Raw genomic sequence first — 56942 nt, forward strand, 5'->3', positions numbered from 1 at the left:
CTTTACATTTTTAATGTATCCCTTGCGCTGGGCTGTTTTGTGCAATTCGTCTCTATCCTCAACAGCATCTGCCATTGCTAGAAACGCCGTATTGTAGTCTGCACCTGTTGGAATCAAGACTTCATACGTGCCCTCAGTAAAATTTGTGTTTGAAGTGAAAAACGTATCGTAAACCGTGTAGGCAAAAACTGCCATAAAAGCTAGGCCTATGAGGACGATGCCCAGTAAAATCTTTTTGTATTTATTCATTGATCAATTGGTAGATAATCTCGTCTTTATATGCGTTGTCTGTTGTAATCCAGTCTTTTTTTATTCCGCTTTCGCGAAAGCGTAACTTCTCAAATAATTTCCTGCTCGCCACATTATCCACAGCAATACCAGCATACAACTGGTGCAATCGCAGCCTGTTGAAGCTGTAGTCGATCATCATTTGAAGACCAGCACTAGCATAACCTTTTGATCTATCTAGATCCTGTGGTATCACGATACCGACGCCCGCGCGTTTGTGATAGGGATCAAAATCATAGAGATCCACTACTCCAACAATGCTGTCATCTTTCTTGCAAATCGCAAGTCTCAACTGCTTGACTTCATAAATATCCCGATGTGCATTCTCTAAATACTCACGTATGGTAAATTTTGAGTAGGGTGTTAAGGTGTGACCAACATCCCAAAGCGCCGGGTTATTTTCCAATTGATAGATATAATCCAGATCTTCTGGATCTACTGCGCGTAGCTTGCATATGTCAGTTTCAAGGATCATAGATCGATAGTTCCTTTAAACACTTGAGTTGCATGTCCAGTAAGCCAGATATTCTCATAACCAGTTGGTGTTGGATCAAAGGTAACTTGAAGGTGACCTCCTGGAGTTTGCAGCTCTACGGTTTGTAAAGTGGTCTGCCCTGTTTTATGCATGGCAAGTGCGACGGCCGTTACACCAGTACCACAACTTAAGGTTTCATCCTCAACGCCACGTTCATAGGTGCGCACTTTAAATGTATTTGCTGTGACGGGTTGAACGAAGTTTATATTGGCTCCTTCCTTACCGTAAAGTTCAGTACGCAAATGTCTTCCTTGATTGAAAACATCTACGTGCTCAATATTATCAGTAAGCTCCACATGATGTGGTGACCCAGTATTTGTGAACACGTGACCATCAAAAAGCTGCAGGTTTTTGACGTCCATCATTTGTAAACTCACGTTACCGTTGTCAAAAATTTTGGCGTGATGTAATCCATCAATAGCTTCAAATGTCGTTGTGTCAGTGGCGACTCCTAGAAATCTTGCAAAACTTGCAATGCAGCGACCACCGTTACCGCACATACTGCTTTCATTTCCATCTGCATTGAAATAAACCATTGTAAAATTATGGTGTCTATTGTTTTGTAGCAGGATCAATCCATCTGCACCAATGCCAAATTTACGGTCACACAGTCGAGCAGTGAGTTTGGTATCTTTTTTGGAGAATTGTTCCTGTCGATCATCAATAATGATAAAATCATTACCGGTGCCTTGATATTTATAAAACGTAGTGGACTGCATTTTGCAAATGTACGTGGATCGTAAAAAATTACGATTGTTAAATACGGGTTAATCACCAATGATCACACAATGAAAGAATTTTAAATCAGTTTTTAACTTAAACACAATTATATGAAATCCATACTCAAATCTGTCGGAGCTGCCGTTTTAGGTGGCGCGGTTGTATTGGGATCCTATAAAATCCTCTTTGAACCAACTACCGATTCAAACATTGAAATTGCTCACGAATCAATAATAGAAGCAACACCAGTTTCTTATACAGGCAATGCCATTCCCAACGCCGTTGATTTTACAGAAGCTGCAGAGAAAACCGTACACGCGGTTGTTCACGTAAAGAATCTCACCGTTTCCCGTGGTAATCCCACCATGCAGGATTTAATGTACGGTCGCGTTCCCTTGCGACAAACGGTTGGTACTGGTAGTGGTGTGATCATCACTAAAGATGGTTATATCGTTACCAATAATCACGTGATTGAAAACTCTCGTGCGCTTCAAGTAACATTAAATGATAATAGAACTTATGAAGCAGAAGTCATAGGAACCGAGCCTGGATCTGACATCGCATTAATCAAAATTGATGTGGATGAAGATTTGCCTGTTGTCGCCTTTGGCGATAGTGATCAGGCACGAATTGGTGAATGGGTACTCGCCGTGGGAAATCCATTTAATTTAACCAGTACAGTTACGGCAGGAATTATAAGTGCAAAAGGTCGTGATCTCAACACTAGAGATCAAACTCAGCAAAGCTTCTTGCAAACTGATGCAGCCGTGAATCCAGGAAATTCTGGTGGCGCACTAGTTAATAATCGTGGAGAACTTATAGGAATCAATACCGCGATCCAGTCTCCTACCGGTTCTTACACAGGTTACTCTTTTGCTGTACCATCCAACAATGCTCGTAAAATCATTCAGGATTTGATGGAGTTTGGTTTTGTACAGAAAGGAATGCTGGGAATTTCAGGTGGAAGTCTTAATGGACGTGCCGCTGCAGAATTAGGATTACAAAGCGCCGAAGGTATTTACGTCTCTGAAGTTGTAGAAGATAGCGGTGCTGACCGTGCTGGATTAAAGAAAGGTGACATCATCACAAACATTGATGGCGTACGTATGAAGTCCTTTGCAGATTTATCTGGCTATGTAGGAACTAAAAATCCTGGTGATTTTGTCGCTGCAGCTGTATTGAGAGATGGGCGTGAGAGATCTATTAATATTGAGATTACTAAGAACAATACGGTTACAATTCCTGAACTTGACATGGACCTAAGGGATTTGACTGATGGTGAGAAGCGCCAGTACAAAATTGACAATGGTGCACTTATAACAGGTACTAAAAACAGCCTAGCCAATACGAATCTATCTGGTTACGTCATCACTAAAGTGAATGAGACCGAAGTTAAAGGTGTGGAAAGTTTGAAGTCCATAATGGATCAAGCACAATCCAAGCAGCGATTGATCTTTGAGGTGAAAAATCCTCAAGGAGAAACAGAACGCTGGAGAATGACTAAAGACTAATTGGTCTTTAAAAATATAATCGACCCAAAAGCTTTGGCCTTTGGGTCTTTTTTGTGTCTATTTTTTATTTTCTAAATCCGTGTGTTTTGATAAATCAGTACTATTGAATAGTTCGCTTTCGCGAAAGCGAAAAAATCATCGCCTTATTTTACGAAATCGTTAGAGTAGATTACTTTTGCAAAAAATAAAACCCTCAATTTCATGAGCCAAGTAGATATCTATGAAAAGGAACTTGCTTTCCAGACTGACCGCCGCCGCGCTGCCGTGGCTTTTATAAAAGCAGTTAGTGATCTTTGGTACGATAAATCTATCGAATTGGTACTATTTAGAAACCAATTGATCGATCGCAATGTGAGCGAAATCATCAACTTACACGAGTATGCTGGCGAGTTTGTGCAAAAGCCCATTTCTATCTTTGACAGTGTTGAAATAGCACAGGCAATATTATCCTTAGATCTGCCACCTTCAAAATTGGATATTGGTAAGTTGACTTATGAATATCATCTTGAGGAAAACGAGTTACAAGATGCTCAGGCCTTTGTTGCTCGCAAGTTGAACGATGCCAAAGCAACAGAAGAGATTATCCCTAAGGATGTGGTGTTGTATGGTTTTGGTAGAATAGGTCGCCTATTGGCCCGTGAGCTTATGTGCAAGGCAGGAAAAGGTAGCCAATTGAGATTGCGCGCCATCGTAACTAGAGGAGAAATCACTGAAAACGTCCTTGAGAAAAGAGCCTCACTACTAGCCCAAGATTCGGTTCATGGGAATTTTTCTGGAACGGTAAGTTATAATCTGGATGATGAATCATTGATTATTAACGGTACAACCGTAAAAATAATCAGCGCCAATGCTCCAGAAGATGTTGACTACACAGCTTACGGAATTAACGACGCATTAATTATTGATAATACGGGCGCCTTTAGAGATGATAAAGCACTAGCGAGACACCTTAAAGCAAAAGGCGCTCACAAAGTGCTGCTCACTGCTCCAGGTAAAGGCATTCCCAATATCGTTCATGGCGTTAATCACAAAGAACATCATCCAGACAAGGTTGATATTTTCTCTGCAGCTAGTTGTACTACTAACGCTATAACGCCTGTCCTTAAAGCTATTGAAGATAGTTTTGGCGTTGTGAATGGTCACTTAGAAACCATTCATGCTTATACCAATGATCAAAATCTAGTTGATAATATGCACAGCAAATACCGTCGTGGTCGCGCTGCTGCTCTTAACATGGTTATTACAGAAACTGGAGCCGGTAAGGCAGTTAGTAAAGCGCTGCCATCATTTGAAGGTAAACTTACTTCAAATGCGATACGTGTTCCTGTTCCCAATGGATCACTTGCTATCCTAAATCTAGAACTAGAAACTAGAACCAGCAAGGATGCTCTCAACGCAATTATGAAAAAGTATGCTCTTGAAGGTGATCTTGTAGAGCAAATCAAATACAGCATCGATAACGAATTAGTATCAACTGATATCGTGGGCTCTAACGCTCCATCCATTTATGATTCGAACGCCACTATTGTAAATGAAGAAGGTAATAAAGTTGTGGTTTACGTCTGGTACGATAATGAATATGGCTATAGTCATCAAGTAATACGACTGGCTAAGTATATCGCAAAGGTTCGCAGGTATACTTATTACTAAAGTTTGAACTAGAATAAAATCGCTTTTAATTATTCCGAATCGGGATGATTAAAAGTAATTTTATTTTAAAATTATTTCTGATTCTATTTACAATCAATCGTACCGATAGATTAAGCGCTTATCTTTCTCTTAAGAACTTTACTGGCTCGAGTATAACCACCATTATCACCATCAAGAAAGTGAATATGATAATCGTCTAATGCTGTCACATAACAAGAAAGAATACTGCTACTACTGGAATAAAACCCATATTGAATCTGGTCGTTACGCTCGAGATTATCCAGCATTTTAAATAATTCCTTACGCTTTTCTACAGTTCCAGCAATAACTGTATTGATCGACCCATCAAGTAATAATACTTCTGTCAGTTGGATGAGTTCGTTAAGGTAATTCCGCCCTTTTTCTGTGAACTTGACATATAAACTACCAAATACTGATCTTGCTGCAGTACTAATGACCTTGCGCAAATCTGAAGATGCATATTTAATCTTCACTTCATTTTTTAATTGGCTAAGGCTATTGACCATTTTTAAACGTTCCATGGTAACAGGATTTCGTTGGGTGTCATCCCCATAAATCCGGTCCATTTCTTTGAGAATGGCTGTGTAGACATCATGCTGTTGATTGACATCTGTGGCATTAATAATCAATGCAAGCACCTCGTTGCCATCATCTGGTGGTGATATCTTGTCCCATTTACACTCCATACCTTCAAGGTTGAGGAGTTTGGTTTCAAGTTCTGTGATATCCAGCTCCTGTGCTTCACTAGATTTGATTTCACTTTCTGCCCGTTGTAATGCATCACCTTGAATAAGTGGCATCACGTGATAAGAGTTACGTTTGAACTTTGAGATATTGAGCGCACAACCACGTTGACGCATTTCCTTTACAGATCTAAAACCAACACGCAAATAGAAATCAAATGATGTTAAACATCGTTCTTGATGATAAGTGAGCGCTTGTAGGCAATGAGATTTGAGCTGTTCGGGTAGTAATAATGTTGCTCCATCGCCACCAAAGAAAAATGGAATATCAATTCCAGCATCTCTGGCAATATTGAGGCAGGCAACGATGCTACCTGTCGCTGCAAGATTTACTTCCTGTTGCTTACCGTTTTGAACGGCAATGGTAGATTGCTCCACATCAGTGACTACAATTGTCCAATCATCTGGTACCTCGCAAAAATTATAAGAATTGGCATATATATCCACCAACGGCCCATCATAGACATGTAAATCAGAATAGAATTTTGTTGATTGAGCAATCGCCATAACCAAACTTAATGACTATGATGTGATTTGCATCTCTAATCAATCATAAAATTGACATTGAGAATTAAAGGAGATGGTCGGCCGCTATTCAGACCTTAATTTTTTCTTGAGCACTTTACTAGCTTGTGTAAACCCACCATTGTCGCCATCCAGAAAGTGAATATGATTACCGTCCAGCGTGGTGACATAACAAGAAAGCACACTACTTTCACTCACATAGTAACCAAAAGAAATTTGAGTGTCTTCTTCTAGATCGTCAAGATAACGCATCAATTTTCTACGCTGCTTTTTGGATCCGGTAATCACTGTATTGATGGAACCATCCATTAGAAGGGTTTCCGTTAGTTCGATTAATTCCTGTAGATATTCTTGACCATCCTGAGTATGATATAGATAATATTTTCCAAAAATGGTGCTCATGAATGACCTTAATAAATGTCTAAAGCTGAACCTCTTGCGCTGGATTTGGACTTGATCCAGCAACTCTGAGAAATTGCTAGTAACATTAAGATGCTCCAAGGTTAATGGGTTGCGCTTTGCATCATTACCATAAATTTTATCCAGCTTTTTCAAGATTTCGCCATAGATTTCATGCTGGTTATCGACGTTAACTGAGGTGATAATCAAGGTTAATATTTCATTAGTCTCAATAGGTGGCGCGACTTTGTTCCACTTACAATCCATTCCCGCAAGATCTAAATAATCAGAACTTATTTCAGAAATACCTAAATCCTGATGATCTCTTTGTTTAATGTCAGATTCTGCATGTTGAAGAGCATTACCTTGAATAAGTGGTATTACATGATTTGAATTTGCCTGAAACTTTGAGATTTTCAAAATGGATCTTCTGGCTTTCATCGTTTTAACGGAGCGATAGCCCACTCTAAAAAGAAAATCAAAATTAGTTAGACATCGTTCCTGATGATATTTTAAGGCCATTAAACAATCCTTCAAAATAAGATCTGGCATTAAAATCGTTGCTCCATCACCTCCAAAAAAGAAAGGTATATCGATACCAGCATCCCTTGAAATATTGAGACAAGCTGCAATACTTCCTGTCGCAGCAAGGTGTACCTGTTGTTGCCTACCTTCTTCAATCGCAATGGTAGAACCTTCAACGTCTGTCACAACGATATTCCAGTCTTCAGGTACATCACAAAAATGCATCCTGTTGGAATAGATATCTACCAACTTACCGGTATAGGCATGAAGATCAGAATAAAAATGGGCAGACCTATCTAACATCATAATCAAACTTAACTAGATCAAAATGATATGTAGCTTTATGAACTATTAAAAGATATAGACTTAACATTAAGATATTGTTGAATCTTGAAACTATCAATATTTTTGCAAAGTCCCCTAAAATTGCAAGATGAACAAATTTTACCTTTTATTGATTTTTATAGTTTTCGCTTTCGCGAAAGCGAACTCACAAGTAGTCATCAACGAGCTAGATGCAGATACACCTAGTACAGACTTCGAAGAATTTATTGAATTACGCACACCAGATCCTTTTACATCCCTAGATGGTTATATTATGGTTTTGTTTAATGGAAGTTCTTCTGGAATGGGACGCAGTTATTATGTAGAAGATCTTAATGGTTTAACTACAGATGTTAACGGATTGGTTGTTTTAGGAAGTTCACAAGTAAGACCTGCGGTAGACCGTCAATTATTAAGTGATGGCAATACCTTTCAAAATGGAGCAGATGCCGTTGCTATATACTTAGGTGAACCCAATGATTTTCCGGATCGAACATTGGCAAATCAGGACAATCTGGTAGCAGCGTTGGTTTATGGCACTAATGATGCAGAAAACGAAAATTTATTAAATCTTCTAGGAGAAACTGTTCAATATAATGAAGGAGCAGCAAATAACACCAATTCATTGCAACGCAAGGAAGATGGAACTTATGAAGTGAAAGCACCTACACCGCACTCCTTGAATGATGCGACAGAAACTTCATATATAGGTGTCGACTTTAGAATTACAGCTACTGAAGATTTGAATGAAGGTGACTTTTTCAGCCTAACCTTCACTTTGACAAGAGCTGCAGATGAGGATTTCAACTTAAGTTTTAGTCTTAATAACGGTTCATTTAATGAAGCTGATTACAATGGCACTACAGAAATTTTTATTCCAGCCGGTCAAACGGAACAATCCCTAGATTTTGAGTTGATCAATGATGATCTTGATGAAGGAGATGAATTCATGAGGGTTGATTTAGATGACGATCTTCCAGTAGGATTCAAACGAATTAAAGATAATATTGAGTACCTGGTGATTGACGATGACTTCACTGTAGCAGATTATGGAAACCCTACAACTCCAACTTATGGAACGGTTAGACCCAGAACTCCAGATGGATACTACGACACTCTTGAAGATAAAGCAGGACCAGAATTAGAACAAGCCATCACTTCCATCATCGCAGAAACTGGCGTGGTGCGCCACCACACTTATGCAGACATCACAACCATTCTAAAGGATGCAGATGCCAGTGCCCTCAACAGTAATAAAGTATGGTTGTTATATTCAGAAATAGAGCGCAGTGATGTCTTATTTCAAGACGGCAGCAATGGAAATGGCAGATGGAATCGAGAGCATGTTTTTCCTAGATCACGAGGTGACTATGATAGCTTAGAAGATTTAGATGATATAGCAGATGGTATCAATGTATGGGTGGAAACTAGTGTGGATAGCTTGCGCCATGGTAACAGTGATGCACACCATTTAAGAGCGACAGATGCTCCTACAAACTCTTCAAGAGGTGATCAAAATTATAGCGAGAATAGTAATCTAGGTTACAATGGCCCGTCTGGTAGCCAGGGCTCGTGGCATGGTGATGTGGCTCGATCTATATTTTATATGACACTGCGCTATAACTATTCTGATACACAAATGTTGCAGGTGATTGATGGCTATCCAGAAAACGACATGGGACAGATAGGCGACCTTGAAACCTTATTACAATGGCATGAAGAGGATCCAGTAGATGATTTTGAAATGAACAGAAATAATGTTGTTTATGACTGGCAGCGCAATAGAAATCCGTTTATAGATAGGCCAGAATTGGTGGACTTTGTTTTTGGACCTAAAGCAGGGCAAGCGTACACTCTTTCTAATGCAACGGAGACATTAGACCAAATCACAGTGTATCCAAATCCTTCAAGAGGAATGTTCTATATAAGTAATGTAAATGAACCGATTTCTTTGAGAATATTCGATACCCTAGGTCGAGAAGCACTATCACGAGAAATTTTCAACAATACCCAAATACAACACAACCTAGCCAGCGGAATTTATCTGGTTCGTTTGAGTAACGATGCTGGGTCTAGCTCTAAAAAGTTAATCGTAGAATAATCTATATTCTAAGATGAAATTTGAAACGCAAAAACCACTTTCGGTTTTTGCTTTTTTTGTTAACGTCATTTAGTGAAACGACTAGGGTTCTAACGATTACACCAATTCGCAATGAATCTAGCTACTGAAAGTTATTCCTTAACTTATACCCATGAAAATCAATCTCCTTTCCTGTGATGCACAAAGACCTGACAAGCGAGCCATAGCACGATGCATCGCTGAAATTTCAACGGCTAGCGAGAACCTTGCTCATGAACTCACTGATATTTTGTTGGAAGGTGACGCCGTGGACATCGAGATTGAAGATAAAAATCGTGGATCTGCACTTAGATCACTGCGTAAATTAGATATCGACTACGAGATTGTGGATTAATGTAAATTCTTCATCAGACTTAGAAAGGGTATCATTTAGTTATTTTATTCCGCTTTCGCGAAAGCGAACCAATCATACACTTAGTAACAATCCACATCAATATTACATCGTACAGATCTGTACTGCTTGATGCTCTCAAAGCTTTTTTTGACTTTTGAAATAAATCCTTTGATCGTTTCTGGCGAATGGGTTTTTCCCATTTTAACCATCACATGCACATTGAACAAGTTACGAACTCTGGATACCGGTGGAAACTCTGGTCCAAGAACCTCAACACCATGCTCAATCTGGTTAAGTGCGCCTACAAACCACTCACCTGCCTGTAACGTTGTGCTGTAATCACGATGCTTGAAGGTAATCCTTATCAATCTCTGATATGGCGGATATTTAAACTGATACCGATCCTGCAATTGCTCCTTAAACATAGTTTTATAATCATACGTACTGACCTGCTGCAAAATCATATGATGCGGATTATAGCTCTGCAATAAAACCGTACCGCGCTTCTCAGTCCTGCCGGCGCGACCAGCTACCTGTGTCAATAATTGGAAACAACGTTCATGTGATCTAAAATCTGGGAAATTCAGCATGGCATCTGCATTGAGAACACCTACCAATGTTACGTGCCTAAAATCAAGTCCCTTAGTTAGCATCTGCGTTCCCACAAGGCAGTCCACTTCCCTATTCTCTACCTTATCAATGAGTTTTTCATAGCTGTACTTTCCTCTGGTAGTATCAAGATCCATACGGGCGATCCTGCGATTGGGGAAAATTTCTTTGAATTCTGCTTCTATCTGCTCTGTACCGAAGCCTTTTGTGTCCAGATCAGTGCTGGAACAGGCGATACATTCCCTAGGAATAAAAGTATGATAACCGCAGTAGTGACAACGCATTTGACCACGGTGCTGGTGTACGGTTAGACTCACATCACAGTTGGGACATTGAGGAGCATGACCGCAGGTATTGCATTCCATGATAGGTGCAAAACCACGTCTATTTTGAAATAGAATAACTTGTTCATCGTTTTTGAAAGCCTCTGTCATTGCCTCTATCAATGTATCTGAAAAGTGTCCGGTCATCCGTTTTTTACGGTGCTTTTCCTTGATATCAATCATGTTGATTTCAGGCATCAAGACGTTACCATAACGCTTCTTAAGCTCGACCAATTCAAATTTGCCGATCGTTGTGTTGTAATAACTTTCCAATGATGGCGTCGCACTTCCCAATAATATTTGGGAACCTTTCATCTTACCCAAAACGATGGAAGCATCACGAGCATTATATCTTGGCGCTGGATCAAACTGTTTGAAGCTGGTCTCATGTTCTTCATCCACGATGATTAAACCTAGATCTTCAAACGGCAGCAGCAGCGCGCTGCGCGCACCTATTATCACATAAGGCTCTGTAGCATCTAGAACTAGGTTCCAGACTTCCTGACGCTCATTGAGATTATATTTAGAATGATAAACAAGTACTTGATGCTTAAAATAATGCTGGAGTCTTCCTATGAGTTGAGTGGTAAGCGCTATCTCTGGTAACAGATATAGGCATTGTTTTCCCTGAGCAAGATATTCCTCTATGAGCTTTACGTAGATTTCTGTTTTACCGCTAGAGGTTACGCCGTGAAGTAAACAGACTTTACTTTCTTGGAACGCTTGTTTGATCTCACCGTAAGCAATTTCTTGCGACTCGTTTAGCTCATAGAGTTCGCTACCCGTTTGCCTATCCATAAGCATACGGCTTACTTCCTGCTCTGTTTCAAGTAGAATTTGCTTATCGATCAATGATTTTAGAACAGCTCTTGATGCTTTGGCTCTGGTCTCTAGATCTTTAGATTTCACTAATTTATCACCAGCTCGCATCATGAATAAGGTCATGAGTACTTCACGTTGCTTAGGTGCGCGAGACATCGAGTCCAAAAGTTCTCGCAATGCATGCTCACTTTTAAATTCTGGAGCTAGAGAAATGTATTTCTCGGTTTTGGCTTTGTAGGTATTATAAAGCTCTTCTTGAAGAATGATTAAATGCTTTGATAGCATTTGTCTCAAAATAGGCAATACAGTTTTACGATCTAAAAGACTAGCAACATCATCCACTTTCATGGCTTTGCGGTTATCAAGCGCTTCTAGAATCAAAAATTCCTGATCAGTAAGCGCATCATCCTCGACATTTGTATTTTCATCGCGCTGTATGATTGTTTCACTTTCCAGCAGCAAGGATTTAGGCAGGGCTGCTTTCATTACTTGACCTACACTACATAAATAGTACGATGCGATCCATTCCCAAAATTTGATTTGGCCTTCTTGTAGGATAGGAGATTCATCAATAACAAATTCAATATCCTTGATGTCATAGGCGACCTCAATATTTTGCCTTACGCCTACAGCGATTCCTGTATAAATTTTTGATTTACCAAAGGGTACCGCAACACGCATTCCTTGCTGGATAAAATCTGCCTCTGCGGCTGTGATACAATACGTGAAGTATCGCTCCAGTGGCAGTGGTAGTATGACATCTAGAAAATGAGACATAAAAAAATCGGTTATGTAAAAATAACCGATTCCCTTTTTGCATGCTTTTAGTCACACGCTATTTTATCAATAACTTATATACGTTCCCAAGTTTGGGTTCTATATAAAAACAAAATGTAGCCACGTACCATTAATAAATCTGGATTGTCTTCATTGAGCCAGATCTTGCAATCATATTCCTTACCATTTTCTGGGTCTATGATGGTTCCATCCTTGTACATTTTTCCTTTTTTCTTCAGGCCTTTCATTATAACCATGCCTTCAATAGGTTGGTCTTTCAAAGCTCCTTCACAGGAAACACATTTAGGGTTAGCTGGAGCATCTTTAGACAAGACCTTTAATACTTTACCATAGTAGGAATCGCCTTTTTTAAAGATCTGCATGTGAGACTTTACCTCACCAGATTCATCATCGATGGTTTTCCATGTTCCAGTGACGTCTTGTGAGTTCGCTTTCGCGAAAGCGAAAAAACACAACAGCACTATTACTATATTTTTCATACTCTGTATATTGTAAAGCCCATGAAAAATCACGGGCTTTTTAATTTTTAATTCGGGAATGGATTATGATCCTAACATTCCTTTTTTCAGGTCTTTATCTGCAGGCTTGTTACCCAACCAGATACCGAAAAGTCCTTTTGCAAAATCCTTACCTTCAATAGTTCCTAACAGTTTCCCGTTTTTGTGAGCCATTGTTCCTTTCCCAGGAATGTATGCAATTTGGAATTCATTACCCTTAACGATCTCTTCATTGAAGAATCCAATGAATTTATCGATTTTGGGTTGTAATTTCTTACGTTCTGCACTGGATACACTGTCTTCGAAACCCTCAGTAATCGCATCGATCATCTTGTCTTGAGTAACTAGTTTGCTTACTATATCAAGTGTAATCGCCATAGGCTGATCAGAGCTCAATAAAGCGGTGCCGTTTGAAGTTTTAGTAGTGGTATATAGTCCACCAACATAGAGATCAAACACAAATTTCTCACGCAATCCTGCGCCATTAAGGGTAAGATCTTTACCATCAACTTTAAGGCTTTTTTCAACAGTAACACCTTCAATGGTCATTTGAGCAGATGCCGTGTAAGTACCTAGAGCGGCAACAGCAATTAAGAGTAATTTTTTCATATCATTAATTATTAGATTGTTTAAATATAGTATTCCTAATTCAAATTCCGTGCCCTTAATGATCTGATAGATGCATTAAGTTCATAACCAAGCAACAAAATGTTTGCTGTGAGCCAGATGTAGATCATTAAAATAAGCAAAGCACCTATTGAACCATAGATTTCATTATAGGAGGCAAAATTGTCAATATAAAGACCATATAAATAGGACGAAATCAAAATAAGAACAGTAGTCACTACAGACCCTATAGAAAAGAACTTAGTTTGCCGTCCTTCCTTAGTTCCCGTGTAATAAAGCGTGCTGACGAATAAGTACAACATGAAGATTATAGCTACATAGCGTATGACGATTAACCAGATCTCGGTTGAACTTTGCGTCATGAAATCCTCTGCTCTTAAGGTTCCTATCCAGTACTCCACAATTCCAAACATCATGATGGATATCAATAAGAACAAGCTAAGTAACAACGACACTCCAACGGCCACAAAATATTGTCTGAACATGTTGCGGTTAAACGATGAATGATAAGATCGCTCAAAGCCATCAAAGACGGCATTGATACCATTACTCATAAAAAATAATGAGGTTACAAACGCTATCGTCAAAAGACCCGTATTCTCCTGAAGGGCAATTTCTTTAAAAATAGTATCAAAAGAACCTGCCGCCTGCGTGGGCAGCAAACCATTAACAAATTCCAAAAAATCAACCTGAAAATTATCAACTGGTACAAAAGGTATCAGGTTAAGCATGAATAGAATAAACGGGAAAATAGCCATAAAGAAACTATAGCTAATCGCACTCGCTCGCAAAGTAAATGCACCTTGAACGATACCAACGCTGTAGGTTTCCCATAAATCATAAACAGTCATTCCTTCAAATCCAGGTAACCGCGCGCGGCTTGACACCGCCACAAACCATGAGACGACCGGTATGCGGTCTAATATAGACTTGAGCCTACTCATGCATGGCTTTCAAACTAAGATCCATATTGTAAACACTATGCGTAAGAGCACCGCTGCTAACGTAATCCACACCACATTCTGCATATTCTCTAACTGTTTCAAGGGTAATGCCACCGCTACTTTCCGTAAGGCATTGATCGCCTATAAGATCCACAGCATTTTTAGTGTCCTCATAATTGAAGTTGTCAATCAATATGCGATAAACATGATCTGCAGATTTCAATATTTCCTTGATCTCGTCTAGATTTCTTGCCTCTACAATTATTTTGAGATCTTTATTCATCTCCTGAAGATAATCAGTCGTTTTCTCGATCGCTTTAGTGATACCACCAGCAAAATCAATATGGTTATCCTTGAGCATGACCATATCATACAACCCATATCTATGATTGACGCCGCCACCTATTTTAACGGCCCATTTTTCCAGTAAACGTATCCCTGGCGTCGTTTTGCGAGTATCTAGAATCTTTGTTTTAGTTCCCTCCAGACGGTCAACAAATTCTCGAGTCTTTGTCGCGATGGCGCTCATGCGTTGCATGCTATTGAGTACCAACCTTTCTGCCGTGAGGATGGATCTTGAGGAACCGCTTACATAAAATACCTCGTCACCGTAAACCACTCTATCGCCGTCGTTCTTTACCTTTTCTATTTTCAGTGCAGGATCTACATGTTTGAATATCGCTTTCGCGAAAGCGATTCCAGCAATAACACCTTCATCCTTCACCAGCAATCGAGCTTTGCCACTGGCACTACGAGGTATGCATGCTAGACTACTGTGGTCGCCATCGCCCACATCCTCTCGTAAGGCATTAATGATGATGCGGTTGACTTCTTCTTCAAATGCAGCGCCGTGGTATTTCATAGGTTTGGTGGATTAATTCAAAAGTAAGATTCTGCGGGCAATCTTATGAAAATGAATAAAGATTTTACCTTTGATAGATGAAGATAACGCTACTTGCCGTAGGTAAAACCGATGATAACCGCATCGCAGATCTCACAGATATGTACGTGGAACGACTCAAGCATTACATCAATTTTGAGCTGGAAATCATTCCAGACCTGAAAAAAACCAAGAATTTGAGCGTTGAACAGCAAAAAACTAAAGAAGGCGATCTCATTCTTAATCAATTACAAACCAGTGATTTTGTCACGCTACTGGATGAAAAAGGAAAAAGTTTATCAAGTCAACAGTTTGCCCAGCTTATTAATAAAAGAAGCTTATCTGGGATGAAGCGATTGGTCTATATCATAGGCGGTCCCTATGGTTTCTCTGAAGCTGTTTATAAAAGGGCCAACTCAAAATTATCCTTGAGCGCGATGACCTTTTCCCACCAAATGGTGAGACTTTTTGCCGTAGAGCAAATCTATCGAGCGTTTACGATATTGAAGAACGAGCCTTATCATCACGAGTAGATCTATTTTTATATAGTAGACACTTTCATTCTTTTTGAAAACTCTAAGTTTAAATTAGTTTCTCTATTGGTGTATATTTGCACCAAAAACGCACCATGCCTAGACAAAGTATTTCCCTTACGGAACCTAACGATGAATGGCTCAAGAGCCAAGTCAACAACAAAGAATATTCCAGCAAGAGTGAATTAGTCAACGACTTGATTAGAAATGAACGTAAGAAAAATGAGCAATTGGAATGGTTAAGAGCTAAACTTGAACGAGCTGAAAAAAGTGGTTTTTCAGAATTGACTGTTGAAGAGATTTTTGAAAAAGCCAGAAAAGAATCAGACATTGAAATATAAAATCAGCACCCAAGCTCAAAATGATCTGACAAGAATTTATCTATACGGTGTCAAAAAGTTTGGATATAAACAAGCCCAGTTATATTCTAAAAAACTTATTGAGTGTATCAATTCAATCAGTAATAATCCAACCGCCTATGTTGCAGTTGATCATGTAAAACCTAATTATAGAAGATGTTCTTGCGGTTCAGATAGTATTTATTATAAAGTAAGTCACATCGTTGAAATCATGGCAGTTTTGGGAAGTCAAGATATTGAAAATGCATTGTAACAAGTTTTGACAATCCAACTACCTTTGCAGCACAAAACCTCTCTATGCTTATACTAGGAATCGCCGGCGGTACAGGATCTGGAAAAACAACGGTTGTTGATCAAGTAGCTCATCAATATCCAGATACAGATGTTACTGTAATCTCACAAGATTCCTACTACAAGGATACCAGTCATTTAACCTATGAAGAGCGAGTAAAGATCAATTTTGATCATCCCAGCTCTATAGATTTTGCCTTGTTGAAAGAACACTTAATGGAACTGCGCAAAGGCAACAGTATTGAGCAACCCGTGTATTCTTTTGTCGACCATAATCGCACTAGTGAAACGGTGCTCACCGTTCCTAGCTCTGTCATTATTGTTGAGGGCATTTTGATTTTGACCTTGCCTGAAATCCGCGAGCTTTTTGATATCAAGGTTTATATTGATTGTGACAGCGATGAGCGTTTAATTCGGCGTTTGAAACGTGATATTTCAGATCGTGGTCGTGACTTAGATGAGGTTCTCGATCGTTACCAAAACACGCTTAAGCCTATGCACCAGCAATTTATAGAACCTACAAAAGCTTATGCGGATGTTATTATTCCTACTAATAGACTCAACGAGGTTGGTGTTAAGATCTTACGTTCAATTCTCGATCAAAAGTTGGGCTAAAATACTATCTTGACTCTATGAACTGGAAGAGAATCAAAAGCAAATGGTATTTCAACAAATACTTCATCATCAGTGTTTTATTTGCGATATGGATTTTTTTTCTAGATGACAGCGCCTGGTTTACGGCACATCGCGCCTTAGATCAGCAAATTGCCGACAAGGAACAAACAGCCGATTTCTACATGCGTGGTATCGCTGCTGATCAAGCAAGGATCAAACAACTTGAGGACAGTGCTGGGATAGAGAAATTCGGTCGAGAACGTTATTTGATGAAGAAGGAAAACGAAGAAGTGTACATTATTGAGTACGCAGATTCTGTAAAAACTGAAGATTGATGAAGAAGCCATTATTTGATGAATTTGAACCCGTTTCTGAAACTGCTTGGAAACAAAAGATCCAAATGGATCTCAAAGGTGCCGATTACAATGGAACACTAGTTACATCAACTCCAGAAGGCATCAATGTTAAGCCTATATATCATCAAGATAGTCAGGTTGATATCAACTTACCACATCGTGGGACGCAGAAAGATGACTGGTACATTTCCCAAAAGATTTATTGTGGAAATGCCAGAGCTGCCAACAAAAAAGCACTCGATGCACTCGCTCGCGGTGCAGAAGGTATCCTGTTGGATATACCAAATGCAGATGTAAATCTCGAAATCCTACTTAAGGATCTACCCGATGTTGGAATCCAAGTACATCCGCAGTTTTTTGATCTAGATTTTCTTAAAAAATTGCACAGCTTCAAGCCCAAGGCTTATGTTCATCTAGACATCATTTATCGATTTTCATCCAGCGGAAATTGGTTTCAAAATCAAAAGTCAGATCACGAGAAACATGCTTTCTTTTTAAAGTCTTTTGACGGATACTTCTCAAACATTACCGTTAATACAAGCACCTATCAACAAGCTGGCGCAACAGTCACCCAAGAGCTTGCCTACTATTGCGCGCACCTTAACGAATATCTTAACCATTACTGCGATACCAATAAGGAGCACGATGGAGATGTGTATAACGCTTTCAAGGAGCGAAGCATCGAAGAGGTTCATATTGAGCGCAGTCAAAGTGCGAAAACGGAAAAACGTATCAACATCGATACTACTATAGGCTCCAATTATTTTATGGAAATCGCTAAATACAGAGCATATAGAATCTTGACCAAAACACTTGGAACTGCTTACGGACTAAATAATTTAGGTTGCTATATTACCGCAACACCTAGTTTACGCAACAAATCACTGCTCGATTACAATGTGAATCTATTGCGCACAACAACAGAATGTATGAGTGCGGTGTTGGGTGGCGCAGATACGATTCACAATCTGCCTTACGATGCTTTTTTCCATAAGGAAAATGAATTTGGAAACCGTATCGCTCGCAATCAGTTGCTGATTCTGAAGGAAGAAGCCTATTTGAACAAAGTTGCCAATGCTGCTGACGGTACATATTATATCAACGCATTGACCAAAGAATTGACGGAAAAAGCACTGGAAATATTCAAGACCATAGAAAAAGCTGGCGGCTTTGTACAGTCACTTTTCGAGGGTACTATCCAGCGCAAGATTAAGGAAAGTGATGCTGCCGAAAGAAAGTTACTGAAGTCTAATAAGAAAATTCTTGTAGGCGTCAACAAATTCCCAAATGCGGAGTTACCGCTTCAAAAAGAATACGAGATTTTGCCATTTCAAAAAATAGAACCTCGTAAAACATTGGTCACTCCTATTGCTGCAAAACGATTAGCTGAGGATCTTGAGAAATCTCAAATGCCCAAATGATGATATCCAACTCCAACATCAGTTTTCATAAGGGTGGACTTGAGTCCACCCTTATGAAAACTCAGGATGAATCGGTTGTAAATATTAATAGGGTTAAACTATTAGCAAGGAAACTATCTTTTCTAATTTTATCCCTATCATTTTTGGCCTGTACCAACAACTTGTCTAATGAAGCGATAGAAGGAATTTGGGAGATTCAAATAAAATATAATGATGCTAATAAGGATGTTGAAAATGAATTTACCAGATCTCTTTCCGTTCATCCGCTTACAAATATTTTCAAATGGACACAGACAATTTCATTTAGAGATAACGGTACTCTTATTATGGATAAATCAATGGACGTATATCCTAATTACTATTTTTTAGATGAGAAAAATGAATATCTGTACATGTCATTTAGTCCATTAAATGAGAAACCATCAGATAATTCGAGAGGAGTTTTCAAATTGAAGGTAAATACCGTGGACAATGATCATTTTCTATTGAACTTTCAATCGGACACGAAGCAGCAATTAGAGCTTAAAAAGAAATAGAAATGAAAAGAAAAGACCTCTCCAACCTAACGGCTGATTTCAACGCGTTTGAAAAAACTGACCTAGCATCTTCACAGGAAACCTATGAAACTTCAGAAGGAATAGAGCTCAAAAAGCACTATTCAAAAGCTGATGTTGAAGAACTGGAGCATTTGGATTTTGTGGCGGGCATTGCTCCCAATCTACGTGGTCCCTATTCCACTATGTATGTGCGCAGACCGTGGACCATACGCCAGTATGCTGGCTTCTCCAGCGCAACGGAATCAAATGCATTCTACCGCAGGAATCTTGCCGCTGGACAAAAAGGACTATCCGTCGCATTTGACCTAGCAACACACCGCGGTTATGATAGCGATCATGAGCGTGTGGAAGGTGATGTTGGAAAGGCTGGTGTAGCCATCGATAGCGTCGAGGATATGAAGATTCTCTTTGATCAGATTCCGCTAGATAAGATGTCTGTATCGATGACCATGAATGGTGCGGTATTGCCCATCATGGCGTTTTACATCGTCGCCGCCATGGAACAAGGCGTTGACATCGCAGCATTAAGCGGTACGATTCAGAACGACATTCTCAAAGAATTTATGGTGCGCAATACGTACATCTATCCGCCTACGCCTAGTATGCAGATCATCTCAGATATTTTTGAATATACGAGTGAGAAGATGCCTAAGTTTAATTCGATTTCCATTTCTGGTTATCATATGTATGAAGCCGGTGCGACCAGTGATATTGAATTGGCTTACACGCTGGCAGATGGATTGGAATATGTGCGCAAGGGGCTGGACGCTGGTATGGATATCGACACCTTTGCTCCTCGCCTATCTTTTTTCTGGGCGATTGGGATGAATCATTTTATGGAGATTGCCAAAATGCGTGCAGCCAGAATGCTCTGGGCAAAAATGATCAAGCAATTCAATCCTAAAAATTCAAAGTCTCTTTCACTAAGAACGCACTGCCAGACATCCGGCTGGTCACTGGCAGAACAAGATCCATTTAACAATGTGGCTCGTACAACTATTGAAGCTGCTGGGGCTGCCTTTGGTGGAACGCAGAGTTTACATACCAATGCTTTGGATGAAGCCATCGCTTTACCTACGGACTTTTCTGCGCGTATCGCAAGAAACACTCAAATCTATCTACAAGAAGAAACGGGTATCACAAAAACGGTTGATCCATGGGCTGGTTCCTACTACGTGGAATCACTAACCGATCAGATTGCACATAAAGCTTGGGAACTCATTGAGGAAGTCGAAGAACTAGGCGGAATGACCAAAGCCATCGAAGCTGGAATTCCCAAAATGCGTATTGAAGAAGCAGCTGCCAAGAAACAGGCTAGAATCGACTCCAATATTGACGTCATCGTTGGTGTGAACAAATATCCAAGTCCCGACGAGGATCATATCGATACACTGGAAGTGGACAACGCTGCTGTGAGAATCGAGCAAGTGGACCGATTGAAAAAGATCAAGTCAGATCGTGAAGATCAAAAAGTAAACGAGGCTCTGGAAGCTTTGACCGCTTGCGCAAAATCTGGCGATGGAAATCTATTGGAACTAGCCGTGAATGCTGCTAAAGAACGCGCAACACTTGGTGAAATTTCAGATGCTTTGGAGAAGGAATTTGGCCGTTACCGTGCCACGGTAAAAAGCGTTCAAGGTGTGTATAAAAAAGAGATTATGAATGATCCCGCTTTCGCAAAAGCGCAACAATTAGCAGACTCCTTTGCAAAAAAAGAAGGCCGTCGTCCCAGAATCATGATCGCAAAAATGGGTCAGGATGGACACGATCGCGGCGCCAAGGTTGTGGCCACAGGATATGCAGACGTAGGTTTTGACGTGGACATTGGGCCATTGTTCCAAACGCCAGCAGAAGCTGCAAAGCAAGCTGTGGAAAACGACGTGCACATATTGGGAATCTCTTCACTTGCCGCAGGCCATAAAACGCTGGTACCGCAAGTGATGGAACATTTGAAAAAATATGGGCGTGAAGACATCATGATTATCGTTGGTGGTGTGATACCACGCAAGGATTATCAATTCTTATTTGATGCAGGAGTTGCGGCTGTCTTTGGACCAGGAACTAAAATTAGTGAAGCGGCGATAGATATTTTGACGCTACTGGACTCTTAGTTTTTATTCCTACGTTCCCGACGGGCCTTTCTAGCTTCTTTCTTTTTTAGGAAATAGAGTTCCCGCTTTTCTCTGATACTCAAATCATCCCGATTCGCATTTTCCAGCTCTTGAATGCGTTGATTATCTGAGGTGTTTAAAGGTATGCTGTTATAATCTCTAGCGTTGAATCTAAAACCCAAGGCAAGATTGAAATAATTACCTACATTAAAATTGTCTCCTGATGCTGGAGCGGCATCAATATTATAAAACACTTTTTCAAAACTCGGACTTAGATATACCGAAATACTATTGCTCAATGCATATTCCGCACTGGTTGTGATTCTCAATAAATTTCCAGTATCCTTGAAAGTTCCGCCGCCTTGAGAAAAGTCTTGTTTGTTTTTATTCTGACTATAGCCGTACCCTAGATCTGCCGTGATGTTCCAATCATCATTAATCACGTAGTCATAACCTGCAAAGAAATAAGCATTGAACTTGGTAGCCTTTGAAAACTGACCAATCGCCTGCTCATCCTTAACATCAAAATAATCCTGACTCAAAGCACCACCGATGTAGATATTTTGGTAAATGTCTGATTGCAACCTAATCCCAAAACCAGTACCGTTAGACAGGCCGTTACCTACAAAGTTATCGCCGGTTGGTAATCCTCTTTGAATATAAATATCAGCAGCAAATACTCGATCTGGTAATTCTTGTGAGACTTGATTGCCATTTTCTTGTGCAAGCGTCGGTAAAGCGATCGTCAGGACCATCATCAATAAAACTCTAGTAATTAGTTTCATAGCGCTCTATTGGGTTGTTAACTGTAAATTCTTGGATGGTTTCTGTACCAGATTCATCTATAAGTGATACTGTTATGACAGATGGATAGAATGCTTGGAATTCAAAATTCCCATCCTCTGGAGATTCATTAATCGTAGTAAAAATTTGACTAAAATAGCCACAGTCTCCATTAACTGAGAATTCGCCATCTTCAAATACCTCTGAACATGACAAATCAAAATAATTGACGCGCAGATCAAAGGCTTCTGTGGTACCAGACGTATTTATAAAATCCAATTCAACATCTGCAACATCTCGTATCGTTATAAGCGGAATGTCCAAAGTAAGATCGTTTCCAAAGCTTTCGATTCCAGTAGAAACACTATAGATGTTTTGATCACCTTGGTAAACATTGACAAAATAGCTTCCGGCGGTATCAAAAAGCATTAAAAAAGAGGTCTCGCCATTAGAATCAGTAGTGCCTTTTCCCAAAAGGAAATCGGTTTCAGGTTGAGAGAATTTGCTGATGCTTTGAGCAAATGGATTAAATTCGAAAGTTCTGAAATTAGTTACCTCTACGATGACATCATCGACAGGATTGCCTTGAGCATCGACAATTCGAGTTTTAAAAAAGGCGCGCTTATCATCATCTAATCTAGCTTCACAAGAGACAAGCAAGATGGGAATGAATAGTAACAGAAGTTTTTTCACAGGTTGGTTTATATAATAGATGCAAAAGTTAGCATAAGGTTGCGTGCATGTCACTAATAAAAATTTAAATTGAAGCTAAATAGCTAACGGCTCGCAAAGAACAACATGCACTGACGACTATTTTAAAAATGAAAATCATGAAATCAATTTTTCTTATTCTAACCTCTATACTTATGACTGCTCCTATTACCATTTACGACTTTAATAAAGAAAACGGTCTTGGCGACTGGCGCATTGAAGATGACCGAGTTATGGGCGGAATCTCGCAAGGGAAATTTGAACTGACAGAAGATGGTCACGGCAAATTTTACGGGAACGTTACCGTTGAAAGCAATGGTGGGTTTAGCTCTGTGCAGAACAATTCCATGGATATTAATGTAAATCCAGAACAGTCACTTCAAATCAAAGTGAAAGGTGATGGTAACACGTATCAGTTAAGAGTTCAACAATCTAATGATGCCCGAGAGAGTTATATCAAGGAGTTTAAAACGAATGGCGAGTGGCAAACCATCAAAGTAAAATTATCTGATATGAAGCCAACATTTCGCGGGAGAGATCTTGACATGCCCAACTTTAACTTTGACCAGATCAAGCACCTTAGATTTTTAATAGGAACTAAAAAAGTAGATCAGAAATTTGAATTACTAATCGACTGTATCGAACTAGTCGATTAGTCCACGATCAAATCCTTGGCGAGAAACCAGGTGTTTTTATTGTAGTACCAATTGCGCTCTGCTGGGATCTTAATACCGCCAATCATCTTTGGATCAGAAATGAGAATATATTCTCCAGAATCCTTTTTGATATTTCCGTTATCGTCGGTTTTGAAAAACTGATAGGCTTTGAGGGCAAAAGTGTCTGTATCAAAATAGAAGAACCAAACATCGCTGCCTACTTCTGGTGAGTATGTCACTTTTACCTTATAGGCATTTATATTCCAGAACCATACTTTTTCCACCTTATCATGGATGATGGTTCCTTCATCGTTGAGCTTCATAGGCAATCCATATAGATAGGTGTAGTAATCCTTCATCATCATGGCGCGATCTTTTTGCTCACTGGTTACACTTTCCAGCATTTGTCCATCTTTTACCACAGTAACGGAATCCTTTTTTACGAAGTAACTATTTGATTCACTAACGGTTGTGGTTGTAAGAGAGAAAGCTTCCTTGGGCAGGTTGATCTGGATGGCACTCAATCGATCTGGTTTTTCTGGCATGCTCATCATCACTTTAAAAGATGCGTCAAAAGTATCCCAATTACCGTTTGGATCATGATACTGAATGGACTTCTCAACAATTTCCTCGGCAGAAAATGGTACTGAACTTTGTTGTGAATTCGCTTTCGCGAAAACGAAAACCATTAATAATAAATAGGAATATTTCATCTTTCAAAATTAGGGGAAATTGAGATAGGATTTTTAACCTGCTGCTAAAGTCCGAAGAACGATCAGATCAGACGATTTTACCGAAAATGTTACTATCTCAAGGATTTATAAAATTTATTTAGATCAACGTAAATACGTATCAATCCACTATGGTATCAGTAGCGAGGTATTTGTTATCCTTATTGTAGTACCACACGCGCACTTTTGGCATTTTGATGCCATTGATCTTAAACTCTTCAGACAGTAGGATGTATTCACCAGTTTTTGGATTCTTTATTCTAGGTTCCTTTTGTCTGTAAAATTGATAGGCTTCCATGCGATAAGTTTTGGGATCAAAATAGAAGAACCAGATATCACTTCCCACGCTGGGATCGTAGTCCGCACGCAGGACTAGGTACTCTTTGTCGTTGAGTGTTTTACGTTCCGTTTCATAAGAAATCACGGTTCCTTTATCCTTTAATTTCATGGGCAATCCGTATAAATAGGTATAATAATTCTTCATGAATCCAGCGCGTTTTGCGTCTTCTGGAGTAATATTTATGATGCTATCAGGTTTGCTCAAGTCCATTTTAGCAACCGTAGCGCTATCCTTAAATACGCGATACTCATTGACTATATCACCTCGCTTTGAGATTAATTCAAAACTTTTGGCAGGCAGGTTGATATCCACATAACTGGTTTGTTCTTCAGTATCGGGCATCATGGTTACTATTTCTAAACTCCCTACAAATTCCTTCCAATTACCTTCAGGGTCGTGGTAGGCAATGGCTTTTTCCAGTAATTGCGGTCCTGTAAGTTGTAATGAAGTTTGTTGAGAGTACGCTTTCGCGAAAGCGATCAAAACCAAAAATAAGTAGCTGTGTTTCATATATCTAAAATATAAAACCCTTCAGAATTCTGAAGGGTTTCTAATCAAATTATGATTTTGTGCAATCTAGTTCTTATGCATAAATGCCTGCTTAGCCCTAAGTACGGCCTCGCTTTCTACCACATCTTCATCAGGTACGCAGCAATCTACCGGGCAAACCGCAGCACATTGAGGCTCTTCATGAAAACCTACACATTCCGTACACTTGTCTGGAACGATGTAGTAGAACTCATCGCTTACAGGTTCTTGGGTTTCATTAGAATCTACTTCTTTACCGCTGGGCAGTACGACATTGCCGTCCAGGTCAGTTCCATCTGCATATCTCCAGTCATCTGCCGCCTCATAGATTGCCGTGTTGGGACATTCTGGTTCGCAGGCGCCGCAGTTGATACATTCGTCTGTGATGATGATCGCCATAGCTGTTTTCTTTACTTTTGTGCAAAAATAAGATTCATTGCCTGTTAAGCCAATTAATACCTCGTTAAATGATAGAGTTTCCGCTTTCGCGAAAGCGGGAAATATTCTATCTCAATACCTAACCACCGACCACAGTAAGATCGACATCAACGAGAACCTGTGGGACATCACCATCAAACAGACCCTAACTCTGGCTGAGCAGAAAAACTCGTGGTTCACGCGTGATAACCTGCTCTATGCACTGGAACAATGGTCGAAGGCCTTGACCGAAGAAAATCTCAGCGACTGGCTGAAACCTTATCATTTAGAGAACGTGACTCCCAAAAAAGTAGCCGTTATTGCTGCTGGAAATATTCCGTTAGTGGGTTTTCACGATGTGCTGTGCATCATCTTGACTGGACATTTTGCGCAAATCAAAACCAGTAGCAATGATGATGTTTTGCTACCCATGATGTTAAAATTGGCGGGTGCAGACCTTCCAGCATTGGAAAACTCCTATGAATTTACAGATGGAAGACTAACCGATTTTGATGCGGTGATCGCTACTGGTAGTAATAATACGGCACGATACTTTGAACATTATTTTGGCAAGAAGCCAAACATCATAAGAAAGAATCGCAATTCTATTGCCGTATTGACTGGTAATGAAACGCATGAGCAGCTGGTGGCATTGAGCGATGATGTGTTTTTGTTTTTTGGATTGGGTTGTCGCAGTGTGAGCCATTTAAAAGTCCCAAGCGATTATGATTTTGACGCATTTTTCAAGGCGATGTATGAGAAAAGGGAATTGATTAATTACATCAAGTACTCTAACAATTACGATTACAACAAGGCTGTTTATTTAATGAGCGAGTTTAAATTGCTCGATAATGAATTTCTCATCATCAAGGAAGAGATTGAAAGCTATGCCTCGCCTATCGCATCGTTGGGATACAGCTATTATTCCAGTGATGAAGAAATACAGAACGAAATTCACACAAATGCCGAAGATCTTCAATGCGTTGTAGCGGATTCAGAAATACAAAAAACATTGCAACCTGTCGTTGGTGAACTGGCGGCTCCACAGTTGGTAGATTTTGGTGAAACGCAAAAACCTGCATTGGATGATTATGCTGATGGTCTGGATACGATTCATTTTCTGTTGACATTATCTTAAAAACTTATGGCTTTCATAACACAGTTAAAGTGCCATTTTTGCACTTTTGTACAAACGTAAAAACCACTTTCATGCTTAAGTATAATTTTAGCGCAGGACCTTGTGTACTGCCTCAAGAAGTTCTCAAAAAAGCAGCAGACGCTGTCCTCAATTTCAATGACTTAAGCATCCTTGAAATCTCTCACCGTAGTAAAGATTTTATTGCTGTGATGGATAAAGCCCAATCGCTAGCATTAGAGCATTTAGGTTTGACCGGTAAAGGCTACTCTGCTCTTTATTTGGGTGGTGGCGCAAGTATGCAATTCTTAATGGTTGCATACAATTTATTGGAGAAAAAAGCAGCTTATCTAGAGACTGGAACATGGTCAGTAAAGGCGATTAAAGAAGCGAAGATGTTCGGTGAAGTCGATGTTATTGCGTCTTCCAAAGACCAAAACTTCAACTACATTCCTAAGGATTATAAAGTTCCTAGCGATGCAGACTACTTTCACTTCCAGACCAACAACACTATTTTTGGAACGCAATTGCAGGACACGCCTGACGTGGGTGTGCCTTTGGTTTGTGATATGAGTAGCGATATTATGTCTCGCCAGCGCGATTTTGAAAAGTATGATTTGATTTATGCTGGTGCCCAAAAGAATATGGGTCCTGCAGGAACAACCTTAATCGTAGTCAAGGATGATATTTTAGGAAAAGTATCTCGCCAGATTCCTTCAATGTTGAACTACAAGGTTCATATTGAGAAAGAATCTATGTTCAATACGCCTCCAGTATTCCCTATTTATGCTACCATGTTGACTTTGGAATGGCTTAAAGATAATGGCGGTATTCCTGCCATTGAAAAGATCAATAACCAGAAAGCAGAATTGGTGTACAGCGAGATTGATAGGAATCCGCTATTTACTGGTTTTGTAACTAATAAAGAAGACCGTTCTAAAATGAATGCGACGTTTTCATTACACGATGAATCGTTAGCGGAGCGTTTCAACGCGATGGTTAAGGAAGCTGGTATCAATGGCCTTAATGGACACAGGTCTGTTGGCGGTTACCGCGCCAGTATGTATAACGCTTTGAGCGTTGAGAGTGTACAGACACTAGTCGATACAATGAAAGAATTAGAGCGTACGGCTTAATCTGATTATGGTTTCGTTTTCCAATAATTTTGATGATCACAGAATTATGTTAGTAAATATAGAAATGCAGGTAAGAAAAAAATACCGACGCATATCCACACAAATAAGAGATGCCGCCGATAAATGGCTGGACAAGAAAACAGCGCCTTATGGTGGCTTTAAAAAATGACCAGAATAGCGAAGTTTTTATTTTTTGCCATAGTAGTGTCAAGTTGCTCTGGTCAAGAAAATCTTAGAGAATATTACTATTCTATAGGGGACAAAGAACAAATCCAAATTTATCAATATGTCGATAAATTCGATACCGAAAATATTGAGTATTGGAAAGTAACAGGTAGTCCTACAACGAAAACTATTTTGACTGAGTCGTTTAATAGTGATTTCGAACTTTATAATATTTTTGAAGAACATCTAGATGATAAGGGAGCTGCTGTATTCAGATACGCGGATTTTCAAATTAAGAAAAATGAATCAAGTATAAGAATAAATGGAACCGTAATTGACTCTATGGTTTTCAAATGGTTGGACAGCGAAAAATATCAATATTCTATCAATTATCTTGATCCAGCATTTGGTGAAATGAATTTTTTAAAGAAACGAACTTTAGACGAATTTGTAGATTTCACATTATTTGAAACAGAGTATGAAACAGCAAAATTCAAAGATGAATATGAGATGATTCAGCTCAATGCTAATGAGGTTTACAAATTTTATCAATTTACTTATTATGCAAGAAATATTGGAATGGTAAAATATGAAAGGTTTTATCCTGATGGTAGGAAAGTACAATTAGAATTAAAGCAAATTTTAACTAACGATGAATTCGAGAAACTTAAATTAAATGTCTCAAATAATTAGATAATTATATTCAAGTTCAGTTATTCTAAGACGACATTGAAAAATAAAAATTAATTGCAGACCATGAATTGAATAGATTCTTACCTGCACAGTAAAATATATTATGAGCAAAAAAGTACTCGCCAACGATGGCGTTTCCCAAAGCGGAATTGATAAGTTAGAAGCAGCTGGATACGAGGTAATCACCACAAATGTGGCTCAAGATCAATTGCAGGATTATATCAACAAGCATGAAATTGATGTATTGCTGGTGCGTTCTGCAACCACAGCACGTCAGGATTTGATTGACAACTGCCCTACTCTTAAAATCATAGGTCGTGGTGGTGTTGGTATGGATAACATCGATGTTCAATATGCTCGTGATAAAGGATTGAAAGTCGTCAACACACCAGCAGCTAGTAGTGCCAGTGTGGCTGAGCTTGTTTTTGCTCACCTTTACGGTGGTGTGAGGTTCCTATACGATTCCAACAGAAACATGCCGCTAGAAGGCGACAGCAACTTTAAAGGCTTGAAAAAAGCCTATGCAAAAGGTGTTGAACTAAGAGGTAAAACCATCGGGATTATTGGAATAGGCCGCATAGGTCAAGAGGTTGCAAAAATTGCAGCTGGTGTAGGAATGAAGGTAGTCGCTCACGACAGCTTTGCAGAAAAGGCACCGACAGTTTCTTGGAAATTATTTGACGGTCAGGAAATCAAAGTGGAAATACCACTTGTTGAAAAAGACGAATTATTGAAGACGGCAGATTTTATCTCGCTTCACGTTCCTGCACAGAAGGATTATGTTCTAGGCAAGAAGGAATTTGGAATGATGAAGAAAGGTGCAGCCGTGGTCAATGCCGCTCGTGGTGGTGTTCTTGATGAAGTTGCACTCGTTGAAGCCTTAGAAAACGAGCATTTGAGTTTTGCCGCTTTGGATGTGTTTGAAAAAGAACCAGCTCCAGAAGTAACTCTTATGATGAACAGCAAATTATCACTGACTCCGCACATTGGAGCTGCAACTAATGAAGCTCAAGATCGTATAGGTGAAGAACTAGCAGATCAGATCATCGCAATATTGGATTAATCGCTCAAAATTACTTTTACAAACGCGCCTATAACAGGCGCGTTTTTGTATTGTATAAAAATGAATGAATAACTAAAAATCTACGTTTTTCACTTCTATACTATTGACTCTAAAATGTTTACCTTTATTCAAACAGATAATCATGATTAAATTAGTCTCCAGAGATAATCCCGACATTCTTGCCTTCAAAGTTAAAAATGAGGTAGACCAGGAAGATGTAGATTGGTTGGTAGAAAGAATAGGTCAGAAGTATAGCAAAACGCAAAACTCTGTCTCAGTATATGTGGAGTTTGAAAATTTTGAAGAGATAACCTTGAGTAGCTCTTGGAAATATTTGAAAATGTTACTCGAATACACTTTCAAGCTAATTAAAAAGGTTGACAAATTAGCAGCGATAACCTCTAGTAAAGCCCTTAGAAAAAAATTATCTGCGGAATTCTTCCTTATCCCAAACGTTCAATGTAAAACTTTTCAAGAAAGTGAATGTGATCAAGCCGTTGAATGGTTGGAAAATATTTAGTATATAAAATTGAGCAATCTCTACTAAATTACTGATGGTATTTAACGTTTTTTAATAGGATTATGGGGAACACGCTTTCGCGAAAGCGGAAATAATACAAACTTCCTACAAAAAGGTTCTTTCATAATTCGTATTTTCAAACCTAAAATCAACCAACAATGGCTTCCATACTAGACCTTTTACAAACTGAGATGGGACAGACGCTTATCAATGGCGCTGCCCGTAAAACAAACACATCACCAGATAAAACTGCAAACGTACTTTCCCAAGCAATGCCTCTTATATTAGGCGCCATGCAGCGCAACGCAAAAACACCTGAAGGTGCTGCGTCTTTATCAAATGCCTTGAGTGACTCACGCCACAATGGTGGTGTTCTAGAAATGTTAGGTGGTTTATTCGGCGATGGACCTGGTAGTCCAGAAGAATTAGAACAAGATGGCGCTGGAATATTGAAACACGTATTAGGCGGCAAGCAACCACAGGTAGAAAGTGCAATTTCTAGCTCTAGTGGAGTCGATATGCAATCTGTAGGACAAATTATTAAAATTGCTGCTCCCATCATTATGGGGCTTCTTGGTAAGCAAAAGCAAGAAAAACAAATAAGTCAAAACGGTATAGGCGATCTTTTAGGGTCTGTATTAGGTCAATCAGGAAGTCATGACCAGTCTTTCTTGACGACTATCCTGGATGCAGACGGTGATGGCAGTATTATTGATGATGTTGCAGGAATGGTGTTAGGCGGTGATAAAAAGAAAAAAGGTGGACTAGGCGGCATGCTGGGTGGTCTTTTTGGAAAATAAAATAAAGATGAGAAGCATACTGGGTACGATTTGTTTATTAATAAGCATCATATGGATCGCATCCAGTTGTGGATCTCAAAATAGCACTACTACAGAGCGCAGTCCAGAGGTTATAAATGATACGATCAGGATTGCAAATGATAGCCTTGAGTATGAAGTAATCATCATTGAGCCTGGTTTTAATTCATGGCTTGCTACTCAACCACCTCAAGAATTTAGAGCTAAAAGTTCGATGGATATTACCAACGATATCAAGATACCCTTGTATAATTTAAGGGTGAATCAGCCGCTTCAATACGATCCTAATCTCTATCCTTTTAGGATCGATTATGATCCATCCATCGATTATGGTCTGGAAGTCACTTATCTTTTATTTAATTACTTTAAATTCTTTGAGCAACGATTTAATCAACGTTTGTAGATTATTTTTGCAGCATGCAAGAACTTAAAGAACGCTGGGAAATAACCAAAAACTGGCAACTCATCTATATATTTTTAGGAATCATAGGCTTACTCGCCTGTGGTTTTTTTGTAGCTCGCAAACTCATACCAACCAATTTTGAGGATGTGATGTATGAGTATTTATTTGTATTAATAGTTAGTTTTATCAATGCCTATATTTTCTATCGTATTGCCCTGTGGTTATTCAAAAAACTAGGACCTAAATGGAAGGTTGAATATCGCTGGGAACTCATCGCTATTTTCATCGTGTTTGCGATCACTGGATCAGCGTCTGCAAGATTGTCTGGACCAGTATTGGAATGGATAGGCCTTGATCGGGATACCACTAGTGGCTGGATATTCTGGCCATTGAGATTGCTGATTATATTTCCTTTTTACCAAGTATTGTTGGTGGTTATGGGATGGATTTTTGGCCAATTTGATTTTTTCTGGGCGTTTGAAAAGAAGATGTTGAAGAGGTTTGGGATTAGGCTAGGTAAAGAGTGAGAGAATTCCTTTAGAATATCTTTTAGCTTTTTAAAAATACTTTATATTTGCAACCGCTTTGAAAGAAGCATAAACAAGGTCGCATAGCTCAGCTGGATAGAGCACCTGCCTTCTAAGCAGGCGGTCGAAGGTTCGAATCCTTCTGCGATCACTGAAAGGCTCTCATTCATTTGAGGGCCTTTTTTGTTATAGATGCTTTTACTTTTAAATATAATCAAGGCTCAAAAATCTTTCCTTATTCCGCTTTCGCGAAAGCGAAATTACCAAAGCCTCACACCTTTCCAGACGACTTTGACTTGTACAATATGTTTAAGGTCAATCCTGCCATTACCATTAATATACCCAACAACGACCACCAAGTATAAATCTCTAAAAACCAAAAAGCTCCTATTATTACTGTAAATATCACCTCAAGATATTTGAGCGGGGCAATTTGATTAGTTGATGCGATTTGAAAGGCTTTAGTCATATAAAGTTGACCTACAAATCCCACAATTCCAAGTACGGCAAGCAGGAACCACTCTGCCCCTATGGGGTTTTTCCAATTGCTTATCGATAATAGGCCGCCTAAAACAGTTCCTATAAACATGAAGTAATTCACCACTACAAGTGGATGATCCTGCTTTCCAATTTTTGCAATAACTACAAAGATCAAACCCATGAATAGTGCTGATAATATGATCATGCCTAGTCCAACTAAGCTTAGACCGTCATCAAATCCCTTTAATACCAATACACCTGCAAACGCTAACAAAAAGAAAAGCCACTGGATGGGTTTAATATGTTCCTTCAGCCATATTACAGCAAACACGGCTGCAAAAATTGGGGACAAATAGCGTAATGTAACAGCGGTGCCAACTGGTAAATATTTGAGTGAACTAAAGAATAGAAGCAATGAAATAGCGCCACCAACACCTCTTAAAATCAACAAACCTCTCTTATTTCCTTTTAGTGGTATTTTATGGTAAATCAATAAACTGGTAGTAATTACTAGAGTACCTATAGATCTGAAAAACACCAATTGATAGGCACTAAAATCGGATAGATATTTGACCAATCCATTCATGATAGCAAATGCAATGGCACTTAACGTCATGAATAAAATTGCTTTGTGTAGGTCTTTCATCTTTTATTTAAAAATTCTCAAACCGAATTTTTCTCGTTTGAAAGGGAATTTCTGTCCATCTCAACTTTTGAGAGTATAGATCTAGCGTTTTTCAAAGGTCTATATATTTTTCTTCCTTATAATGGTTGACAATAAATAAAAGTCGAGGTTATGCCAATGGCCAGTTTTCTGAATGAATCACTTGTTGATTATTAGTAGGTAATAAATGATCAAGTTGAACATGATTGTATGATACTTTACATATTATATATGGATCACAAACTGCTAATAATTAAAACCATGTATAAAACTACAGTGAGAGATAAGTTTAAAATATTCAAAATCAATCGCCTAATTTATAGATATTTAAACACCAATTCTAATATTTACAATAACCTAAAAGCAGAGTGAAATGAATTTGGTTGACCAGATGCCGATCTATTTTATGATATTTGGAGAGCATTAATTGAATCATTCATTTTAAGAAATCCTATGTCAAAAACGATTGTCCTTACTGGAGCTGGAGGCGTGCTTTGCAGCACTTTAGCAATTGCACTTGCTAAACAGGGCCATAACATTGCAGTCCTAGATTTAAGAAAAGAAGCAGCAGATGCCATTGCTGATGAGATCAAGGCAACTGGCGGTAAAGCTTTGGGAGTTATGGGAAACGTTCTTGAAAAAGACACGTTGGAAAAAGCTAAAAAAGAGATCAATGACGCTTTTGGCAAGGTTGATATTCTAATTAATGGCGCTGGCGGTAATCACCCTATGGGTACCACTAGTAATCCATTTTTTCAAATGGAAGACCTCAAAAATACTACTGATGGATTCAAAACATTTTTTGACCTAGATCCCAAAGGGATTGAATTCACCTTCAATCTCAATTTTCTAGGAACCCTTATCCCTACTCAAGTTTTTGCACAAGACATGGTAGGCCGCGATGGATGTAGCGTGCTAAATATTTCATCCATGAATGCGTTTACTCCGCTGACTAAAATACCTGCCTACAGCGGTGCCAAAGCTGCCGTTTCCAACTTTACTCAATGGCTAGCCGTCCACTTTTCTAAAGTGGGAATACGTGTCAATGCCATCGCACCAGGTTTTTTCCTGACAGACCAGAATCGGGCCCTTTTGACTAATAGCGATGGATCTGCGACACCACGTGGCGAGCAAATCATAGGTCAAACACCTATGGGTCGCTACGGCAAACCTGAAGATCTAATTAGTACCGTCGAGTGGCTTTGTGATGACGCAGCATCTTTTATCACGGGAATTGTGGTGCCTATCGATGGCGGATTTAGCGCTTATAGCGGCGTTTAAAATATTATGGGTAAAAATTAGATTATAACTAGTTCGCTTTCGCGAAAGCGATACAAAAAACAAACAATGAATCTAGAACAAACATGGCGGTGGTACGGTCCAAAGGATCCAGTTTCCCTTGCCGATATTAAGCAAGCTGGTGCCACTGGCATTGTGAGTGCTTGCCATCAAATTCCAAATGGTGAAGAATGGTCTGTAGATGCGATCATGGAACGCAAAAAATTGATTGGAGATGCTGGATTGTCCTGGTCTGTAGTAGAAAGTGTGCCTATTCATGAGAATATTAAAACTAGATCAGGTGATTACAAAGTATATATAGAACGTTACAAAAACACAATTACTAATCTTGGTAACTGTGGTATAGACATCGTTTGTTACAATTTCATGCCAGTACTGGATTGGACAAGAACCAACCTTGATTATGAGCTTCCTGATGGCTCTACTGCATTGCGCTTTGAAGCTGCTGCTTTTGCAGCTTTTGAACTTTTTTTATTAAAACGTCCAGGTGCCGAAAACAACTATACCATAGCGCAACAGATAGAGGCTAAAGAGTATCTAGAAAAGTCAACTCCTGAACAGCAAGAAAAGTTGATTAATAACATTATTGCAGGCCTACCAGGTGCTGAGGAAGGTTACACATTGAAGGAATTTAATACCATACTTGCTACATATAACAACATTGGATCTAAGGAATTGAAGGCAAACCTATTTTATTTTCTATCAGAAATAATACCTGTTGCCGAGAAAGCTGGAGTTTTGATGTGTATCCATCCTGACGACCCACCATTCCCTATTTTAGGATTACCACGTGTGTTAAGTACAGAACAAGACATCGTTGATTTATACAACGCTGTGGACAGTCCTAATAATGGGTTGACATTTTGTACAGGATCTTTTGGAGTTCGAACAGACAACGATCTTGCTGGTATGGTAGAACGTCTGGGCAGCCGTATTCACTTCATACATTTAAGAGCCATTAAACGAGATGATCAAGGGAATTTTCATGAAGCTAACCACCTAGATGGCGACGTTGATATGTTCGCCGTGATGAAGGCCCTTGTGTTAGAACAATTAAAACGTGAGAAATCAGGTAGAAAAGATTTAAGAATGCCATTTAGACCTGATCATGGTCATAAGATGCTTGATGACCTAAAGAAAAAGACCAATCCTGGTTATTCTGGAATAGGTAGATTGCGTGGTCTGGCGGAATTACGTGGTCTAGAACTAGGAATAAGAAGATACATTTCGTAATATTAGGCAATCGATTACATTAATAATATTAAACATCATTTTACTGCCTGCAAGCAGTCCGATAAACAGAATTGAAATCAATGTCAACAAAATTTGAAACGCGTTATGCGTCAAGTCCTTACACCGTTAAAAAACTAGACACTCAAGAACTGAGAGAAGAATTCTTGATTGAAAAACCACTAAAAAATGGTGAGATTAACCTCACCTACACGCACTACGATAGATACATCGCTGGTGGTGCTGTTCCAACTTCAAATCCGCTTAAATTAGAAACTATAGATCCGCTTAAAGCTGAGTACTTTTTAGAGCGTCGTGAAATGGGAATTATCAATGTTGGATCTACAGGAACCATTGAAGTAGACGGTAAGAAATATGAGATGAATCATAAAGATGCTCTTTATATAGGGCAAGGTGCTAAAGATGTTGTTTTTCACAGTGCAAATGCAAATGAACCAGCTAAGTTTTATATCAACTCAGCTCCCGCACATAAATCTTTTCCTACTAAAAAAGTAAGTCTAGCAGAAGCAAACAAAATTGAACTAGGTAGCTTAGAAACGGCTAACCATAGAACAGTAAGCCAGATGATTATAGGCGGTATTGTAGATACCTGTCAGTTACAAATGGGAATGACAGAGCTTAAAACAGGTAGTGTCTGGAATACCATGCCGGCTCACGTCCATGACCGCAGGATGGAAGTCTATTTTTACCTTGACGTACCAGATGAGCAATCCGTTTGTCATTTTATGGGACAACCTCAAGAAACGAGACACATCTGGATGCAAAATCACCAGGCGGTAATATCGCCACCATGGTCCATCCACTCAGGATCTGGAACATCTAACTATACTTTCATTTGGGGAATGGCAGGAGAAAATTTGGATTATGGAGATATGGACGTAGCAAAAATCAAAGAACTTAGATAATATGTCAGCATCACTATTTGAAGTTACAGGTAAAGTAGCATTAGTTACAGGTAGTACCCATGGTTTAGGAATGTCTATGGCAATGGGTTTAGGAAAAGCAGGAGCCACCATTGTGGTGAATGGAAACTCCAGTCAGGACAAAATTGATAACGCACTAGAAGAATATCGCGCTGCAGGTATTAAGGCAGTTGGGTATAAGTTTGATGTATCTGATGAAGATGCTGTGAAAGAAGCTGTTTCTAACATTGAGACGGAAGTTGGTCCCATTGATATCTTAATCAATAATGCCGGTATTATTAAAAGAACACCGCTAGTTGATATGGAAGTTGCAGATTTCAAGCAAGTAATTGATATTGATTTAGTGAGTCCGTTTTTAGTCTCTAAACATGTAGTTAGTGGTATGATTGAGCGCAAATCTGGAAAGATTATTAACATCTGCTCCATGATGAGTGCTTTGGGAAGAAACACTGTAGGAGCCTATGCGGCTGCAAAAGGTGGACTGGTCATGCTAACTAAGAATATGGCGACAGAATGGGCAAAGCATAATGTTCAAGTCAATGGAATAGGTCCTGGTTATTTTGCCACAACACAAACGGCTCCCATACGCGTGGATGGTCATCCTTTCAATGAATTTATTGTCAATAGAACACCTGCTGCAAAATGGGGTGATCCAGACGATCTAGCCGGTGCAGCTATCTTTCTATCTTCTAAAGCGAGTGACTTTGTCAATGGCCATATTTTATATGTCGATGGCGGTATTCTTGCCACGATTGGAAAACCTTCAAACGAGGATTAATGTTAACAAACGGGATTTTTTTAGCCCTTTGCGCTCTTCTTTCGATGAGTTGTAAGGATAATAAATTGGAGGGAAATTCCATTTTGCCTACCAACTCAATCGATGTAGCAAGAACAGATACCGTTGTTGGTTCTTTATCTACTGCTGAAAAAGTTCTTCATAAGCTTTCTTTAGATTCTATACCAGGCTGGAATAGCTATGATAATGATGTTGTTCCTATCCAAACGGATGATTTGAATAGTGATAATAATTGGGACGAAATGGCTTCTGTAATTGATATTACGGCAAATGAAGAGAAAAATGTTTTTTTTTACGCTTTCGCGAAAGCGGAACTTCCATCATTCCCTAAAACAAGAAATGTCCATTTTAGCTTAGGAAAGTTTCAAACCGTTACCCATAATAAGTTAGCAAGCAGTGAATTTTCGAATAAGGAAGACGCTACAAATCAGCCTTGTTATATTATAAGCACTTGGGAGCATAGCGATGAAAAAAATCAAATAACTGAGGTCTTTTCAAAAGCCGTCTATGATACTGGCGCCTCGATTTCAAACCTTATTAGTGTTGCATAAATAAAAATATATTACTAATGAAAATCCAATATTTATTATTGCTTATTCCTATACTACTTTTAAGTAGCTGTGGCGGCGGCGAGGAAGAAGTTACCGTATTGAGACTAGCGCATAGTCTGGATACAGAGCATCCTGTTCATAAGGGTATGGTCGTTCTGGGAGAAAGCCTCGAGCGAAAATCTGGCGGGAAAATGAAGGTGCAACTGTATCCCAATGGACAACTGGGCGGCGAACGCGAGAGCATCGAATTATTACAAATAGGCAGCCTTGATATAACTAAGGTTAGTGCTGGTATTTTAGAGAACTTTATCCCTGAATATAAAGTCTTTAGTATTCCATATCTATTTAGAGACAAACAACACAGCCACGATATTTATGATGGGAAAGTAGGTAGGCAGATTCTTGACCAAGGAGAAAAATTTAACTTACACGGTTTGACTTTTTATGACGCCGGAAGCCGTAGTTTTTATACCAAGACAGATCCTATAAACTCCCCAAAAGATCTTCAGGACATGAAGATTAGAGTCATGAAAAGTAATATGGCAATAGAAATGATTCATGATCTGGGCGGTGCTCCAACACCTATTTCTTTTGGTGAATTATACACGGCATTGCAACAAGGGGTTGTCGATGGTGCTGAAAATAATATTCCAAGTTTTTATACATCAAAGCATTTTGAAGTCTGTAAGTTTTTGAGCATTGACGAGCACACCTCGTTACCAGACGTTTTAGTAATAGGAACTCAAACCTTGGCAAGGTTGAGCGATCAAGAAAAGCAATGGCTACAAGAAGCTGTGTTAGAATCCAAAAACGCGCAGCGCGAACTTTGGGACATTTCTGAAAAAGAGTCCCTTGAAAAAGTCATCGAGAGTGGTGTAAAAGTCAACTACCCAGAAAAACAGTCCTTTAGACAAGCTACTAAGGAAATGCTTGAAATTTTTAATGAGAATCCAAATATGAAAAAATTGGTTCAATCTATTCAAGAAAATTAATATGAGAAAAGTAGTAGTCAATATAGTAGGCAAAGTGTGCCTTACCGTGCTTATCATCATGCTATGCGCTGTGATCTGGCAGGTATTTTCTCGCTTCATACTACAGTCACCCAGCACAGCCACAGATGAGATTTCTAGTTTTGCATTAATCTGGGTAGGTTTGTTAGGTGCAGCTTATGCAACAGGAGAACATTTACATCTAGCCATCGATCTATTACCTGAAAAAATGGTAAATAAGAATATCGCTTTCTTTGATGGGTTTGTGTATTTAAGCGTGTTTGTTTTTTCTCTATGTGTGATGATTATAGGTGGCGCTAGATTGTGCCAGCTAACTTTTCAATTTGAGCAAACTTCAGCGTCTTTAGGATTACCCTTAGGTTTTATCTATTTGATAGTGCCTATTTCAGGTGTGTTGATCTGCTATTTTAGTCTTGATTCCTTCTTTGTCAAAATCAAATCCCAAAAAGCTTCTTGATATGAATTATATAGAAATACTCATTCTCGTTCTTAGCTTTTTGATCTTCCTATCTTTTCGTGTGCCTATTGCATACGCTATAGGTCTGGCAGCTTTTGCAACTCTTATTTACTCCATGCCATTTCTACCGTCAGTTACAACTCTGGCGCAGCGTATGGCTACATCACTTGATAGTTTTACGTTGAGTGCAATCCCGTTTTTTATCCTTGCAGGACAAATTATGAATCGTGGAGGTATCGCGGTGCGTCTTATCAATTTTGCCAAAGCGATTGTAGGACCACTTCCTGGTGGTCTAGCTTTTGTAAACATTATCTCCTGTATGTTGTTTGGAGCGATTTCAGGTAGTGCGGTGGCTGCAGCTAGTGCGATAGGTGGATTCATGAATCCTATGATGGAAAAAGATGGTTATAGCAAACCATTTTCTGCAGCGGTAAACATAACTAGTGCTACAACAGGTTTGATCATTCCGCCTAGTAATGTGTTGATCGTTTACTCGCTGGCAAGTGGTGGTGTTTCTATCGCTGCTTTATTTATTGCGGGTTACGTCCCTGGAATTTTATTAGGTCTTGCACTAATGGTTGTTGCAGCTATCTACTCCATAATCAAAAAATACCCTACCGATAAACTAGTCAGTTTCAAAACATTTTTGAAACGCTTTTTTGATGCTTTGCCTAGCCTTATGCTACTTGTAGTAGTAATAGGAGGAATAGTTGGCGGAATCTTTACGGCAACTGAAGCCAGTGCCGTCGCCGTCATGTATACGGTTGCTCTTGGCTTTATTTACAAAGAAATAAAGATAAAGGACCTTGCTCCTATTCTTCTAGAAACCATCAAAACCAGCGCTATTGTACTATTGTTGATTGCAACATCCATAGCTATGAGCTGGGTAATGTCTTACGAAAACATACCACAAGAGATAAGCGCAACTTTATTGGGAATAAGTGAGAATCCAGTTGTGATACTAATAATTATCAATTTGATATTGTTGTTTGTTGGAATTTTTATGGACATGACTCCAGCGGTTTTGATCTTCACTCCTATTTTCTTACCTATTGTAACCGCAATGGGCATGGATCCAGTACATTTTGGAATTATAATGATCCTGAATCTATGTATCGGTCTATGTACGCCGCCAGTAGGCTCTGTGTTGTTCGTAGGCTGTAGTGTTGCAGATCTAAAAATCCAGAAAGTGATTAAACCCATGCTGCCGCTATTTCTCGCAATGATTGCGGTTTTAGTGATGATCACATATTTTGAAGATCTTACCTTATGGCTACCACGAGTATTTGACTTAATCGACTAGGCTCCAAATATTAACCAATTGAAAAGTCCTGTGATTTAAAACACAGGACTTTTTTATTTAGATCATATAAGCAAGAAAGCTTCTTTACTTTTAATCATTGTAATTTCAATAAACTTGCTATCATCCTTGTCTAAATCCGCAGAAGAAAGCTTTGTTTAGTTGAAGTTCTATAGACGGTTGCGTATTAAGAATATTTTGGTCAAAAAATCTTATTCACCTAATAAACACTGCCTGTCTATAATTACCAAATATTACGTTAGTGAACTTTTAAGTAGGTCGATGAATGATTCTCAAATAGCCTAATTGTTTATCTAAACGCTACTTCTTAATAAGATTGGCATTTTTGATTGCCTCAGCTATATCGTTCGACAATCCTTTATAGTCTTTATTACTAATCTTGTTTTTTTCAAATAACTGGCTTCCCATGCCCACACAATTGACGCCTGCGTCAAACCATTCCCTGAGTCCATCGGTTGATGGTTCGATTCCACCAGTAGGCATGATGGCAAGTTCAGATAATACTGATGTTATCGCTTTCGCGAAAGCGGAACCTATCACATTTGCAGGAAAAATCTTGATCATTTTACAATCCAATTGAGTAGCGTTGAAAGCCTCCTTAATGGTTGCGATCCCAGGAATATAAGCAACTTGTTGATCTCTACAATAAGTAGCAACATCTTCTACCAAGCATGGCGATACTACGAAAGCAGCACCTAGATCGATAAATTTCTTTGCAGTATCCAAATCATAAATGGTTCCTATTCCTATTTCTAGATCAGGCCATTTATCTTTTTGTTCAATAAGCGCCTTGAATATTTCAGCCGCATTTGATCCGCGATTTACAAACTCAAAGGTTCTAACACCACCATCATAGGATGCATTAACTACATCTATAGATGTTTGTAAGTCTTTGTGATAAAAAACTGGTACGATCTTATGCTGATCAGTTCTGGAAATAAAGGATTCAATATTCATATGTTATCTTAAAAGGCGACCTACATTATCACCTTTTACTAGGTGCATGACTTCTTCACTACTACTCAAATTCACATCTCCAATGGTGCTATGCTTTAAAACGGATGCTGCTACCGCATACTCCACAGTTTGTTGATCGTCCAGGTTTAATAAGCCATAGATCAATCCAGCCATGAAGGCATCTCCACCACCTATTCTATCAACGATATTGCTCATTTCGTACGTTTTGGAAGTATAGAGCTTACCATCCTTGTACATGACCACAGTCAAATCATTGTGAGACGCCGAATGTGATACTCGTATGGATTTGGAAAAGGCTTTTACATTGGGATACTTTTCTATCACTAATTCACAGTTGCGTGACCAGTCATCATCATGGATTCCCAAACAATTTTCCAGATCAACTCTACCACCAACTACATAATCTGTATGTTCTACTAAACCAGGCATTATATCCAATGGCTGCTTGCCATATTGCCATAGGTTTCTCCTGTAATTAATGTCACCACTTGTTTGAACACCTCGTTTTTTAGCTTCTTTTAAAGCTCTAAGTGTTACATCTGCAGCACTTTGCGAAATGGCAGGAGTAATACCGCTATAATGAAACCAATTGGCATCTTCGAAGACAATATCCCAATCAACTTCATCTTCTTTCAAATAAGCAAAAGTGGTATCAAACCTATCGTAAACGATTCTTGATGGACGTTGCATAACGCCACATTCTAGAAAGTATATACCAAGCCGTCCTTCTTTTCTAACGATTCCCTCGCTTCCAACATTATTCATTTTAAGAAAACGCTCCACCCGTTCCCCTAAATCACTCTTTGGTAATGCGGTAATATGCGTGTTTTTCAAACCCATGTGGGCAAGTGAAACACCTACATTAGCTTCAGAGCCTCCAAAATTTACGTCAAAATTGACCGTTTGAAATAATCTTTTATTGTTGGGAACGGTAAGGCGCATGAGAACCTCACCTAAGGTTACTACTTTTTGATTCATGGTTGATTATTGAGTATCGACAAACTTAAAACAAATTGATACTATAACGAAATAGCTCATTTCACTATCTAAAAAGATTTTTGAATTTTTTCGTAAAAAGCATAGCATTTTCACGACATAGCTGGAGAACATTAACCAAAAACCAATTTTTAGTAAATATTATCCTGTGCGATCTCATTTGCTTTTAACTTTGGCCTTTAAACATTATAAGAATGCCCTACCGAGTATTTGAAGAGTACAATATCAAAGTAACAGATGACATCCGTGAGAAATATAAAAGTGTCATTACAGATTTAGGTGAAGATGTAGAACGAGAAGGATTATTAAAGACTCCTGAAAGAGCAGCAAAAGCCATGCAGTTTCTAACCAGCGGTTACGATCAAGATGCTGCAAAGGTGTTGAAGAGCGCCATGTTTGCAGAAGATTATAACGACATGGTTATTGTAAAAGACATAGAACTTTATTCCTTGTGTGAACACCACATGCTTCCTTTTTTTGGAAAAGCGCACATTGCCTACATTCCTGATGGACATATTGTTGGTCTTTCCAAAATACCTCGTATTGTAGATATTTTTGCACGTAGACTACAAGTTCAAGAACGTCTGACCCATGATATACTTGAATGCATTCACCAAACCCTAAAACCAAAAGGAGTCGCTGTAGTAATTGAAGCGTCCCATATGTGTATGATGATGCGTGGTGTTCAAAAGCAAAACAGCTCCACGACCACGAGTGGTTTTAGAGGACAGTTTGAAAAGGTGGAAACCAGATCAGAGTTTCTTCATCTTATTTCTAGCGACTTGCATTAATAGAATGGAATGAAGTTTGAATAGTTAATTCCAAACAACTACAATCATGTTTCAATCAAAATCATCCAAATTATTCTTCAGCGTCTTGTTTGACCTTGTAGGAATGGCGTCTTATGCGGTTCCTTTCGTAGGTGAGCTTATCGATATCATATGGGCGCCCATTGCTGGTTACCTTATGACTAAAGTTTACCCTGGAAAAACGGGAAAAACGGCTGGTATTTTAACTACTATTGAAGAACTCGTTCCAGGTCTTGACATCATACCTACGTTTACTCTGACGTGGATTTATACTTATATCATTAAGAAAGAAGATACCCAAACCTCAAAAGAGCCACAAACAATTGAGGTTGAGGCCTACTAGATTGCAAGTTGTTTAAAGCCTGTCATTAGTTTCTTGATTTTAGGATCAATAATGACTTGGCAATAACCTTGCTCTCTATTGTTGTTGTAATAATCTTTGTGATAATCCTCTGCCTTGTAAAATCCGCTGGCTGCAGAAACTTCTGTAACGATAGGGTTTGAAAACGATCCAGATTCATTTAAGTTGTCGATCAATTCTCGTGCGGTCTTTTCCTGCTCTTCATTAGTGAAAAATATAGCGCTGCGATAGTGAGTTCCTATATCATAACCCTGACGATTCAATGTTGTTGGATCGTGTGTGGCAAAGAAAACTTGAAGAAGCTCTTTAAAACTGACTATTTCAGGATCAAAAATAATTTTGATGGCTTCCGCATGACCTGTTCTTCCTTGTACCACTTCTCGATACGGTGGATTTTTAATATTCCCACCACTAAAACCAGGAATTACCTCACTCACTCCTTTAACTCTTTGAAAAACTGCCTCGGTACACCAAAAACATCCACCTGCTAGTATTGCTTCCATCCTTTTTTATTACAAGTTACGACCTAGGCACCACACCTATCGATTCTTAACAACTCTTTAGACTTAAGTAGGTTTTTTACTGTAGTTTTGCAAAATGCGTGATTTTCCCGTCCATAAAAGGACTTTTTTTGTAGTTATTGCTTGTATTTTTTTCGCTTTCGCGAAAGCGCAAACATCAACCAATCAAACTGACATCAAACGTAAGGTTTATCAAGCTACAAGAGTCACCTCACAGCCTGTCATTGATGGGAAGCCTTTTGAACCCTTCTGGGAATCCATACCTCCAGGTGGCGATTTTATCATGATAGAACCTACCAGCGGTCTTGCAGAACGGGAAACTCATAAAACCGAATTCAAAATTGCCTACGATAACGATGCACTTTATGTTGCTGGTTATATGTATGATAATGAGCCCAATAGGATTCTAAGGCAATTTTCGCAACGAGATGAGATTTCGGCCCAGGCAGATCTTTTCGGCTTCTTCTTAAATACATATAACAATCAAATTAACCAAACGAGATTTTATGCTACGAGCGCTAACTCCCTAGGCGATTCTGTAGCAGAAAATGGTAGCGAAGATTTTAGCTTCAACGTGGTTTTTAAATCAGAAACAACCATCGATGGAAATGGTTGGTACGTAGAAATGCGCATACCTTATAGAACCCTAAGATTCAACGAGGCCGAAGAGCAAGACTGGAGTTTTCAAATCTTCCGTAGGATCAAGCACTTGAATGAGGATTATTCCTTTAACTATATTGATAGAACCACTGGATCTTCCTCACAATACGATGCTATTCTTAATGGAGTGGAAAACATCAATCCGCCGCTGCGTTTGAATTTATATCCCTTTGCAGCCTCCAGTTATGATGTTTTTGATGGAGAGAAGTTATTCAATATAAGTGCAGGTATGGACATCAAATATGGGATAAATGAAGCGTTCACACTGGATGCAACGTTGATACCAGATTTTGGGCAGGTAGCTTTTGATCAAGTATCTCTTAATCTTGGCCCATTTGAGCAAACCTTTAGCGAGAATAGAGCCTTCTTTTCAGAAGGAACCGACCTTTTCAATAAAGGTGGTTTGTTTTTCTCGAGACGTATAGGTCAGACGCCATCTGGATCTGGTGATGTTGATTTATTTGAAAATGAGGACATAGTTGATAATCCCAGCAATGCTAAACTTTTGAATGCTGTAAAAGTAACTGGTCGCAATCGCAATGGTCTGGGAATAGGTTTTTTAAATGCATTTACAGAAAAGACTGAGGCTACTATCCAAGGATTTGAAATCAATGCTGCAAATGATACCATCGTAACGAGACGTACTGCCGTTACAGAACCTATCACAAATTATAATGTATTCGTTTTAGACCAACAGTATGGCAGTAACTCGTCGGTTTCATTTACAAATGCTAGCACATTAAGAAGCGGCAGTTTTACAGATGCTAATGTTAGCGCCTTTGTAATTGACCACAATGACAAAGACCTCAAGAATAATTACAGTGCAGAGCTCAAAATGAGTAATCGCTTCCTCACTGATGACACTAAAACCGGTACAGCTGTAGAGCTTGACTGGCGCAGTACGAGTGGTAACTGGCAGCCAAGAGTTTCATACGATCTAATTAGTGATAATTGGGATCCTAATGACTTGGGAAGAAACTTCAGGACTAATTTTCATCAGCTTTTTGGAGAAATGCAATATGAGCAATTTGTGCCCAAAGGTATTTTCAATAGTTACCGTTTCTCTCTGGGAGCAAGTCATAGAAGATCATTGGATCCAGATTTTCATATCCAGAGCTCTGCGAGCTTAAACGCTAGATTTTTCACTAGAGAACGAAATGCATTTGGGTTTGACACCTCAGTAGGTAGTCGCAACCTGAATAGGTTTGAATCTAGAATTGCAGGCTTAAATGTGCGATATTCAGCAAATCAATCTTTCGGCGGATTCATATCTACAGATTATCGTAAGAAATTTGCTATAGATATACGAGGTGGCTATTTCTATTTATTTGACGACCCAGAAAAAGGTTATAATTTCAACATATCACCTAGATACAGGTTTAGCGATAAGTTTTTGCTGGTTTATAGATTTGACTGGAGTAAAAATGATTTGCGCAATAGCTTTGTAACTACCACAGATAATGGAACTACATCTATACTAAGTCGCCGCGATACTCACAGCGTTGAGAATTCGGTTTCTGGGACCTATAATTTCAATAACAAACAAGCTTTGAGTCTAGCTTTTAGAAATAACTGGAGTCGAGCAGCATTTAGTCGCGAGTTTGCAGAATTGCAAGAGGACGGTCGCACAGCAGACAGCAATTATGAATTAGATGAGGATTCAAATCCAGATGCCAATTTCAATGTATGGAATCTAGACTTGTCTTACAGATGGAGGTTTGCACCTGGTAGTGAAGCAAGATTGTTATATCGCAATAGCATTTTTAATTTTGATAATCAAGGTGATATTAGTTTCCAGAATAGCCTTGATGAGTTATTCATGCAGCCTGTTAGACATAATCTAAGCCTACGCATCACCTACTTCATTGATGTGAACGAGGCTAAAAATTGGTTTTCTTCCACATAAAAGCATGTACCTTTACCACAATGATTGAAGCAAAGAATATTTACAAGAGTTTTGATGATTTACAGGTACTCAAAGGTGTTGACCTAAGTATCAAAGAATCAGAAATCGTGAGTGTTATAGGTAGTTCTGGTGCTGGTAAAACCACTCTATTACATATTCTGGGAACCTTGGAAAAACCCGATAAAGTATCCAACTCGTCGCTTATGATCGACGGCACAGATGTCACAAAATTGTCTGCCCGACAATTGAGTCATTTTAGAAATCAATCGCTTGGTTTCATCTTTCAATTCCATCAATTATTGCCTGAATTTACAGCGCTAGAGAATGTATGTATTCCTGCATACATCAATAAAAAATCCAAAGCCGTCGCCGAAAAACGAGCGCAAGAGCTTTTGGAATATTTAAGTCTTGGCGACCGCATCAACCACAAGCCTAACGAGTTAAGTGGTGGCGAACAGCAACGCGTCGCTGTGGCACGTTCGTTAATTAATGATCCAAAGGTCATTTTTGCAGATGAACCAACTGGAAACCTGGATAGCAATACAGCCGCTAATCTTCATGAACTCATAGTAGATCTGCGCAAAAATTTTAACCAGACCTTTGTCATCGTGACTCACAATAAGGAGCTCGCCACACTTGCAGATCGCACGCTCACGATGAGCGATGGTAGATTTGTTGAGTATGAATAAGAAAGAGCTTAAAGAATTTCTGGACCACAAGGTAGAAATCTACAATAAGCCAGATTTCATACCTCACGATCCTATTCAAATCCCGCATCGATTTACAGATCCTAGTGACATCGCTTACTCTGGTTTTTTAACCGCGACCATATCCTGGGGCAATCGCAAATCCATCATCAATAACGCCACTAAGTTGATGGATCTCATGGACAATTCGCCAGCAGATTTTATCAGAAATTTCCAATCCACGGATCTGGATCGATTTGATGGATTTGTCCACAGAACCTTCAATAGCGAGGACTGCAAGACATTTATGAGAGCGTTGCAGGATATTGAGTTGCGTGATGATGGTTTGGAAAACGCTTTCGCGAAAGCGAACAAATCTGCATCAAATCTGCAAGAAGGAATCTCTAAGTTCAAGAAACGTTTCTTTGAAATTGAGCACCTAAACAGAACGCAGAAACATGTGAGCGATCCCATGAAAAATAGCAGCGCTAAACGCATCAATATGTTTTTGAGATGGATGGTTAGGAGCGATAACAATGGCGTTGATTTTGGAATCTGGAACCAGTTATCGATGAGTGACCTATCCTTACCACTGGATGTCCATACAGGAAATATTTCAAGAAAACTCAAGTTGCTGAAGCGTAAACAGAATGACGCAAAAGCAGTATTGGAGCTAGACACAGCTCTTAGAAAATTAGACCCGCTAGATCCTGTAAAATATGATTACGCCCTTTTTGGATTAGGAGTTTTTGACGATTTGTAAGATATTTCACTAAAACGTTAAACAATTAACAATTTAGAAGTACATTTAGGATCCCTAAAAACCCTAAATAATGATTCATGCACCATTGCATCCTATTGAGCAAGATCGTCTAGAATATTTAAGATCTTTTAAGGTGCAGCCAGAGGTTCCAACAGAGGATCTCGATCAATTACTAGATATTGCTTGCAAATTATTGGGCCTTCCCAAAGGTCTCATTTCAATTGTAGAACGTGATGTAGTAGAGTTTAAATCACAGTATGGATTTAATCTTCCTGCATCGCCTAGAAACCTCAGCTTTTGTTCTCATGCCATCGCCAGTCAAGATGAAATTTTTTACATAGAAGATGCTAGAAATGATCCTTATTTTAAACATCATCCATACGTAAAAGGTAATGATCCTGTAATATTTTATGCTGGTGTGCCCATCATGGACCAGGAGAATCTACCTCTGGGAACTGTTTGTGTCATTGATAGCAAACCAAGGTCTCTAAGTGAAGAGGAAAAAGAATCACTCAAAATGATCAGCAAAATGATTATGAGACAAATGCAGTTGCGCAAGGAAAAACTAGAACTGGAAAAAAAGCAAACTGTACTTAAAGAAAAGAATGACCTTCTCAAAAATTTTGCTCATGTCGTTTCTCATGATATGAAAATGCCACTCGCAAATATGATTATGACAAGTGACGTCATGAGGCAAAAATATAAAGGTAAATTAGATGCAGCTGGTGAAGATTATTTGAAAGGAATAAAGTCTGCAGCTTTTTCCATGCGAGATTACATCGATAATATTTTAAATCACTACGAGAGTGAACAATCTGTTTTAAATACAAACGATCACTTTGATATTAACAGTATGCTTCTCAACATAGAGGAGATGCTGGGAATGAGAAAAGAATACATCCATTTTATTCTACCTGAAAATAATCTTGAGTTGGATTGCGATGAGTCTGCTGTTGAACAAATTCTAGTTAATTTAATAGGTAATAGTTTAAAATATAATACCGAGGAATCGATAAGAATTCAAGTGATAGCAACAGAATCTGACAAATATTATCGTATTTCTATAATAGATAATGGAATGGGTATTCCCGAGACTAAGCAAAAAGAAGTTTTCAAATTATTTACAACACTTAATCAAATAGATCGTAGTGGTAAGCGCGGCCATGGAATAGGATTATCAACAGTGAAAATTCTAGTAGATAAATTAGGTGGTGTTATTACTTGTAAATCTAAAATTGACCAGGGCACTGCCTTCACATTTACCATAGCAAAACAAGTTGGCTAATCATAGGGAACATCCTATCTTTGAGCAATCTTAGATAATCGATGCTTTTTAAAAATCCCAATCTACTTTACGGGCTTTTATTCCTCACCATACCGATTATTGTTCATCTTTTCCAGCTAAGGAAATTCAAAAAAGTACCATTTACAAACGTAGCTTTTTTAAAGCCTCTTATAACTCAAACCAGAAAAAGCCGCACGCTTAAAAAATGGTTAACTCTTATAACGCGTCTTTTAGCAATTGCCGCGATTGTCTTTGCTTTTGCACAGCCATTTCTACCAACTGATGACGATGTGAAACTGGATGAAAATCTGGTCATCTATCTAGATAACTCCAACAGCCTACAAGCAAAAGGGGTTGATGGTAGACTTTATCAAACAGCAGTAAATGATCTAATTGAAAAGCTTCCTTCACAACTTAAGTTTTCTTTATTTACGAATAGTCAGTCGTTTCAAAATGTGACAAAGCAAGAGGTAGCAAACGAGTTAGTAGGCGCTTCTTACTCTTCTACTCAACTAAATCCAGATCAAGTAGTATTGAAAGCAAAGTCTTTTGCGACTCAAAATAACAATAGCCTTTCGTTTCTCTGGATATCAGACTTTCAGAAGCATGGATCTACACCTTTCACTACACCTGATGAATCATGGAATACTCGTTACGTGCAGCTTAGTCCTGTTGAATATAAAAATATAAGTATCGATAGCGCTTTCGTTTCTATTGCAGATAATAACAATTACAATATTCAATTATCACTGTCTTCAAATTTTGAAGAAGAGCAACAAGTAACAGTAAGTTTTTTTAATGAAGATTTACTTTTAGCAAAAACCTCAGCTTTAGTTTCCAATAAAACAGGTGAAGCCAGTTTTGCAATCACTGATCTCAATTCTTTCAAAGGATCCCTGCAGATAGAAGATGATGGTTTGCAATTTGACAATCGACTATATATTTCTAATAACGCTCGAGAAAAAATCAAGGTATTGCATATCAATAATACCGAGACAGATTTTCTAAAAAGAATTTACACAGCTGACGAGTTTGATTACACTATCGCTACGCCAACTAATGTAAATTACAATAGTATCAAGGATCAACAAGTGGTAGTAATTAATGAGCTAAGTGCGGTGACTAGTGCGTTAGCTACTGAACTGAATAAGTTTACATCGGCTGGGAATACTCTTATCGTTATACCGACTATTAATGGAACAGGATACGAATCATTGAACGGTCTAAACAGATTGAACACAACTACAAATGAAAAGCGAATTACTGGAATCAACTTTGATCATCCAATACTGCAAAATGTTTTTAGCAAACGTGTTACCAATTTTCAATACCCAAAAGTCAATAGTACTACATCAAATAATAACGGTGGAAATCCCGTTTTATCCTACGATGACGGCAATGCGTTTCTATCTGAATTGAACAACACCTTTGTATTCACCGCACCGCTCAACGAAGAGAATTCAAACTTCCAGAATTCACCACTAGTGGTACCTGTGTTTTATAAAATTGGCCTGAGAAATACTAGCGCTGGCACATTATATTACCCGATATCTGAACGCAATGACATTAGCTTTCAAGTGAATTTAGAACAAGATCAAATTCTGGAACTGCAAATGGAAGAAGAGCGTATTATTCCTGAACAACGTGCCTATAATTCATTTGCAACAATTACTACAGGCAATGAGATAAATCGCGCGGGAAATTATCGTGTTATATTAGAGAACCAGCCTATAGCTTCCGTTTCATTCAATTCTTATCGAGCAGAAAATCTTGATAGTTATTATTCAAATGAAGAAATAGGTGCAACAGTATTGAGTGAAGTAGGTGAATTTGTCCAAGAGTTGGAAAGTGAAAATAACAAGATTGAGCTATGGAAAATATTTATCATGGCCGCTTTGCTTTTTCTCATCTGTGAATTATTGATTTTAAAATTTCTGAAATGATACTCATAAAAAATGCTCACATCCATCAACCAGATGGCGACTATCACGATAAGAAGATGGACATTCTTATCGAGAACAGAATCATTGAAAGAATAGAGCCATCCATCGATCTAGATGTCGATCTAGTCATTGAACATAAGGATCTAAATGTCTCCGTTGGTTGGTTTGATAGCAGTGTGAGTTTTGGAGAGCCCGGTTTTGAGGAACGTCAAACCATGAAAAATGGAATGGATGTAGCGGCAAGCAGCGGTTTTACCAACATTATGCTCAACCCAAACAACAAACCAAACCCACAAGATGCCTCTGGTGTCAACTACCTAAAGTCCATAAGCGCAGGTCATGCAACAACATTACATCCTGTTGGGAATTTTAGCATAGATCAAAAAGGAGATCATCTTGCAGAACTGTTTGATATGCACAATGCAGGTGCAGTATCCTTTTATGATTTCAAAAATTCTTTAGAAAATGCAAACTTGCTAAAGGTAGGTTTGCAATATGTCAAACCTTTTGATGGAGTCATTCAATCGTTTCCTCAGGATGCTCAAATCGCCGGAAAAGGAATGGTTAATGAAGATGTTGCTGGCACACAATTAGGCCTGAAAACAATCCCAAAATTCGCTGAAGAACTGCGCGTTTCAAGAGACATTGAAATAGCAAGATATACTGGAGCAGACTTACATATTCCCACAATAACTACAGGCGCGTCACTTGAACTTATTAAAAAAGCCAAAAAAGATGGACTTAAGATTACCTGTAGCGTATCTGTTCATCATCTATTACAAAATAGCGAGGCACTAATTGAATACGACACAAATTTCAAAGTTCAGCCTCCATTGAGAGATCCAGCTGAAAATAAAAATTTGATCAAACATATAAAATCAGGAACAGTAGATATGATCACTTCAGATCATACGCCTCTTGCCATAGAGTCCAAGGAAGTTGAATTCGATCAGGCAGATTATGGGACGATAGGTCTAGAAAGTGTTTATGGAGCGCTTAGTCAAAAGATTGACCAAGCAACTTTAATAAAACTACTAACCGCAGGTTACGAGGTTTTTTTAAAAGATTCTCCCAAAATAGAAGTTGGAGCTGTTGCTAATCTTACTTTCTTCACAACAGAAGTAAATTATACACAGGAAAGAAAACAACTAAAGAGTACCTCTAAAAACAGTCTTTTTATAGGAATGAAAATGAAAGGAAAAGCTCTTGGAATTTATAACAATGGAAAACTAATCTGGAATGAATAACGACCCACAAGGTAAGTCACTAGCGCTTTTTGCGTATGCAAGTGCCATCCTTCTATATTTTCACCTTATCGTCTTTGTAGCCGCTTTAGGCGTAGCTATTTTACTTAACCTAAATAAAAATCAGCCGTTTGCTACCTTTCATCACAGGCAGATGCTAGGGATCGCTTGTATCGCTTTATTGATCAGCGCTTTTAGCAATATTTTACCTAATGGCTGGATCGCATTTGTCCTAATTTCCCTGATTATTTTCATGGCGATTTTAGGATTTGCAGATGCCTATAAAAACCAAACCACTCCGCTACCCTATGTAGGCGAACAATTCCAAAAGTGGTTCACATTTATCAAATAACATGAATACAGATTTAAGTCTTCAATATATCTCAAGACCTGCCGATAAGGCAAATGCCCCATTACTAATTCTAGTCCATGGTTACGGTTCTAACGAGCAGGATTTATTCTCTTTTGCACCACAAATGGATAAAGGAATCCATATAATTTCCGTTCGCGCACCTTACGATTTACCGCCATATGGCGCTGCGTGGTATGCAATTGACTACACGGCAGATAAAGGAAAGTTTTCTGATCTTAATCAAGCGAGAGAAAGCATTCAGCTTCTCAAAACCTTCATAGTTGAAATTGTAGATCGCTACAATGTAAACAAGGAAAGCGTCAATATTCTTGGCTTTTCACAGGGCGCGATTCTCTCCATGGCAATGGCGCTTTCAGACCCTACTATTTTCAGGAATGTGGTTGCAATGTCTGGATATTTGAATGAAGATCTTGTTGAAGATATAAATGGTTTGGAATCTCGCTTTCGCGAAAGCGAACTCAAAACAAACTTCTTCATTTCTCATGGAACTATGGATCAAGTTATTCCATTTGACTGGGCCATGCAGGTACAACCAGTGATGGAAAAACTGAATGTGGACTATCTTTTCAAACAATATCCTATGGGTCATGGTGTCTCTCCAGAGAATTTTCACGACATGAAAAAATGGCTTGAAGAAAGACTCTAACTACCTGTAACGATCATTGAGTACGGAAGCGGTAGTCTCTAAAGTAATTGTGTCCTCGTCCTGAATTGTATAGGTGACCAGCAACTCGCCCCATTGATTATTGTCAGAAAAGTTGACCAACACCCATTTATGGTTGATGAATCTGGTGTCATTGATCTGAAAACCGCGACCCTGGCCAGTAAATGGTACTAATGGATTACCTCCTGATTCCAGGTTTAAATCAAGCAATTGATCCGTGACATTCTGCTGTACTCGCTCTGAGGTCCATCCCAGTTTTTCAAAATAATTTTTAGCTTCTTGATGCTGTTCAAGGGTAAAGCTAATAGGCTGATTGAGTTGGGAATCTGCAATACTGTCAAGTAGAGCATCCTGCTCCACAGTTTTGGCTCGTAATGAGATGACATCGTTTTCAATGGATTCTTGATAATTCCTGCCGTTCACATACAGAATCAAGGCGATTAGTGAAGCAAAGATAAATAGATATAAAAAGAGATTGCGTCTCATGAATGTGATGTTAATTTTAAGGTGTCATAGGCCAGAAATACATTTTCTGGTAGGCTTTTTTCTACTTCTTTGTGGAAACCTAAATGATAGCTAATGTGTGTAAAATATGTTCGCTTAGGTTTTAATTCATCAACCAGTGCGAGTGCCTCCTCAATGTTCAAATGAGTTTTATGCGGTTCATATCTCAAGGCATTGATGACCAGAATGTCAAGATTTTTGAGCTTTTCCTTTTCATTAGATTCGATAGTTTTTACATCGGTCATGTAGGCTAGATCTCCAATTCGGAAACCATGGACCGGTATAAAACCGTGACTAGCCTTTATAGGCATGATTTTGACACCTTCAATGATGAGTTCATCGGTATCAAATCGATGTATTTCCAGGTCTGCTACTCCAGGATATTTATCTACTTCCTTAAACATGTAGCTAAATCGATCTCTCAAAGATTCCTCGACTCGATTTGTCATGTAACACTGGATGGCTCCTTGTCTAAAAAAGACGGGTCGTAAATCATCGAGGCCGGCTGTGTGATCTGCATGTTCGTGAGTGAACAATAAGGCGTCAAAACCGTCTATATGATTTGTTAGCATTTGTTGTCTAAAGTCAGGCCCACAGTCAATAATAAAGCGCTTGTCATCTACAGCAATAGCAGCACTTACTCTTAATCGTCTATCTCGTGGATCTGTACTCAAACAAACTGGATGATCGCTTCCTATAACGGGAATTCCCTGCGATGTACCTGTGCCTAGTATGGTGATTTCTACTTTCATTAAGTTAGGTTAAAAGTATTGATATTTTTTTGTTCTACTAGGACGTTCGTTACCTTTGTTTATAACATCTAAAGACGTTTACATGGCCATTACCTTACCAGGAGATAACGACTTTGAGTCAGTTCCTTCCCTCAAAAACAAAGCTCTTAGAATTAATCTGAACCGTAATATCTACGGGACTTTTGCAGAAATAGGAGCTGGCCAGGAAACGGTAAGGCATTTCTTTAGAGCAGGTGGCGCTTCGGGAACTATTGCAAAAGCAATGAGTGCCTACGATAAGGACTTTTCTGATGCCGTTTACGGTATTCAAGATGATGGTCGCTATGTAACCGAATCTAGACTGCGCAAGATGTTGCGTCACGAGACCGATCTTATTGAAGAGCGCATTTCCAGAGAAAAACATCCAGACAAATTATTCTTCACCTATGCAAATACGGTAGCTACTATCGATTTTGCTAAGAAATTTTTAGGTCACGGTTGGGTAGGAATAAAATTTCAGGCTGCGCCAGGCGAGGAATACAGCGAAATTATTCTACACGTTCGTTTCAAGGAACGTGACGCACGATTGCAACAAATCACACTGGGAACCTTGGGGACCAATTTGATTTACGGCGCTTTTTACAAGCATGATCAGCCTAAAAAACTCTTGAAATATCTTTACGATCATATTGATAAGGATAAGATCGAGATTGACATGATCAATTTTGATGGACCTCGATTCAAAAACGTGGATAACCGTTTGATGAGTCTGCAGTTATTACGTAATGAAATGACTGAGGCCGTAATGTTCGGCCCAGACGGTAAAAACATTCTTGCTGCTAGAATTCTTTATAAGAAGAATGTATTAGCCTTGAGAGGTAGCTTTAGACCAGTAACTAAGGTAAATATGGATATGTATCACAAGGCTCGATCCATGTTTGTAAAATCAGGAAAGGTTCAGGAGGATCGATTGGAAACCATATTTGAAATTACGCTTAGTAACTTAAAAGCTTCTGGTGAAATTGATGAAGAAGACTTCATGCATCGCGCAGAACTTCTCTGTTCATTAGGTCAAACGGTAATGATCTCTAACTTTAAGGAGTACTATCGCTTAGTGGAATATCTAAATAATTATACAAAAGAGCGCATTGGGCTTGTAATGGGAACCAATAATCTCATCGACATATTTGACACTCAATATTATCACCACTTAAGCGGCGGTATATTAGAAGCCTTTGGAAAACTATTCTTCAAGGATTTGCGTGTATATCTATATCCTATGCAGGATGCCGAAACTGGCGAACTCACGACTAGTGAGAATCTAAAGGTACATCCACGTATGAAGGAATTGTACAAATTCTTCAAGTACAACGGTCGTGTGATTGACATAGAAAACTTTGACTCAGAAATAGGTCATATCTACTCACGCGAGGTGTTGCGCATGATTGAATCTGGTGAAGATGGCTGGCAAGATATGTTACCAGAAGGTATTCCAGAATTGATTGATGAAGGTAACTTCTTTGGCTGCAATGAAAACTGCGAACCCGAAACGGTGGATTAAATACTACAGGATTTGATCTGTATGTTCTTTAGTCTTGACTTTTGAAATCACTTCTTCAATAACCCCATTTTCATCAATTACAAAAGTGGTGCGGTGAATACCATCGTATTCTTTACCCATA

The 56942-nt window shown here is 38.9% G+C and carries 63 protein-coding genes and 1 tRNA gene (2 of these 64 cut by a window edge); 42 read left to right on the forward strand and 22 right to left on the reverse strand.

The window, feature by feature from the left end; translation table 11 throughout:
- The 3 genes in view from mltG to dapF are tightly spaced (each overlapping or abutting the next) and all read right to left on the reverse strand, a layout consistent with a single transcriptional unit that may run on beyond the window.
- A protein-coding gene (gene mltG, locus BLO34_RS05500) for an endolytic transglycosylase MltG (protein WP_090753280.1) crosses the window boundary here: on the reverse strand, positions 1–249 show its start. It extends 798 nt beyond the left edge of the window; only the first 249 of its 1047 coding nucleotides appear in the window; its start codon is at positions 247–249; its stop codon lies beyond the left edge, outside the window.
- Positions 242–763, reverse strand: coding sequence for a GNAT family N-acetyltransferase (locus BLO34_RS05505; protein ID WP_090753282.1), 522 nt, complete (start codon positions 761–763; stop codon positions 242–244). The genes mltG and BLO34_RS05505 overlap by 8 nt, the downstream gene beginning before the upstream one ends.
- Positions 760–1542: a diaminopimelate epimerase gene (dapF, locus tag BLO34_RS05510; RefSeq protein ID WP_090753284.1), complete on the reverse strand. Its 783-nt coding sequence runs from the start codon at positions 1540–1542 to the stop codon at positions 760–762. Before dapF ends, BLO34_RS05505 begins: the two co-directional genes overlap by 4 nt.
- A 111-nt stretch (positions 1543–1653) precedes the next feature.
- Here dapF and BLO34_RS05515 point away from each other — a divergent pair, with 111 nt between their 5' ends.
- Both BLO34_RS05515 and BLO34_RS05520 read left to right on the forward strand, forming a co-directional pair.
- Positions 1654–3054, forward strand: a complete 1401-nt coding sequence (locus tag BLO34_RS05515) for a trypsin-like peptidase domain-containing protein (protein ID WP_090753286.1) — start codon at positions 1654–1656, stop codon at positions 3052–3054.
- 201 nt (positions 3055–3255) lie between these two features.
- Positions 3256–4704: a glyceraldehyde-3-phosphate dehydrogenase gene (locus tag BLO34_RS05520; protein WP_090753288.1), complete on the forward strand. Its 1449-nt coding sequence runs from the start codon at positions 3256–3258 to the stop codon at positions 4702–4704.
- A 110-nt stretch (positions 4705–4814) separates the two neighbouring features.
- On the opposite strand, the gene BLO34_RS05525 is transcribed toward BLO34_RS05520, so the two are convergent.
- Both BLO34_RS05525 and BLO34_RS05530 read right to left on the reverse strand, forming a co-directional pair.
- Positions 4815–5975 (reverse strand): DUF3095 family protein, encoded by a 1161-nt coding sequence (locus BLO34_RS05525; protein WP_090753290.1) that lies wholly within the window; start codon positions 5973–5975, stop codon positions 4815–4817.
- A gap of 84 nt (positions 5976–6059) precedes the next feature.
- On the reverse strand, positions 6060–7223 hold the full coding sequence (locus BLO34_RS05530; protein WP_231959568.1) for a DUF3095 family protein: 1164 nt from the start codon (positions 7221–7223) through the stop codon (positions 6060–6062).
- 127 nt (positions 7224–7350) lie between these two features.
- On the opposite strand from BLO34_RS05530, the gene BLO34_RS05535 reads away from it, so the two are divergent.
- Both BLO34_RS05535 and BLO34_RS05540 read left to right on the forward strand, forming a co-directional pair.
- Positions 7351–9342, forward strand: a complete 1992-nt coding sequence (locus BLO34_RS05535) for an endonuclease (protein WP_090753293.1) — start codon at positions 7351–7353, stop codon at positions 9340–9342.
- A 151-nt stretch (positions 9343–9493) separates the two neighbouring features.
- Positions 9494–9715 (forward strand): hypothetical protein, encoded by a 222-nt coding sequence (locus BLO34_RS05540; RefSeq protein WP_090753296.1) that lies wholly within the window; start codon positions 9494–9496, stop codon positions 9713–9715.
- An 80-nt stretch (positions 9716–9795) separates the two neighbouring features.
- Here BLO34_RS05540 and priA read toward each other — a convergent pair whose 3' ends face one another.
- From priA to nadC, 5 genes are all read right to left on the reverse strand, one after another.
- Complete coding sequence (gene priA, locus BLO34_RS05545; protein ID WP_090753298.1) at positions 9796–12246, reverse strand: primosomal protein N'; 2451 nt, start codon at positions 12244–12246, stop codon at positions 9796–9798.
- Between the two features lie 74 nt (positions 12247–12320).
- A complete protein-coding gene (locus BLO34_RS05550; RefSeq protein WP_090753300.1) occupies positions 12321–12746 on the reverse strand; it encodes a DUF2147 domain-containing protein in 426 nt (141 codons plus the stop codon).
- 63 nt (positions 12747–12809) lie between these two features.
- Positions 12810–13373: a chalcone isomerase family protein gene (locus BLO34_RS05555; RefSeq protein ID WP_090753301.1), complete on the reverse strand. Its 564-nt coding sequence runs from the start codon at positions 13371–13373 to the stop codon at positions 12810–12812.
- A 35-nt stretch (positions 13374–13408) separates the two neighbouring features.
- Positions 13409–14335: a YihY/virulence factor BrkB family protein gene (locus tag BLO34_RS05560; RefSeq protein WP_090753303.1), complete on the reverse strand. Its 927-nt coding sequence runs from the start codon at positions 14333–14335 to the stop codon at positions 13409–13411.
- Positions 14328–15197 carry a carboxylating nicotinate-nucleotide diphosphorylase gene (gene nadC, locus BLO34_RS05565; RefSeq protein WP_090753305.1) on the reverse strand — a complete coding sequence of 290 codons (870 nt, stop codon included), beginning with the start codon at positions 15195–15197 and terminating at the stop codon, positions 14328–14330. The genes BLO34_RS05560 and nadC overlap by 8 nt, the downstream gene beginning before the upstream one ends.
- A 77-nt stretch (positions 15198–15274) precedes the next feature.
- Between nadC and rlmH the strand changes: the two genes are divergently transcribed.
- From rlmH to scpA, 8 genes are all read left to right on the forward strand, one after another.
- Positions 15275–15748: a 23S rRNA (pseudouridine(1915)-N(3))-methyltransferase RlmH gene (rlmH, locus tag BLO34_RS05570; protein ID WP_090753307.1), complete on the forward strand. Its 474-nt coding sequence runs from the start codon at positions 15275–15277 to the stop codon at positions 15746–15748.
- A gap of 95 nt (positions 15749–15843) precedes the next feature.
- Complete coding sequence (locus BLO34_RS05575; protein WP_090753309.1) at positions 15844–16089, forward strand: type II toxin-antitoxin system ParD family antitoxin; 246 nt, start codon at positions 15844–15846, stop codon at positions 16087–16089.
- Complete coding sequence (locus BLO34_RS05580) at positions 16079–16360, forward strand: type II toxin-antitoxin system RelE/ParE family toxin (RefSeq protein WP_090753311.1); 282 nt, start codon at positions 16079–16081, stop codon at positions 16358–16360. The genes BLO34_RS05575 and BLO34_RS05580 overlap by 11 nt, the downstream gene beginning before the upstream one ends.
- Before the next feature lie 44 nt (positions 16361–16404).
- Positions 16405–17013: a uridine kinase gene (gene udk, locus BLO34_RS05585; RefSeq protein WP_090753313.1), complete on the forward strand. Its 609-nt coding sequence runs from the start codon at positions 16405–16407 to the stop codon at positions 17011–17013.
- 17 nt (positions 17014–17030) lie between these two features.
- Entirely contained in the window at positions 17031–17348 is a 318-nt protein-coding gene (locus tag BLO34_RS05590) for an FtsB family cell division protein (protein WP_090753315.1), read from the forward strand.
- Positions 17348–18790, forward strand: coding sequence for a methylmalonyl-CoA mutase subunit beta (locus BLO34_RS05595; protein ID WP_090753317.1), 1443 nt, complete (start codon positions 17348–17350; stop codon positions 18788–18790). The genes BLO34_RS05590 and BLO34_RS05595 overlap by 1 nt, the downstream gene beginning before the upstream one ends.
- Entirely contained in the window at positions 18787–19326 is a 540-nt protein-coding gene (locus tag BLO34_RS05600; RefSeq protein WP_090753320.1) for a hypothetical protein, read from the forward strand. Before BLO34_RS05595 ends, BLO34_RS05600 begins: the two co-directional genes overlap by 4 nt.
- A gap of 2 nt (positions 19327–19328) precedes the next feature.
- On the forward strand, positions 19329–21458 hold the full coding sequence (gene scpA, locus BLO34_RS05605) for a methylmalonyl-CoA mutase (protein WP_090753322.1): 2130 nt from the start codon (positions 19329–19331) through the stop codon (positions 21456–21458).
- Here the strand turns inward: scpA and BLO34_RS05610 are convergent.
- Together BLO34_RS05610 and BLO34_RS05615 are read right to left on the reverse strand one after the other, a co-directional pair.
- On the reverse strand, positions 21455–22243 hold the full coding sequence (locus BLO34_RS05610; RefSeq protein ID WP_090753325.1) for a porin family protein: 789 nt from the start codon (positions 22241–22243) through the stop codon (positions 21455–21457). The genes scpA and BLO34_RS05610 overlap by 4 nt on opposite strands.
- Positions 22227–22934, reverse strand: coding sequence for a hypothetical protein (locus BLO34_RS05615; RefSeq protein WP_090753327.1), 708 nt, complete (start codon positions 22932–22934; stop codon positions 22227–22229). The genes BLO34_RS05610 and BLO34_RS05615 overlap by 17 nt, the downstream gene beginning before the upstream one ends.
- Before the next feature lie 137 nt (positions 22935–23071).
- Between BLO34_RS05615 and BLO34_RS05620 the strand changes: the two genes are divergently transcribed.
- The gene (locus BLO34_RS05620) at positions 23072–23608 is read left to right on the forward strand and encodes a CIA30 family protein (RefSeq protein ID WP_231959569.1); all 537 of its coding nucleotides are present in this window, start codon (positions 23072–23074) and stop codon (positions 23606–23608) included.
- On the opposite strand, the gene BLO34_RS05625 is transcribed toward BLO34_RS05620, so the two are convergent.
- The 3 genes from BLO34_RS05625 to BLO34_RS05635 all read right to left on the reverse strand — a co-directional run bounded on the left by BLO34_RS05625 (position 23605) and on the right by BLO34_RS05635 (position 25606).
- Entirely contained in the window at positions 23605–24321 is a 717-nt protein-coding gene (locus BLO34_RS05625) for a DUF6503 family protein (protein WP_157686698.1), read from the reverse strand. The two genes, BLO34_RS05620 and BLO34_RS05625, sit on opposite strands and share 4 nt — an antisense overlap.
- A gap of 139 nt (positions 24322–24460) precedes the next feature.
- Positions 24461–25189: a DUF6503 family protein gene (locus tag BLO34_RS05630; protein WP_090753332.1), complete on the reverse strand. Its 729-nt coding sequence runs from the start codon at positions 25187–25189 to the stop codon at positions 24461–24463.
- Positions 25190–25255: 66 nt separating this feature from the next.
- A complete protein-coding gene (locus BLO34_RS05635) occupies positions 25256–25606 on the reverse strand; it encodes a 4Fe-4S binding protein (protein ID WP_090753334.1) in 351 nt (116 codons plus the stop codon).
- Positions 25607–25643: 37 nt separating this feature from the next.
- Here BLO34_RS05635 and BLO34_RS05640 point away from each other — a divergent pair, with 37 nt between their 5' ends.
- The 10 genes from BLO34_RS05640 (at position 25644) to BLO34_RS05680 (ending at position 32235) form a co-directional block, all read left to right on the forward strand.
- The gene (locus BLO34_RS05640) at positions 25644–26762 is read left to right on the forward strand and encodes an acyl-CoA reductase (protein ID WP_231959570.1); all 1119 of its coding nucleotides are present in this window, start codon (positions 25644–25646) and stop codon (positions 26760–26762) included.
- A 71-nt stretch (positions 26763–26833) separates the two neighbouring features.
- Positions 26834–27895 (forward strand): 3-phosphoserine/phosphohydroxythreonine transaminase, encoded by a 1062-nt coding sequence (gene serC, locus BLO34_RS05645; RefSeq protein ID WP_090753336.1) that lies wholly within the window; start codon positions 26834–26836, stop codon positions 27893–27895.
- Positions 27896–27941: 46 nt separating this feature from the next.
- Positions 27942–28064: a hypothetical protein gene (locus tag BLO34_RS14765; protein WP_262492279.1), complete on the forward strand. Its 123-nt coding sequence runs from the start codon at positions 27942–27944 to the stop codon at positions 28062–28064.
- A complete protein-coding gene (locus tag BLO34_RS05650) occupies positions 28061–28753 on the forward strand; it encodes a hypothetical protein (protein WP_090753338.1) in 693 nt (230 codons plus the stop codon). The genes BLO34_RS14765 and BLO34_RS05650 overlap by 4 nt, the downstream gene beginning before the upstream one ends.
- A gap of 103 nt (positions 28754–28856) precedes the next feature.
- On the forward strand, positions 28857–29816 hold the full coding sequence (locus tag BLO34_RS05655; protein ID WP_090753340.1) for an NAD(P)-dependent oxidoreductase: 960 nt from the start codon (positions 28857–28859) through the stop codon (positions 29814–29816).
- A 142-nt stretch (positions 29817–29958) separates the two neighbouring features.
- Positions 29959–30336, forward strand: a complete 378-nt coding sequence (locus BLO34_RS05660; protein ID WP_090753342.1) for an STAS/SEC14 domain-containing protein — start codon at positions 29959–29961, stop codon at positions 30334–30336.
- Between the two features lie 158 nt (positions 30337–30494).
- Positions 30495–31136, forward strand: a complete 642-nt coding sequence (locus BLO34_RS05665; protein WP_090753344.1) for a DUF937 domain-containing protein — start codon at positions 30495–30497, stop codon at positions 31134–31136.
- Between the two features lie 7 nt (positions 31137–31143).
- The gene (locus BLO34_RS05670; RefSeq protein WP_090753345.1) at positions 31144–31557 is read left to right on the forward strand and encodes a DUF6146 family protein; all 414 of its coding nucleotides are present in this window, start codon (positions 31144–31146) and stop codon (positions 31555–31557) included.
- Between the two features lie 14 nt (positions 31558–31571).
- A complete protein-coding gene (locus BLO34_RS05675) occupies positions 31572–32084 on the forward strand; it encodes a DUF6787 family protein (protein WP_090753347.1) in 513 nt (170 codons plus the stop codon).
- A gap of 77 nt (positions 32085–32161) precedes the next feature.
- Positions 32162–32235: transfer RNA gene (locus BLO34_RS05680), tRNA-Arg, on the forward strand.
- A gap of 120 nt (positions 32236–32355) precedes the next feature.
- Here the strand turns inward: BLO34_RS05680 and BLO34_RS05685 are convergent.
- Entirely contained in the window at positions 32356–33210 is an 855-nt protein-coding gene (locus BLO34_RS05685) for a DMT family transporter (RefSeq protein WP_231959571.1), read from the reverse strand.
- A 471-nt stretch (positions 33211–33681) separates the two neighbouring features.
- Here BLO34_RS05685 and BLO34_RS05690 point away from each other — a divergent pair, with 471 nt between their 5' ends.
- From BLO34_RS05690 to BLO34_RS05725, 8 genes are all read left to right on the forward strand, one after another.
- Positions 33682–34509 carry an SDR family oxidoreductase gene (locus BLO34_RS05690; protein ID WP_090753349.1) on the forward strand — a complete coding sequence of 276 codons (828 nt, stop codon included), beginning with the start codon at positions 33682–33684 and terminating at the stop codon, positions 34507–34509.
- A 66-nt stretch (positions 34510–34575) separates the two neighbouring features.
- Positions 34576–35760 (forward strand): mannonate dehydratase, encoded by a 1185-nt coding sequence (gene uxuA / locus BLO34_RS05695; RefSeq protein ID WP_090753351.1) that lies wholly within the window; start codon positions 34576–34578, stop codon positions 35758–35760.
- Positions 35761–35840: 80 nt separating this feature from the next.
- Entirely contained in the window at positions 35841–36683 is an 843-nt protein-coding gene (gene kduI, locus BLO34_RS05700) for a 5-dehydro-4-deoxy-D-glucuronate isomerase (protein ID WP_090753352.1), read from the forward strand.
- Position 36684: 1 nt separating this feature from the next.
- A complete protein-coding gene (locus BLO34_RS05705; protein WP_090753354.1) occupies positions 36685–37479 on the forward strand; it encodes a gluconate 5-dehydrogenase in 795 nt (264 codons plus the stop codon).
- 83 nt (positions 37480–37562) lie between these two features.
- Complete coding sequence (locus tag BLO34_RS05710) at positions 37563–38048, forward strand: DUF4861 family protein (RefSeq protein ID WP_157686700.1); 486 nt, start codon at positions 37563–37565, stop codon at positions 38046–38048.
- 17 nt (positions 38049–38065) lie between these two features.
- Positions 38066–39040, forward strand: coding sequence for a TRAP transporter substrate-binding protein (locus BLO34_RS05715; protein ID WP_090753358.1), 975 nt, complete (start codon positions 38066–38068; stop codon positions 39038–39040).
- A gap of 1 nt (position 39041) precedes the next feature.
- Positions 39042–39515, forward strand: coding sequence for a TRAP transporter small permease (locus BLO34_RS05720; RefSeq protein WP_231959572.1), 474 nt, complete (start codon positions 39042–39044; stop codon positions 39513–39515).
- A 1-nt stretch (position 39516) separates the two neighbouring features.
- Entirely contained in the window at positions 39517–40818 is a 1302-nt protein-coding gene (locus tag BLO34_RS05725; RefSeq protein ID WP_090753360.1) for a TRAP transporter large permease, read from the forward strand.
- 318 nt (positions 40819–41136) lie between these two features.
- Here BLO34_RS05725 and BLO34_RS05730 read toward each other — a convergent pair whose 3' ends face one another.
- On the reverse strand, positions 41137–41793 hold the full coding sequence (locus BLO34_RS05730) for a bifunctional 4-hydroxy-2-oxoglutarate aldolase/2-dehydro-3-deoxy-phosphogluconate aldolase (RefSeq protein WP_090753362.1): 657 nt from the start codon (positions 41791–41793) through the stop codon (positions 41137–41139).
- 3 nt (positions 41794–41796) lie between these two features.
- Positions 41797–42792 carry a sugar kinase gene (locus BLO34_RS05735; RefSeq protein WP_090753364.1) on the reverse strand — a complete coding sequence of 332 codons (996 nt, stop codon included), beginning with the start codon at positions 42790–42792 and terminating at the stop codon, positions 41797–41799.
- Between the two features lie 212 nt (positions 42793–43004).
- Here BLO34_RS05735 and folE point away from each other — a divergent pair, with 212 nt between their 5' ends.
- Together folE and BLO34_RS05745 are read left to right on the forward strand one after the other, a co-directional pair.
- On the forward strand, positions 43005–43601 hold the full coding sequence (folE, locus tag BLO34_RS05740; RefSeq protein ID WP_090753366.1) for a GTP cyclohydrolase I FolE: 597 nt from the start codon (positions 43005–43007) through the stop codon (positions 43599–43601).
- 46 nt (positions 43602–43647) lie between these two features.
- Entirely contained in the window at positions 43648–43962 is a 315-nt protein-coding gene (locus BLO34_RS05745; RefSeq protein WP_090753368.1) for a hypothetical protein, read from the forward strand.
- Here the strand turns inward: BLO34_RS05745 and msrA are convergent.
- Positions 43959–44483, reverse strand: coding sequence for a peptide-methionine (S)-S-oxide reductase MsrA (msrA, locus tag BLO34_RS05750; protein ID WP_090753370.1), 525 nt, complete (start codon positions 44481–44483; stop codon positions 43959–43961). The genes BLO34_RS05745 and msrA overlap by 4 nt on opposite strands.
- A gap of 94 nt (positions 44484–44577) precedes the next feature.
- Here msrA and BLO34_RS05755 point away from each other — a divergent pair, with 94 nt between their 5' ends.
- The 8 genes from BLO34_RS05755 to BLO34_RS05790 all read left to right on the forward strand — a co-directional run bounded on the left by BLO34_RS05755 (position 44578) and on the right by BLO34_RS05790 (position 54007).
- On the forward strand, positions 44578–47067 hold the full coding sequence (locus tag BLO34_RS05755) for a DUF5916 domain-containing protein (RefSeq protein WP_090753372.1): 2490 nt from the start codon (positions 44578–44580) through the stop codon (positions 47065–47067).
- Between the two features lie 20 nt (positions 47068–47087).
- Complete coding sequence (locus tag BLO34_RS05760; protein ID WP_090753374.1) at positions 47088–47756, forward strand: ABC transporter ATP-binding protein; 669 nt, start codon at positions 47088–47090, stop codon at positions 47754–47756.
- Positions 47749–48516, forward strand: coding sequence for a TIGR02757 family protein (locus tag BLO34_RS05765; protein ID WP_090756476.1), 768 nt, complete (start codon positions 47749–47751; stop codon positions 48514–48516). The genes BLO34_RS05760 and BLO34_RS05765 overlap by 8 nt, the downstream gene beginning before the upstream one ends.
- Positions 48517–48586: 70 nt before the next feature.
- Entirely contained in the window at positions 48587–49801 is a 1215-nt protein-coding gene (locus BLO34_RS05770; RefSeq protein WP_090753376.1) for a GAF domain-containing sensor histidine kinase, read from the forward strand.
- 41 nt (positions 49802–49842) lie between these two features.
- Entirely contained in the window at positions 49843–51744 is a 1902-nt protein-coding gene (locus BLO34_RS05775) for a BatA domain-containing protein (RefSeq protein WP_090753378.1), read from the forward strand.
- Entirely contained in the window at positions 51741–52991 is a 1251-nt protein-coding gene (locus BLO34_RS05780) for a dihydroorotase (protein ID WP_090753380.1), read from the forward strand. The genes BLO34_RS05775 and BLO34_RS05780 overlap by 4 nt, the downstream gene beginning before the upstream one ends.
- Positions 52984–53340 (forward strand): hypothetical protein, encoded by a 357-nt coding sequence (locus BLO34_RS05785; RefSeq protein ID WP_090753382.1) that lies wholly within the window; start codon positions 52984–52986, stop codon positions 53338–53340. The genes BLO34_RS05780 and BLO34_RS05785 overlap by 8 nt, the downstream gene beginning before the upstream one ends.
- A 1-nt stretch (position 53341) precedes the next feature.
- The gene (locus tag BLO34_RS05790) at positions 53342–54007 is read left to right on the forward strand and encodes an alpha/beta hydrolase (RefSeq protein ID WP_090753384.1); all 666 of its coding nucleotides are present in this window, start codon (positions 53342–53344) and stop codon (positions 54005–54007) included.
- Here the strand turns inward: BLO34_RS05790 and BLO34_RS05795 are convergent, their stop codons facing one another.
- Positions 54008–54511, reverse strand: coding sequence for a hypothetical protein (locus BLO34_RS05795; protein WP_090753386.1), 504 nt, complete (start codon positions 54509–54511; stop codon positions 54008–54010). It lies immediately after the preceding gene.
- Positions 54508–55281, reverse strand: coding sequence for an MBL fold metallo-hydrolase (locus BLO34_RS05800; RefSeq protein ID WP_090753388.1), 774 nt, complete (start codon positions 55279–55281; stop codon positions 54508–54510). The genes BLO34_RS05795 and BLO34_RS05800 overlap by 4 nt, the downstream gene beginning before the upstream one ends.
- An 82-nt stretch (positions 55282–55363) precedes the next feature.
- Here BLO34_RS05800 and BLO34_RS05805 point away from each other — a divergent pair, with 82 nt between their 5' ends.
- A complete protein-coding gene (locus tag BLO34_RS05805; protein ID WP_090753391.1) occupies positions 55364–56821 on the forward strand; it encodes a nicotinate-nucleotide adenylyltransferase in 1458 nt (485 codons plus the stop codon).
- 3 nt (positions 56822–56824) lie between these two features.
- Here the strand turns inward: BLO34_RS05805 and bcp are convergent, their stop codons facing one another.
- Positions 56825–56942 carry the 3' end of a thioredoxin-dependent thiol peroxidase gene (bcp, locus tag BLO34_RS05810; RefSeq protein ID WP_090753393.1) on the reverse strand. The gene runs 332 nt beyond the window's last position, so only the last 118 of its 450 coding nucleotides appear in the window; the start codon falls outside the window, past its right edge; its stop codon occupies positions 56825–56827.

Origin of the sequence: Nonlabens sp. Hel1_33_55, assembly GCF_900101765.1 — a bacterium.
In the GTDB taxonomy this organism is placed as follows: Bacteria; Bacteroidota; Bacteroidia; order Flavobacteriales; family Flavobacteriaceae; genus Nonlabens.

Bases quoted from the DNA above. Each gene is read 5' to 3' on its own strand.
- BLO34_RS05720 (WP_231959572.1), top strand. From the start codon at position 39,042: ATGAGAAAAGTAGTAGTCAATATAGTAGGCAAAGTGTGCCTTACCGTG.
- BLO34_RS05555 (WP_090753301.1), bottom strand. From the start codon at position 13,373: ATGAAAAAATTACTCTTAATTGCTGTTGCCGCTCTAGGTACTTACACG.
- BLO34_RS05505 (WP_090753282.1), bottom strand. From the start codon at position 763: ATGATCCTTGAAACTGACATATGCAAGCTACGCGCAGTAGATCCAGAA.
- BLO34_RS05770 (WP_090753376.1), top strand. From the start codon at position 48,587: ATGATTCATGCACCATTGCATCCTATTGAGCAAGATCGTCTAGAATAT.
- BLO34_RS05575 (WP_090753309.1), top strand. From the start codon at position 15,844: ATGCCTAGACAAAGTATTTCCCTTACGGAACCTAACGATGAATGGCTC.
- BLO34_RS05690 (WP_090753349.1), top strand. From the start codon at position 33,682: ATGTCAAAAACGATTGTCCTTACTGGAGCTGGAGGCGTGCTTTGCAGC.
- BLO34_RS05790 (WP_090753384.1), top strand. From the start codon at position 53,342: ATGAATACAGATTTAAGTCTTCAATATATCTCAAGACCTGCCGATAAG.
- folE (WP_090753366.1), top strand. From the start codon at position 43,005: ATGCCCTACCGAGTATTTGAAGAGTACAATATCAAAGTAACAGATGAC.
- BLO34_RS05660 (WP_090753342.1), top strand. From the start codon at position 29,959: ATGATTAAATTAGTCTCCAGAGATAATCCCGACATTCTTGCCTTCAAA.
- BLO34_RS05800 (WP_090753388.1), bottom strand. From the start codon at position 55,281: ATGAAAGTAGAAATCACCATACTAGGCACAGGTACATCGCAGGGAATT.
- BLO34_RS05760 (WP_090753374.1), top strand. From the start codon at position 47,088: ATGATTGAAGCAAAGAATATTTACAAGAGTTTTGATGATTTACAGGTA.
- scpA (WP_090753322.1), top strand. From the start codon at position 19,329: ATGAAAAGAAAAGACCTCTCCAACCTAACGGCTGATTTCAACGCGTTT.
- BLO34_RS05805 (WP_090753391.1), top strand. From the start codon at position 55,364: ATGGCCATTACCTTACCAGGAGATAACGACTTTGAGTCAGTTCCTTCC.
- BLO34_RS05560 (WP_090753303.1), bottom strand. From the start codon at position 14,335: ATGAGTAGGCTCAAGTCTATATTAGACCGCATACCGGTCGTCTCATGG.
- BLO34_RS05535 (WP_090753293.1), top strand. From the start codon at position 7,351: ATGAACAAATTTTACCTTTTATTGATTTTTATAGTTTTCGCTTTCGCG.
- BLO34_RS05685 (WP_231959571.1), bottom strand. From the start codon at position 33,210: ATGAAAGACCTACACAAAGCAATTTTATTCATGACGTTAAGTGCCATT.
- BLO34_RS05755 (WP_090753372.1), top strand. From the start codon at position 44,578: ATGCGTGATTTTCCCGTCCATAAAAGGACTTTTTTTGTAGTTATTGCT.
- BLO34_RS05590 (WP_090753315.1), top strand. From the start codon at position 17,031: ATGAACTGGAAGAGAATCAAAAGCAAATGGTATTTCAACAAATACTTC.
- rlmH (WP_090753307.1), top strand. From the start codon at position 15,275: ATGAAGATAACGCTACTTGCCGTAGGTAAAACCGATGATAACCGCATC.
- BLO34_RS05630 (WP_090753332.1), bottom strand. From the start codon at position 25,189: ATGAAACACAGCTACTTATTTTTGGTTTTGATCGCTTTCGCGAAAGCG.
- udk (WP_090753313.1), top strand. From the start codon at position 16,405: ATGCTTATACTAGGAATCGCCGGCGGTACAGGATCTGGAAAAACAACG.
- BLO34_RS05705 (WP_090753354.1), top strand. From the start codon at position 36,685: ATGTCAGCATCACTATTTGAAGTTACAGGTAAAGTAGCATTAGTTACA.
- serC (WP_090753336.1), top strand. From the start codon at position 26,834: ATGCTTAAGTATAATTTTAGCGCAGGACCTTGTGTACTGCCTCAAGAA.
- BLO34_RS05735 (WP_090753364.1), bottom strand. From the start codon at position 42,792: ATGAATCAAAAAGTAGTAACCTTAGGTGAGGTTCTCATGCGCCTTACC.
- BLO34_RS05785 (WP_090753382.1), top strand. From the start codon at position 52,984: ATGAATAACGACCCACAAGGTAAGTCACTAGCGCTTTTTGCGTATGCA.
- uxuA (WP_090753351.1), top strand. From the start codon at position 34,576: ATGAATCTAGAACAAACATGGCGGTGGTACGGTCCAAAGGATCCAGTT.
- BLO34_RS05620 (WP_231959569.1), top strand. From the start codon at position 23,072: ATGAAATCAATTTTTCTTATTCTAACCTCTATACTTATGACTGCTCCT.
- BLO34_RS05550 (WP_090753300.1), bottom strand. From the start codon at position 12,746: ATGAAAAATATAGTAATAGTGCTGTTGTGTTTTTTCGCTTTCGCGAAA.
- BLO34_RS05715 (WP_090753358.1), top strand. From the start codon at position 38,066: ATGAAAATCCAATATTTATTATTGCTTATTCCTATACTACTTTTAAGT.
- BLO34_RS05765 (WP_090756476.1), top strand. From the start codon at position 47,749: ATGAATAAGAAAGAGCTTAAAGAATTTCTGGACCACAAGGTAGAAATC.
- BLO34_RS05795 (WP_090753386.1), bottom strand. From the start codon at position 54,511: ATGAGACGCAATCTCTTTTTATATCTATTTATCTTTGCTTCACTAATC.
- BLO34_RS05655 (WP_090753340.1), top strand. From the start codon at position 28,857: ATGAGCAAAAAAGTACTCGCCAACGATGGCGTTTCCCAAAGCGGAATT.
- BLO34_RS05725 (WP_090753360.1), top strand. From the start codon at position 39,517: ATGAATTATATAGAAATACTCATTCTCGTTCTTAGCTTTTTGATCTTC.
- BLO34_RS05625 (WP_157686698.1), bottom strand. From the start codon at position 24,321: ATGAAATATTCCTATTTATTATTAATGGTTTTCGTTTTCGCGAAAGCG.
- BLO34_RS05525 (WP_090753290.1), bottom strand. From the start codon at position 5,975: ATGGCGATTGCTCAATCAACAAAATTCTATTCTGATTTACATGTCTAT.
- BLO34_RS05540 (WP_090753296.1), top strand. From the start codon at position 9,494: ATGAAAATCAATCTCCTTTCCTGTGATGCACAAAGACCTGACAAGCGA.
- kduI (WP_090753352.1), top strand. From the start codon at position 35,841: ATGTCAACAAAATTTGAAACGCGTTATGCGTCAAGTCCTTACACCGTT.
- BLO34_RS14765 (WP_262492279.1), top strand. From the start codon at position 27,942: ATGTTAGTAAATATAGAAATGCAGGTAAGAAAAAAATACCGACGCATA.
- BLO34_RS05745 (WP_090753368.1), top strand. From the start codon at position 43,648: ATGTTTCAATCAAAATCATCCAAATTATTCTTCAGCGTCTTGTTTGAC.
- priA (WP_090753298.1), bottom strand. From the start codon at position 12,246: ATGTCTCATTTTCTAGATGTCATACTACCACTGCCACTGGAGCGATAC.
- BLO34_RS05635 (WP_090753334.1), bottom strand. From the start codon at position 25,606: ATGGCGATCATCATCACAGACGAATGTATCAACTGCGGCGCCTGCGAA.
- BLO34_RS05600 (WP_090753320.1), top strand. From the start codon at position 18,787: ATGATGATATCCAACTCCAACATCAGTTTTCATAAGGGTGGACTTGAG.
- BLO34_RS05775 (WP_090753378.1), top strand. From the start codon at position 49,843: ATGCTTTTTAAAAATCCCAATCTACTTTACGGGCTTTTATTCCTCACC.
- BLO34_RS05650 (WP_090753338.1), top strand. From the start codon at position 28,061: ATGACCAGAATAGCGAAGTTTTTATTTTTTGCCATAGTAGTGTCAAGT.
- BLO34_RS05595 (WP_090753317.1), top strand. From the start codon at position 17,348: ATGAAGAAGCCATTATTTGATGAATTTGAACCCGTTTCTGAAACTGCT.
- BLO34_RS05530 (WP_231959568.1), bottom strand. From the start codon at position 7,223: ATGATGTTAGATAGGTCTGCCCATTTTTATTCTGATCTTCATGCCTAT.
- BLO34_RS05665 (WP_090753344.1), top strand. From the start codon at position 30,495: ATGGCTTCCATACTAGACCTTTTACAAACTGAGATGGGACAGACGCTT.
- BLO34_RS05515 (WP_090753286.1), top strand. From the start codon at position 1,654: ATGAAATCCATACTCAAATCTGTCGGAGCTGCCGTTTTAGGTGGCGCG.
- BLO34_RS05670 (WP_090753345.1), top strand. From the start codon at position 31,144: ATGAGAAGCATACTGGGTACGATTTGTTTATTAATAAGCATCATATGG.
- dapF (WP_090753284.1), bottom strand. From the start codon at position 1,542: ATGCAGTCCACTACGTTTTATAAATATCAAGGCACCGGTAATGATTTT.
- BLO34_RS05780 (WP_090753380.1), top strand. From the start codon at position 51,741: ATGATACTCATAAAAAATGCTCACATCCATCAACCAGATGGCGACTAT.
- BLO34_RS05520 (WP_090753288.1), top strand. From the start codon at position 3,256: ATGAGCCAAGTAGATATCTATGAAAAGGAACTTGCTTTCCAGACTGAC.
- nadC (WP_090753305.1), bottom strand. From the start codon at position 15,197: ATGAAATACCACGGCGCTGCATTTGAAGAAGAAGTCAACCGCATCATC.
- BLO34_RS05675 (WP_090753347.1), top strand. From the start codon at position 31,572: ATGCAAGAACTTAAAGAACGCTGGGAAATAACCAAAAACTGGCAACTC.
- msrA (WP_090753370.1), bottom strand. From the start codon at position 44,483: ATGGAAGCAATACTAGCAGGTGGATGTTTTTGGTGTACCGAGGCAGTT.
- BLO34_RS05610 (WP_090753325.1), bottom strand. From the start codon at position 22,243: ATGAAACTAATTACTAGAGTTTTATTGATGATGGTCCTGACGATCGCT.
- BLO34_RS05730 (WP_090753362.1), bottom strand. From the start codon at position 41,793: ATGAATATTGAATCCTTTATTTCCAGAACTGATCAGCATAAGATCGTA.